Origin of the sequence: Hyphomicrobium sp., from assembly GCF_019753045.1 — a bacterium.
Lineage (GTDB): Bacteria > Pseudomonadota > Alphaproteobacteria > Rhizobiales > Hyphomicrobiaceae > Hyphomicrobium_B.
Genome location: NZ_JAIELN010000001.1, coordinates 57,672 through 115,342, shown reverse-complemented (window position 1 = coordinate 115,342; position 57,671 = coordinate 57,672). Strand labels below are relative to the sequence as shown.

51 protein-coding genes and 1 pseudogene (1 of these 52 only partly in view) are annotated in these 57,671 nt (G+C 60.1%); 15 read left to right on the top strand and 37 right to left on the bottom strand.

Going from position 1 to position 57,671, the window contains the following annotated elements; genetic code table 11:
- Positions 1-151: 151 nt before the first annotated feature.
- Positions 152-367 (top strand): annotated as a pseudogene (locus K2Q04_RS00505) (LysR family transcriptional regulator); the annotation flags it as partial.
- Between the two features lie 102 nt (positions 368-469).
- Positions 470-1,072 (top strand): substrate-binding domain-containing protein, encoded by a 603-nt coding sequence (locus K2Q04_RS00500; protein WP_291157857.1) that lies wholly within the window; start codon positions 470-472, stop codon positions 1,070-1,072.
- Positions 1,073-1,421: 349 nt separating this feature from the next.
- Here the strand turns inward: K2Q04_RS00500 and K2Q04_RS00495 are convergent, their stop codons facing one another.
- Together K2Q04_RS00495 and K2Q04_RS00490 are read right to left on the bottom strand one after the other, a co-directional pair.
- On the bottom strand, positions 1,422-1,958 hold the full coding sequence (locus K2Q04_RS00495) for a VOC family protein (RefSeq protein WP_291157833.1): 537 nt from the start codon (positions 1,956-1,958) through the stop codon (positions 1,422-1,424).
- Between the two features lie 103 nt (positions 1,959-2,061).
- Complete coding sequence (locus tag K2Q04_RS00490) at positions 2,062-2,919, bottom strand: peptidoglycan DD-metalloendopeptidase family protein (RefSeq protein WP_291157830.1); 858 nt, start codon at positions 2,917-2,919, stop codon at positions 2,062-2,064.
- 158 nt (positions 2,920-3,077) lie between these two features.
- On the opposite strand from K2Q04_RS00490, the gene K2Q04_RS00485 reads away from it, so the two are divergent.
- From K2Q04_RS00485 to bcsS, 3 genes are all read left to right on the top strand, one after another.
- Complete coding sequence (locus K2Q04_RS00485) at positions 3,078-3,911, top strand: 4'-phosphopantetheinyl transferase superfamily protein (RefSeq protein WP_291157827.1); 834 nt, start codon at positions 3,078-3,080, stop codon at positions 3,909-3,911.
- Positions 3,808-7,902: a Pls/PosA family non-ribosomal peptide synthetase gene (locus K2Q04_RS00480; protein ID WP_291157824.1), complete on the top strand. Its 4,095-nt coding sequence runs from the start codon at positions 3,808-3,810 to the stop codon at positions 7,900-7,902. Before K2Q04_RS00485 ends, K2Q04_RS00480 begins: the two co-directional genes overlap by 104 nt.
- Before the next feature lie 196 nt (positions 7,903-8,098).
- Positions 8,099-9,526, top strand: coding sequence for a cellulose biosynthesis protein BcsS (gene bcsS, locus K2Q04_RS00475; RefSeq protein ID WP_291157820.1), 1,428 nt, complete (start codon positions 8,099-8,101; stop codon positions 9,524-9,526).
- A gap of 94 nt (positions 9,527-9,620) precedes the next feature.
- On the opposite strand, the gene K2Q04_RS00470 is transcribed toward bcsS, so the two are convergent.
- The 4 genes from K2Q04_RS00470 to K2Q04_RS00455 all read right to left on the bottom strand — a co-directional run bounded on the left by K2Q04_RS00470 (position 9,621) and on the right by K2Q04_RS00455 (position 15,736).
- A complete protein-coding gene (locus K2Q04_RS00470; RefSeq protein WP_291157817.1) occupies positions 9,621-10,805 on the bottom strand; it encodes an efflux RND transporter periplasmic adaptor subunit in 1,185 nt (394 codons plus the stop codon).
- Between the two features lie 14 nt (positions 10,806-10,819).
- Positions 10,820-13,984: an efflux RND transporter permease subunit gene (locus tag K2Q04_RS00465; protein WP_291157815.1), complete on the bottom strand. Its 3,165-nt coding sequence runs from the start codon at positions 13,982-13,984 to the stop codon at positions 10,820-10,822.
- A 699-nt stretch (positions 13,985-14,683) separates the two neighbouring features.
- Positions 14,684-15,244 carry an NYN domain-containing protein gene (locus K2Q04_RS00460; RefSeq protein ID WP_092868704.1) on the bottom strand — a complete coding sequence of 187 codons (561 nt, stop codon included), beginning with the start codon at positions 15,242-15,244 and terminating at the stop codon, positions 14,684-14,686.
- 48 nt (positions 15,245-15,292) lie between these two features.
- On the bottom strand, positions 15,293-15,736 hold the full coding sequence (locus K2Q04_RS00455; RefSeq protein WP_291157810.1) for a hypothetical protein: 444 nt from the start codon (positions 15,734-15,736) through the stop codon (positions 15,293-15,295).
- Positions 15,737-15,739: 3 nt separating this feature from the next.
- Here K2Q04_RS00455 and K2Q04_RS00450 point away from each other — a divergent pair, with 3 nt between their 5' ends.
- The 3 genes from K2Q04_RS00450 to K2Q04_RS00440 all read left to right on the top strand — a co-directional run bounded on the left by K2Q04_RS00450 (position 15,740) and on the right by K2Q04_RS00440 (position 19,184).
- Positions 15,740-17,005: a multidrug effflux MFS transporter gene (locus K2Q04_RS00450; RefSeq protein ID WP_291157807.1), complete on the top strand. Its 1,266-nt coding sequence runs from the start codon at positions 15,740-15,742 to the stop codon at positions 17,003-17,005.
- A gap of 144 nt (positions 17,006-17,149) precedes the next feature.
- Positions 17,150-17,827 (top strand): response regulator transcription factor, encoded by a 678-nt coding sequence (locus K2Q04_RS00445; protein ID WP_291157804.1) that lies wholly within the window; start codon positions 17,150-17,152, stop codon positions 17,825-17,827.
- The gene (locus tag K2Q04_RS00440) at positions 17,814-19,184 is read left to right on the top strand and encodes a HAMP domain-containing sensor histidine kinase (RefSeq protein WP_291157801.1); all 1,371 of its coding nucleotides are present in this window, start codon (positions 17,814-17,816) and stop codon (positions 19,182-19,184) included. The genes K2Q04_RS00445 and K2Q04_RS00440 overlap by 14 nt, the downstream gene beginning before the upstream one ends.
- Positions 19,185-19,267: 83 nt before the next feature.
- Here K2Q04_RS00440 and hutX read toward each other — a convergent pair whose 3' ends face one another.
- The 10 genes from hutX to K2Q04_RS00390 form a co-directional block, all read right to left on the bottom strand.
- On the bottom strand, positions 19,268-19,789 hold the full coding sequence (gene hutX / locus K2Q04_RS00435) for a heme utilization cystosolic carrier protein HutX (protein ID WP_291157798.1): 522 nt from the start codon (positions 19,787-19,789) through the stop codon (positions 19,268-19,270).
- Between the two features lie 5 nt (positions 19,790-19,794).
- Positions 19,795-20,145: an antibiotic biosynthesis monooxygenase gene (locus K2Q04_RS00430; protein WP_291157795.1), complete on the bottom strand. Its 351-nt coding sequence runs from the start codon at positions 20,143-20,145 to the stop codon at positions 19,795-19,797.
- Positions 20,146-20,327: 182 nt separating this feature from the next.
- Positions 20,328-20,738, bottom strand: coding sequence for a VOC family protein (locus K2Q04_RS00425; RefSeq protein WP_291157792.1), 411 nt, complete (start codon positions 20,736-20,738; stop codon positions 20,328-20,330).
- Positions 20,735-21,556 (bottom strand): heme ABC transporter ATP-binding protein, encoded by an 822-nt coding sequence (locus K2Q04_RS00420; RefSeq protein ID WP_291157789.1) that lies wholly within the window; start codon positions 21,554-21,556, stop codon positions 20,735-20,737. Before K2Q04_RS00420 ends, K2Q04_RS00425 begins: the two co-directional genes overlap by 4 nt.
- Before the next feature lie 3 nt (positions 21,557-21,559).
- Positions 21,560-22,645 carry an iron chelate uptake ABC transporter family permease subunit gene (locus K2Q04_RS00415; RefSeq protein ID WP_291157787.1) on the bottom strand — a complete coding sequence of 362 codons (1,086 nt, stop codon included), beginning with the start codon at positions 22,643-22,645 and terminating at the stop codon, positions 21,560-21,562.
- Entirely contained in the window at positions 22,642-23,553 is a 912-nt protein-coding gene (locus tag K2Q04_RS00410) for an ABC transporter substrate-binding protein (protein WP_291157784.1), read from the bottom strand. The genes K2Q04_RS00415 and K2Q04_RS00410 overlap by 4 nt, the downstream gene beginning before the upstream one ends.
- Positions 23,554-23,575: 22 nt before the next feature.
- Positions 23,576-23,797, bottom strand: a complete 222-nt coding sequence (locus tag K2Q04_RS00405) for a hemin uptake protein HemP (protein ID WP_291157781.1) — start codon at positions 23,795-23,797, stop codon at positions 23,576-23,578.
- 53 nt (positions 23,798-23,850) lie between these two features.
- The gene (locus K2Q04_RS00400; protein WP_291157778.1) at positions 23,851-24,414 is read right to left on the bottom strand and encodes a hypothetical protein; all 564 of its coding nucleotides are present in this window, start codon (positions 24,412-24,414) and stop codon (positions 23,851-23,853) included.
- Positions 24,415-24,594 (bottom strand): hypothetical protein, encoded by a 180-nt coding sequence (locus K2Q04_RS00395; protein ID WP_291157775.1) that lies wholly within the window; start codon positions 24,592-24,594, stop codon positions 24,415-24,417.
- Between the two features lie 85 nt (positions 24,595-24,679).
- Positions 24,680-25,753 (bottom strand): putative zinc-binding metallopeptidase, encoded by a 1,074-nt coding sequence (locus tag K2Q04_RS00390; protein ID WP_291157773.1) that lies wholly within the window; start codon positions 25,751-25,753, stop codon positions 24,680-24,682.
- Between the two features lie 326 nt (positions 25,754-26,079).
- Between K2Q04_RS00390 and K2Q04_RS00385 the strand changes: the two genes are divergently transcribed.
- The 5 genes from K2Q04_RS00385 to K2Q04_RS00365 all read left to right on the top strand — a co-directional run bounded on the left by K2Q04_RS00385 (position 26,080) and on the right by K2Q04_RS00365 (position 34,254).
- Entirely contained in the window at positions 26,080-29,382 is a 3,303-nt protein-coding gene (locus tag K2Q04_RS00385) for a DUF2126 domain-containing protein (protein WP_291157770.1), read from the top strand.
- 127 nt (positions 29,383-29,509) lie between these two features.
- Entirely contained in the window at positions 29,510-32,077 is a 2,568-nt protein-coding gene (locus K2Q04_RS00380) for a circularly permuted type 2 ATP-grasp protein (RefSeq protein WP_291157767.1), read from the top strand.
- Complete coding sequence (locus K2Q04_RS00375) at positions 32,074-32,979, top strand: transglutaminase family protein (RefSeq protein WP_291157764.1); 906 nt, start codon at positions 32,074-32,076, stop codon at positions 32,977-32,979. Before K2Q04_RS00380 ends, K2Q04_RS00375 begins: the two co-directional genes overlap by 4 nt.
- 115 nt (positions 32,980-33,094) lie before the next feature.
- Positions 33,095-33,679, top strand: a complete 585-nt coding sequence (locus K2Q04_RS00370) for a cytochrome b (RefSeq protein ID WP_291157762.1) — start codon at positions 33,095-33,097, stop codon at positions 33,677-33,679.
- The gene (locus tag K2Q04_RS00365) at positions 33,676-34,254 is read left to right on the top strand and encodes a YceI family protein (protein ID WP_291157759.1); all 579 of its coding nucleotides are present in this window, start codon (positions 33,676-33,678) and stop codon (positions 34,252-34,254) included. Before K2Q04_RS00370 ends, K2Q04_RS00365 begins: the two co-directional genes overlap by 4 nt.
- A gap of 9 nt (positions 34,255-34,263) precedes the next feature.
- On the opposite strand, the gene K2Q04_RS00360 is transcribed toward K2Q04_RS00365, so the two are convergent.
- The 9 genes from K2Q04_RS00360 to K2Q04_RS00320 all read right to left on the bottom strand — a co-directional run bounded on the left by K2Q04_RS00360 (position 34,264) and on the right by K2Q04_RS00320 (position 41,981).
- Positions 34,264-35,244 (bottom strand): beta-ketoacyl-ACP synthase III, encoded by a 981-nt coding sequence (locus tag K2Q04_RS00360; protein WP_291157757.1) that lies wholly within the window; start codon positions 35,242-35,244, stop codon positions 34,264-34,266.
- Positions 35,241-36,500 carry an adenosylmethionine--8-amino-7-oxononanoate transaminase gene (locus K2Q04_RS00355; RefSeq protein WP_291157754.1) on the bottom strand — a complete coding sequence of 420 codons (1,260 nt, stop codon included), beginning with the start codon at positions 36,498-36,500 and terminating at the stop codon, positions 35,241-35,243. The genes K2Q04_RS00360 and K2Q04_RS00355 overlap by 4 nt, the downstream gene beginning before the upstream one ends.
- Entirely contained in the window at positions 36,497-37,144 is a 648-nt protein-coding gene (bioD, locus tag K2Q04_RS00350) for a dethiobiotin synthase (RefSeq protein WP_291157751.1), read from the bottom strand. The genes K2Q04_RS00355 and bioD overlap by 4 nt, the downstream gene beginning before the upstream one ends.
- The gene (locus K2Q04_RS00345; RefSeq protein ID WP_291157748.1) at positions 37,141-38,274 is read right to left on the bottom strand and encodes an 8-amino-7-oxononanoate synthase; all 1,134 of its coding nucleotides are present in this window, start codon (positions 38,272-38,274) and stop codon (positions 37,141-37,143) included. Before K2Q04_RS00345 ends, bioD begins: the two co-directional genes overlap by 4 nt.
- Positions 38,258-39,322, bottom strand: a complete 1,065-nt coding sequence (gene bioB / locus K2Q04_RS00340; protein ID WP_291157745.1) for a biotin synthase BioB — start codon at positions 39,320-39,322, stop codon at positions 38,258-38,260. The genes K2Q04_RS00345 and bioB overlap by 17 nt, the downstream gene beginning before the upstream one ends.
- 146 nt (positions 39,323-39,468) lie before the next feature.
- Positions 39,469-39,906, bottom strand: a complete 438-nt coding sequence (locus K2Q04_RS00335) for a DUF1178 family protein (RefSeq protein ID WP_291157742.1) — start codon at positions 39,904-39,906, stop codon at positions 39,469-39,471.
- Complete coding sequence (locus K2Q04_RS00330; RefSeq protein ID WP_291157739.1) at positions 39,903-40,778, bottom strand: carbon-nitrogen hydrolase family protein; 876 nt, start codon at positions 40,776-40,778, stop codon at positions 39,903-39,905. The genes K2Q04_RS00335 and K2Q04_RS00330 overlap by 4 nt, the downstream gene beginning before the upstream one ends.
- 2 nt (positions 40,779-40,780) lie before the next feature.
- Positions 40,781-41,041 carry a glutaredoxin 3 gene (gene grxC / locus K2Q04_RS00325; protein WP_092868678.1) on the bottom strand — a complete coding sequence of 87 codons (261 nt, stop codon included), beginning with the start codon at positions 41,039-41,041 and terminating at the stop codon, positions 40,781-40,783.
- A gap of 127 nt (positions 41,042-41,168) precedes the next feature.
- Positions 41,169-41,981, bottom strand: coding sequence for a ComF family protein (locus tag K2Q04_RS00320; protein WP_291157733.1), 813 nt, complete (start codon positions 41,979-41,981; stop codon positions 41,169-41,171).
- A gap of 101 nt (positions 41,982-42,082) precedes the next feature.
- Between K2Q04_RS00320 and K2Q04_RS00315 the strand changes: the two genes are divergently transcribed.
- Positions 42,083-42,979, top strand: coding sequence for a methyltransferase domain-containing protein (locus K2Q04_RS00315; RefSeq protein WP_291157730.1), 897 nt, complete (start codon positions 42,083-42,085; stop codon positions 42,977-42,979).
- Here K2Q04_RS00315 and mutT read toward each other — a convergent pair.
- The 4 genes from mutT to K2Q04_RS00295 form a co-directional block, all read right to left on the bottom strand.
- The gene (gene mutT, locus K2Q04_RS00310) at positions 42,942-43,364 is read right to left on the bottom strand and encodes an 8-oxo-dGTP diphosphatase MutT (RefSeq protein ID WP_291157727.1); all 423 of its coding nucleotides are present in this window, start codon (positions 43,362-43,364) and stop codon (positions 42,942-42,944) included. The two genes, K2Q04_RS00315 and mutT, sit on opposite strands and share 38 nt — an antisense overlap.
- On the bottom strand, positions 43,361-44,020 hold the full coding sequence (locus K2Q04_RS00305) for a thiopurine S-methyltransferase (protein ID WP_291157724.1): 660 nt from the start codon (positions 44,018-44,020) through the stop codon (positions 43,361-43,363). Before K2Q04_RS00305 ends, mutT begins: the two co-directional genes overlap by 4 nt.
- Before the next feature lie 14 nt (positions 44,021-44,034).
- Entirely contained in the window at positions 44,035-45,282 is a 1,248-nt protein-coding gene (gene argJ, locus K2Q04_RS00300) for a bifunctional glutamate N-acetyltransferase/amino-acid acetyltransferase ArgJ (RefSeq protein WP_291157721.1), read from the bottom strand.
- Positions 45,283-45,376: 94 nt separating this feature from the next.
- Entirely contained in the window at positions 45,377-46,306 is a 930-nt protein-coding gene (locus tag K2Q04_RS00295; protein WP_291157718.1) for a peptidylprolyl isomerase, read from the bottom strand.
- A gap of 413 nt (positions 46,307-46,719) precedes the next feature.
- On the opposite strand from K2Q04_RS00295, the gene secA reads away from it, so the two are divergent.
- Positions 46,720-49,671, top strand: a complete 2,952-nt coding sequence (secA, locus tag K2Q04_RS00290) for a preprotein translocase subunit SecA (RefSeq protein ID WP_291157715.1) — start codon at positions 46,720-46,722, stop codon at positions 49,669-49,671.
- Positions 49,672-49,787: 116 nt separating this feature from the next.
- Here secA and K2Q04_RS00285 read toward each other — a convergent pair whose 3' ends face one another.
- The 8 genes from K2Q04_RS00285 to K2Q04_RS00250 all read right to left on the bottom strand — a co-directional run.
- On the bottom strand, positions 49,788-50,357 hold the full coding sequence (locus K2Q04_RS00285; protein ID WP_291157712.1) for a TIGR00645 family protein: 570 nt from the start codon (positions 50,355-50,357) through the stop codon (positions 49,788-49,790).
- Between the two features lie 162 nt (positions 50,358-50,519).
- Positions 50,520-51,575: a murein L,D-transpeptidase family protein gene (locus K2Q04_RS00280; protein WP_291157709.1), complete on the bottom strand. Its 1,056-nt coding sequence runs from the start codon at positions 51,573-51,575 to the stop codon at positions 50,520-50,522.
- 70 nt (positions 51,576-51,645) lie between these two features.
- Complete coding sequence (locus K2Q04_RS00275; RefSeq protein WP_291157707.1) at positions 51,646-52,545, bottom strand: murein L,D-transpeptidase family protein; 900 nt, start codon at positions 52,543-52,545, stop codon at positions 51,646-51,648.
- 24 nt (positions 52,546-52,569) lie between these two features.
- Entirely contained in the window at positions 52,570-53,472 is a 903-nt protein-coding gene (locus tag K2Q04_RS00270) for a murein L,D-transpeptidase family protein (protein WP_291157704.1), read from the bottom strand.
- A gap of 238 nt (positions 53,473-53,710) precedes the next feature.
- Positions 53,711-54,658, bottom strand: a complete 948-nt coding sequence (locus K2Q04_RS00265) for an acetyl-CoA carboxylase carboxyltransferase subunit alpha (protein ID WP_092869137.1) — start codon at positions 54,656-54,658, stop codon at positions 53,711-53,713.
- Between the two features lie 157 nt (positions 54,659-54,815).
- Positions 54,816-56,363, bottom strand: a complete 1,548-nt coding sequence (locus tag K2Q04_RS00260; RefSeq protein ID WP_291157700.1) for a peptide MFS transporter — start codon at positions 56,361-56,363, stop codon at positions 54,816-54,818.
- Positions 56,363-57,022 (bottom strand): pyridoxamine 5'-phosphate oxidase family protein, encoded by a 660-nt coding sequence (locus K2Q04_RS00255; RefSeq protein WP_291157697.1) that lies wholly within the window; start codon positions 57,020-57,022, stop codon positions 56,363-56,365. Before K2Q04_RS00255 ends, K2Q04_RS00260 begins: the two co-directional genes overlap by 1 nt.
- Positions 57,023-57,078: 56 nt before the next feature.
- A protein-coding gene (locus tag K2Q04_RS00250; protein WP_291157695.1) for a site-specific tyrosine recombinase XerD crosses the window boundary here: on the bottom strand, positions 57,079-57,671 show its 3' portion. Its footprint extends 340 nt past the window's final position; 593 of the gene's 933 nt are visible here — the last part of the coding sequence; its start codon lies off the right edge, out of view; the stop codon is at positions 57,079-57,081.

Below are 57,671 nucleotides of genomic sequence, written 5' to 3'. Positions count from 1 at the left end.
CTACTCTCGTCTCTCCCGTGCGCATCGCTTTCCAACGGCATCTGATGCTTGAAGTTGGACCTTCCGAGGCGGGGTCAGGGTCAGCCGTTTCCTCGCATTACGATATTTTTTTTCCGTTTGGGCATGTAAAAGGCTCGGCGACAGCGTTCCTATGCATCGCCTCGAGATTTTCGTTTGTTGGATTCGGAACAAGATGGACATCACTGCTGCTCGAACATTTCTCGAGGTTCTTAAGACGGGAAGTTTCGTGGCGGCCGCCGCGAATTTGCATGTTACGCAAACGGCAATCGGAGCGCGCATCCGAGTCCTCGAACAAGAGCTCGGATGTCCGCTTTTTGTTCGCAATAGGATTGGCACACAGCTGACGCCGGCCGGCCAGAAGTTTCAGAGATACGCGGTGAGCCTTGTCCGTCTCGCAGACCAGGCGACGCAGTCCATCAGGTTGTCCCAAGCCCAAGAAGCAGTCGTGATGTTGGGGGCGGAACTCAGCATATCTCATCCGATCGTTCCTCTGTGGCTTGTCTGGATGCGCCAAACCTATCCTGCATTGGCGCTTTCGGTGCGTGTCGATACTTCTGACCGGCTCATTGACCAAGTCCAAGAAGGCTCGCTCGACGCCGCTATTCTCTACGGGGCACCCCGACGCCCCGGACTGGTAGCTGAACTCATTTTTGAGGAAAAGTTAGTGTTGGCAGAGTCGAGCCATCCCACGCAGCCGATCGACGAGATCCAAACCGTTCAAATCGATTGGGGTGAGGAATTCGCCGGCGCTTATTATTCCACCTTTCCCGATGAGGGCGCCTCTGCCGTTGCCGTCAGCTACGGTCCCCTTGCGCTTGAATACATCTTGGCTGTCGGCGGCCGCGGATATTTTAGACGTGGCTTCATCGATCCCTATTTGCGGGATGGGCGACTATCTCTGGTGAAGAGCGCACCAGAATTTTCTTATTCTGCATATGCCGTGCATTCTCCGCGGGCAGACAAGACTATTGTCGCCCATATACGCGAGGGACTTCGTGCTTGTTCGTCACGGCTCGTAAATGGCGGCTCGAAAAGCCAAGCACGCAAATAAGATCGATTGGCCGCCTCGGGCTCATCGAGCGGCACCGGAGAAGGCTGGGGCGGCTCCTTCGGAGCAGGCGGCAGGGTCGGAAGCTCTCCGGGCTCCTGCGTGGGGAAAGGAATTCTGGGAGGATCGTTGCCGTTTTCCATCCCTGCCTCCTTGGCTTCTTCCTAATCGTCTGACGGAGCATTCCGATCAATTTCGCAACGCCTTCCGAGCAGGGTGCGTTCCCTTGAGGGCTTTCAGAAATTAATGGGTTGCCCGTGAGTGGGTTGAAAGCATGAAGGCCCGGCAGGGATTGCGGATCCCTCCGGGCCTATGATGGAACGCTCCGATCTTCGCGGTGACTTTCGAAACTCTAATGTCCCGCGGCAGTCGAATCTTTGCTCAATGGCGTGACGAGCCCAAAGGGATTGCCGTCAGGATCGGCGACAATCGCAAGTCGGCCGATGTTGTTGGCATCGGTCGGAGCCTTGAGAACTTTACCGCCCTTTTTCAAGGCTTCGACAACGGCATCGTCGACATTGCTGACTTGAATGTAGGTTAGCCAGCCAGGCTTGGGATCGGTCGGCTCCTTGCCGTCATACTTCGCGAGCCCGGCGCTCTCGTTGCCGTTCTGCATGAATAGAGTGTATTCGTTTTCCCCGGCAGCGGGAGGACGAGAGGTATCTTCCGCCGCAACGATCTTCGGCGTCCAGCCGATCACGCCCGCATAGAAATCGCGGCTGCGCTCCGGGTTGGCGCTGATGAGTTCGTTCCACCACACGCTTCCGTTATCGGCCTGTGCGGCTGGTGCTGCGTTCTGGGCATTGGCCGGGAGCGAAAAGAAAGCGGCGAATACAGCCGAGAATAATGTGATAACGGCGATGCGCGGCTTCGAAATAATTTGGGACATGGGACCCCACTCCTGGTTCGGATCGAATTTGGAGACACCTAAGCAAGCGTAATGCCAACAATGAGCACGACCCCGCACAGAGGTTTTCGGTGCGGAATACGGCTCACTTCGGAGTACACGGCATAATATAGGTAAATCCGCGGAAGCCGTCGTAGTCTTTGCCTTTTACGAAGGGGACAATGGCAACGCGCTTATCCTCTGTCGGCGGATTATTCAGACCAAGAAGCGATAGAGGGTCGATAAGCTCCGCGCTGTCGTTCCACCAATCAGGTGCATCGTAACGATTGGTACGCCACGTCAGTTCATCATGATCGGCTTTCCAGACTTCCCAATGAACCTCCGGCAGATAGGTCTGGTTTTCACCGGGATGCGTGACGCGAGCCAGCCGGTCACCGCGCTTCACCTTTTGTCCTTCGCTGAAATGTTTGATTTCGTCGAAGTCCAGGTGATCGAACTCGGAGTAATAGAATTTCGGCCCACTGGTAAGATTTAGATCGTCACGATCATGCTGGATCAGGAGGGCGCCTTCGGTGCCCCATTTCCAATTTGCCTTCCAAGCCGCGCGCACTGTTCCCGACGCCGGCGCCAATATCCATTCGCCCAATCGGCCGACATCGACGCCGGTATGAATTTCATCGCGGCGCGTACCGTCGACGTCAATCCAACTCCCATATGGTGAGGAAATGGGTGTGCAATTGTAATCCGCCGGGTAATTCGGTTTTAAGCCGCTAGGTGTAACACTAGGTGCGTCGTCAGAATCAGCGGCATTTCCCATTGTGGCCGCGAGCGTGGCGAAGAAGCCAACGACGATAAAAAACGCATACCGAAGTAAAAGCACGCCCTTTAAACTCGCTAGAATCTTCAATACCAATACCCTTGCGACACCGATTTGAAAGTGTCGCTGATTTTTTGACAAAAAAATGCAGTTTACCTTTATATCAGCAATTTGATCAGTAAGCATAGTTTATCATTTCATTAACACCAAATTCTTTTTAGAGCAGATCGCATGCGACCCGCGACGACGCGCGTCTGTGTTCGACTGCATTGATTGCAAAAATGGCTCGTCTATTTTCTTTTCCGGGGAAATTAACCCAAAGTCCTCCCGCGCGCGGGGCAGAGGTGGAAATCTCTGTTAATGCGTTCGAAGCCGAGCACGAATTCCCGGGTGTACGAATTTGGTACGTGCCACACGCCACCGCAAGTAACCTTGCGGAGCATTTCGGGACGGCGACCGAAGCCGACATCGATGAGTTCGCATCGATACGCAACGTCGAAATGCGTCGTCGCTCGCTTGCGACACGTGCCGTTCTTCGAAAAGCATTGACTGAAAGTGTTGGCGGCCGGACGGCACCGCACGAGTGGAGTTTCAAAAGGTCTGCGTGGGGAAAGCCGACGTTAGCGAACAACGCAAATGCGTTGAATTTCAGCTGTTCTCACACACGCTGGGCGTCCGTTGTAGCGGTATCTACGTGCGGTCCAATTGGTATCGATATTGAAAATGCCATCGCTGATACGAATGACGCATGGCTTTCTGACGTCTTCACGACTGATGAACGCGCGGCACTGAAATCGATGGCTGTGGGGGAGCGGGAAACGGCGGTTTCTCGGCTTTGGGCGCTCAAAGAAGCCTACCTCAAGATGCTTGGCACCGGAATTGCTGAAGCATCAACAGTTGCATTTGATCCCCGCAACGATCGCCTTTGGCCGGAACATCAGAACCGCCAGCGCGAACCGGTAACGTTCCGGACATGGATCGCCAAATGCCAAGGGCATCGACTTTCCGTGGCTGTCGCAATGGGCGGCCGCAAGGGAGAAGGGGGCTCGTGGCGTCAGCCGATCGAGGAAGCCCGTGTCAGTATACGAACCAAATCGGCATTCGCTGGAAACTGGGCGAATAAGAGAGCCACGGCTCCTCCATCACTATTTCGAATTCCAAGCGCAGCGGCGGCCTGATCATCCTGCAATCGAATTTGCGGGTGAAACGCTCACATATGAAGAGCTTGATGCGGCCGCAAATCGCATAGCCAATTATTTGGTTTCTTGCGGAATTGGCGCCGAGGATCTCGTCGGAATCTATCTTAAGAAATCGCCGGAGCTTTACGCGGCAATTCTCGGCATTTTGAAAGCCGGCGCCGCCTATGTGCCGATTGATCCGCGTTCGCCGTTGGAGCGTATCCGCGCAATAGAAGATGACGCGCAGTTGCGTTTAATCATCTCGGAGAACGCGCTCGCAGGCGTGATCGAAGGTAAAGTCTCGACACCGCTCCTGCTGGCAGATCGGCAACGGCACGTTCTGGCCGGGCAATCGGACGAGTCCGTCGACCTTCTGCTCGATGCGCAAATCCATCCGAGTGCGTTGAGCTACATTATTTACACATCGGGTTCGACCGGTCGCCCAAAGGGCGTGATGATCGAACATCGCAACGTCGTCGCTTTCGTCAAATCGCTGCGCTCAGTCTACAAGGTGACGGCGAACGATCGCGTCTACCAAGGATTCTCGACCGCCTTCGACGCATCGGTGGAAGAAATCTGGGCTGCGTTTTCTCGTGGTGGAACGTTGGTCGTTCCGCCCGAAGAAGTCGAAAGGTCGCCGGCAGACGTCGCCCAATTCATCGACGATATGCAAATCAGTTATTTCTCGACCGTGCCGACGATGCTCGCGATGATCGATCGCGATCTGCCGTCTGTGACGACGCTCGTTCTTGGCGGCGAAGCCTGCTCGCAAGAGCTGGTGACGCGGTGGGCAAAGCCGGGACGCCGAATGCTGAATACGTACGGTCCAACGGAGGCGACCGTCGTTGCCACGTGGCATGAGTGCGTAAGCGGCGAGCCGGTTGCCATCGGCAGGGCTCTACCGGGCTATTCCACGCACGTGCTCGACGAAAATTTCCAGCCCGTGGCGCCCGGAGAAAACGGCGAGCTGTTCATCGGCGGTGGTGGTGTCGGGCGCGGCTACAGGCGTCTCGAAGCGCTTACAGATCAGCGCTTTGTTGCCGATTCATTCGAACCGGCAAAGCGAGGCCGATTGTATCGCACCTACGATCATGTGCGGCTCGGGCATGAAGGCGAACTGTATTTTCTCGGGCGCCTCGACGATCAGGTTAAGCTCCGCGGTTTTCGCATCGAGCTTTCCGAGATAGAAGCCGTCCTGATGGAGCATCCTCAAATCAAGGCCGCGGCGGCAGCCGTCATCGCGGTCGGAGACGACATCAAGGAGCTTGCGGCTTTCGTCGTCTGTCACGGAGCGGACGAAAGTCTCGATCGTCAAGCGGTCGACGAACTGCTGCGACGGCGCATGCCCGCATATATGGTGCCCCAATATCTCGACGTCATCGACGAGCTTCCGATGTCGACGAGCGGCAAGGTCGACCGGAAAAATCTCCCCCAACCCCAGACGCTGCTGAAGGGCACCGGCAATATCGTCGCCCCTGCAAGCGAACTCGAGGCGCGCATCGCGGCGGCCTGGTCTGAAGCGTTTCGCCTGCCGAGCATTTCGGTCACCGACGATTTCTTTCTCGATCTCGGCGGACATTCACTCTTGGCTTCGCGGTGCGCGAGCCTCGTGCGTGAAGCGATCGCGGGCGTTCAAATCTCGGTTCGCGACTTCTACGAACATCGCTCCGTACGGGCTCTCGCCTCCGTTCTCGAAAGCCGCATGGGCGCAGATAAACAGGAAAACCCGGCGCAGGCGGACGTATCGGAGGAAGCCTTCAAAAGCGTGCATCCGTTGATGCGCTGGACGACGGTGTCGCTCCAGGCTTTGAGTGTCGCGGCGTATTACAGCATTATTTTGGCGCCGCTCGCGTATATGGTGTTGATCGCGACCGCCGTGGTCGACGGTCAGATCACGTGGCAGCGCGCGGCGCAAATTTCGACCGTTGTGGGCTTCGCCATCTGGCCGAGCATGCTGTTCTTGAGCATCGCGCTCAAGTGGCTCGTCATCGGTCGTGTCAAACCTGGCCGCTATCCGCTCTGGAGCTTCTATTACTTCCGGTGGTGGTTTGTGACCCGTTTCCAAGCCTTGAGCTGGTCGGAAATGTTCGTGGGCACGCCGTTGATGAATCTCTATTGGCGCGCAATGGGCGCCAAGATTGGGCGCAACGTCTTGCTGTCGACATCTCTGTGCGGCGCCTACGACGTCGTCTCGATCGGCCGCGGTTCGAGCATCGGTCTCGAAAGCCAGATCCTCGGATATCGCGTTGAGGACGGTTACCTCGTTATCGAACGGGTCGACATCGGCGAGAATTGCTTCATCGGCATGCACTGCAATCTCGGTCTCGGCACGAGCATGGGCGACGGCGCACGGCTCGACGATATGTCGTCGCTACCCGACGGCACCGCTATGGGAAGTTACGAATGCCGCCGCGGATCGCCGGCGCTCTTGGCGGAAGTCGTAACTCCTGAAGCCACGACGCCTTCGCCGACGCTGCTGCGAACGTTCACGTTCGGAGCGCTGCATCTCGCGCTCATTTACGTGATGGGATATTTTCTGATCGCGACGATCATTCCATCCGCCATTATCATTGCGCTTGGACTGTCGTTCGGTGGTCCGCTCGGTGGCGCGATCGGCGCGTTCATCGCGGTACCGGTCGGAGTCCTGGCCTACGCGATCGGCGCAATTACGATTGTTACCCTGCTCCAGCCGTCCGAGGCTGGCCAAATGCCGGTTTTCAGCCTCGCCTACCTGAGGCATTGGTTTGTCAGCTATCTGCTGAAGAACACGCAGACCATCCTGTTGCCGGTTTACGCGACCGTCTACTGCCCGGTCTTTCTCCGCGCTCTGGGCGCGAAGATCGGCGCGGGCTCGGAAGTTTCAACCGTTTCCCATGTTACGCCGAGTCTCCTCGATGTCGGCGATGGCAGCTTCCTGGCCGACGCTTGCCTCATCGGCGGAGAACGGGTCAACGCTGGTACGGTCGAGATCGGAGCAGTGCGCATCGGCTCGCGCTCGTTCATCGGCAACAGCGCGCTCATTCCGGGCGGTCACGCTGTCGGCGACAACGCGTTGATTGGCGTCGCGTCGACGCCGCCGGCGAACGCCTCTGAAATTCCCGACCATACGCGTTGGCTGGGTTCGCCCGGGTTTGCTCTCCCGCAAACGCAGCCCAATGTTTGCTTCAACGACGCGGAAATATTTGAGCCGACGCGCCGCGCGAAGATCGCACGGACGATGACCGATACGCTACGCATACTATTGCCGGGCTTTATCGTCGCCGCGGAAGGCATCGCGTTAGCGAGCTATCTCGTAATTGGCTATCGCAGCTGGCCGCTCTGGATCGTGATCGCAGGCATTCCGTTTGTCGCGGCGGCTCTTGCGGCCGGGTCCATTGTACTGACGGCTCTTGTCAAGCAGCTGTTCGTCGGCCGTATCGCGCCGACAGTGAAGCCTCTCTGGTGCCGGTTCATCTGGAACAACGAGCTCGTGAATGGCGTGTACGAAACAGTGGCGGCGACAACCATGACGCCGCTGATGGGGACCCCGTTCATCTCATCGTGCTTGCATATGATGGGCTGCAAAATCGGGAAGTGGTGCTATCTCGAAACGACACTCTTTTCCGAATTCGATCTCGTCAACATCGGTGACCGCGCGTGCCTGAACGTCGGCGCGACGATCCAGAACCATCTCTTCGAGGATCGGGTCTTCAAGGCCGATCACATCAAAATCGGCGACGGCTGCACCGTCGGTAATATGGCGGTCGTTCTCTACGGAACGGAAATGCACGCCGCGTCGAACCTCGGTGCGCTATCGGTCCTGATGAAAGGCGACGTCCTGCCGGCCGGGACGCGCTGGCACGGCACGCCGTGCGAGCCTCTTGCCTTGCCGAAGGCAAGGGTCGCCGTAAGAAACAATCTGCGGGTCGTCGACGGCCGCTCTTATGCACAACCTAGAAGGCCAGCGCGGCTGGTGAAAAGGCAAATCGGGTTGCTACACGTCCCCGTGTGAGTACAACTAATGTGAAACTGTGGCACCGCGGACATCACCGCGGCGCCTACGCATTTGATCATTGACGTTCAAACTCGACTCTGGCACGCGAATCACATCCCCTCATTACCGTAGAGAGAAGTATCAGACCGTGATTCGACGTCTTCGTATTGAGGATGGTCGTCTGCGCTCGCGACTTTGTGCTTGAGGAAGACCAATGAAGAAACTTTTTGCGGTGATGGCATGCGGAGCGGCGATGCCCGCAATGGTCGCGCCCGCGCTCGCCGATGGACCTTTCTCTTTGAAAGACACGCCAGTTCAGGTCGAAGTGCCGAGCTGGTCGGGAATATATTTCGGAGTCAGCGGTGGCTTCGGGCAGAACCATTCGAAAAACAACTATCACGATAGCGAGGGCACGACCTCGTCCAAAAATGAATTCGCCGATGGTGGCCTGGTCTCGCTGATTTACGGCATCGACCGGCAGGTGGGCAGCCGCTTCGTTGTCGGCGCCTTCGCCGACTTCTCGGTCTCCGAATTGAATCGCGGCAACGAAGACATTCAAAACGCCATGACGATCGACCGCTCATGGGCGATCGGCGCGCGCGCTGGCGTTCTGGTCAACGAGCGGACGCTGGTCTACGCGACCGGCGGTTACACACAGGCTCACTTCTCCAATGATGGATGGTGGGACATAGACCCAGACGGCGGCGGACCGCCGGTTGCCGGCAGGGGCGGCCAGTACTTCGGCGGCTATTTTGTCGGCGGCGGCATCGAGCGGCGGATTTCCGATAACTTCTATCTGCGCGGCGAGGCGCGTTATTCGGATTTCTCAGGCAGGGTTACGAATAGCGGGACCGTTGACGGGGTCGATTTCGTAGACCGCGAAGTTCCCTCGATTTGGACGGTGCAGGCAGGGCTCGTCTATAAACTCGACCGCTCAAAAGTTTTGAACCCCGACCCGATCACGGAAGATCGCGGCCCGAAGGTCATTACCTACAACGGAATCGACGCAGCGAATGACGCGGTTGCTTACTACGGCGGCACGGTCTTCGGCTTGAGCGGCGATCTTTACAAGAATGGCTTCCTGCTTCGCACGCAGGGCATCATCGCGGATTACAACTACAAGGCGGGTGAGCCGGTCAATTCAACAGTAGATGCGGACGACCGGTCGCTGGACATTATGCTCGGCTATCAATGGGTCTTCTCCAACTGGAGCGCCATTGCCTACCTCGGCTACGAGGTGCGCAACATCCATTTGTCACCCTTTGACCCGAACAACGACGTCCGCGGTGGCGCCGATGGCTTCAAAGTCGCCGTCGAACTCGAGACCGACGATGAAAGCCCGCTGTACGGAAGCTTGGAAGGCAGCTACTCGACCGCCTTCAACTCGTACTACGCGGAAGCTCGCGTGGGCTACAACGCGAAGACTTTCATCTTCGGACCTGAAAGCTCCGTTTACAGCGACGAGGGTAACATCGCGACACGCGTCGGCGCATTCGCAACGATCCCATTCCATCTCTGGTGGAGTGGTCTCCCGGCCAAGTTGACCTTCAACGTCGGCCAGCAGTTCGTGAACAACAGCGGCGAAACGAGAGCCGGCGGCGAAGGTGCTTACGGCGGATCGATGCTGCGCGTCGATTTCTGACGCGGCGCGGGGCCAAGCCCGAGACGAATAAAAAAGGCGCGTGCTGAGTTCTACGTGAGCCGGCCGCGCCTTTCTCTTTGAGCGCTATTCGAACTTAATTGACGGCGCCGGTTGTGACAGTGCGCTTCTCGCCGGCCTGCGGTGGCGGAGCGGTGAGAGGCTGCACCGGAGATCCAGGCCCGATCTTCTGCAGATTTCCAGTGATGACGAGATCTTTCTCGCTCACGCCGACCACGCTGATGAGATCTCCATCCGTCGGGCCTGTCGTCACCAGTTTCTGCTCCGCCATGTTCTTCTCGCCGACGACGTACACATACTTCCCGAGCTGGCTCGAGCCGAGTGCGGTCTGCGGCACCATTAGAGCATTGGCGTCTTCACCGGCATGAATGCGGATGCGAACGTATTGCCCAGGCAAGAGCGCGCGATCGGCGTTGGCGATGGTGGCGCGGGCCGTGAGCGTCCCAGTCAGCCGGTCGACGCTGTTGTCGATGAACGTGATCGTGCCTTTGTGCTTCGCCTTGTCGTCTCCGGGAACGAAGATCTCCGCCGCCGTTTGGCCGCTCGCATGCACCTTCTGGATGGCGGCGAGATCCGCCTCGCTCGGATTGAACGTCACGTAAATGGGATCGATCTGGACCAGCGTGTTGAGGGCAGCACCCGCAACGTTGATGAGCGCACCGATCGCCGCTTGGTTCTTGCCCAGCCGTCCGGCGAACGGCGCACGAATTTCGGTATATTCAAGATTGAGCTCCGCCTCCCGGATGGCGGCTTCGTCAATCGCTATGGCGGCGTCGGCTTGGCGCAGTGAACTTGATCGCTGATCGAACGTATCCTTGGCGAGCCACCCGCTTTTGGTGAGTTCCGACCCGCGCTCGAGACTGGAGCTGGCGTATTCCCGCGCAGCGATATCGCGCTGCTTCTGAGCTTTTGCGCGATCGAGCGCCGCTTGATAATCCCGCGGATCGATGACGTACAGAAGGTCGCCGGCGGCCACGTCCGCGCCATCGGGAACATTCTGCTTCTGGACGTAGCCCGAAACGCGAGCCTGCAGCGTGATGTCACGAATGGATTCCGTCCGCGCCGGATATTCGAGATAAATACTCACCGGGCGTTTGATGACAGACTCGACCGGTACGGGCATGACGAAGCCAGCCTGGGGTGCCTCGGCCGCCGGCTTCTCGAGCGAAGCGACAAGCTTCTCGATTTCTTGCCGGTGAACGTAGGCCGCACTGCCAGCGGCAACCAGCAAAGCCAAGCCAATAATCTTCCAAAGGCGCATCGCGAAATCCCTGTCTATTCGGCGGCAGCCGGATGCGAAGCATCACTGCCTGATGTGTCGACCTTCCCGGAAGTGTGGGCATCACGCCCTTCCCGCCACTCTTCAATAACCGCGTAAAACACCGGAACGAACAGCAGTGTAAGCAGCGTCGCCGCCAACATTCCGCCGAAGACTGTCGTTCCGATCGATTGACGGCTGGCGGCACCCGCCCCACTCGCTATCATGAGCGGAACGACGCCAAGAATGAAAGCGAATGCGGTCATCAAAATGGGGCGCAACCGGAGCCGCGCCGCTTCCATCGCCGCTTCAACGATGGACAAGCCCTCGAGACGTCGTCTCTTTGCGAACTCGACGATCAGAATGGCGTTCTTCGCCGCAAGACCGATGAGCATGACGAATCCGATCTGCGAATAGACGTCGATTTGCAGGCCGCGAACCCAGATCGCGAGGAGCGCGCCGAACAGTGCGAGCGGCACTGCAAGCAGAACCATGAACGGCATCGACCAGCTTTCGTATTGCGCGGCAAGGATCAAGAACACGAAAATGCTCGCCAACGCAAAGACGACGAGGGCGATCGAACCCGCCTTCAGTTCCTGGAATGTAATGCCGGTCCATTCATAACCGAAGTCGCGAGGCAGAGCCGCCGCCGCGGCGCGTTCCATGGCCTGAATGGCCTGCCCGGTGCTGTAGCCCGGCGCGGGGCCGCCGTTGATCAGCGCTGAAGCATAGTTGTTGTAGTGAGGAACCGTCTCAGGACCGACGATCGGCTTCAGCGCGCCGAGCGTGCTGAGCGGCACCATGCCGCCCGTCGCGTTGCGAACGTAAAGCCGCGAGAGGCTCGACGGATCGGAGCGTGCATTGGTGTCCGCTTGCAGCGTCACGCGGAACGTGCGCCCGAAAAGATTGAAGTCGTTCACATAGAGCGAACCGAGATAGATCTGTAGTGTGTTGAATACGTCGGGCAGATTGAGCCCCAGCAGTTTCGCCTTCGAGCGATCGAGATCGTAGTTGAATTGCGGCGTCGAGGTCGAAAACGAAGTGAAGAGCTGCTGCGCATCGAGCTCCGGTTGTTTGCGGGCTTCTGCGATCAATGCCTGTGTGGCGTCGTTGAGCGCAGTGCTGCCGCGGCCCGTCAGATCTTCGACCTGGAATTCAAATCCGCCGGTCGTTCCGAGGCCCGGTATCGACGGCGGGTCGAAACTGAGCACGACGGCCTCGGGGATCATGAGCAACTGCCCGCGAACCGCCTGCACCAGACGCGACGCGCTTTGCTCGGGCGGCCGCTCGTTCCACGGCTTCAGAATGGCGAATTCAACGGCGGAGTTCGATTGCGCCGCGTTCGTCAGGAAGTTGAGGCCGCTGATCGAGCCAACGATATCGACACCCGGGGTGTTTTCCAGAACGTCTCTGACCTTCTTGGCGACGGCATCGGTTCGTTCGAGCGATGCCCCGTCCGGTAGCTGGACGACGACGAAAAAGTATCCCTGGTCTTCGACGGGCAAAAATGTCGAAGAAATGCGCTGGGAGATCAGATACGTGGCGCCGAGCACGGCCGCGAAAAGGAAGAGCATCACCCAGTGGATGCGTATCATGAAGCGCACCAGGTGAGCGTATCCGTGCGAGATCCGGTCGAAGCCGGCGTTGAACCAGCGAAAGAGCACGAACGATGGAGGCCCGCGATGGCGAAGGAAGACCGCGGCCAGCGCAGGGCTGAGCGTTAGCGAGTTGAAAGCCGATATTCCGACTGAAATCGCGACCGTTAGCGCGAACTGATTATAGAGACGGCCCGAGACGCCCGGGATGAACGCCACGGGAATAAACACGGCCATGAGCACGCCGGTCGTCGCGATGATCGGACCCGTCACTTCCGACATGGCCTTCAAAGCCGCGGCCATCGGCTTGAGGCCGTTTTCCAGCTGCCGCTCCACATTCTCGACGACCACGATGGCGTCATCGACGACGAGGCCGATCGCCAGCACCATGCCGAGAAGACTGAGCATGTTCAGCGAGAATCCAAGCACGTGCATGATGACGAGCGTCGCAATCAGCGAAACCGGTATCGCGATCGTCGGAATGATCGTCGTGCGCCAGCTTTGAAGAAAGATGTAAACAACGAGAACGACCAGGATCAACGCCTCGAGCAGCGTGAAAACCACGTCATGCATGGCCGCTGAAACAAAGCGGGTCGTGTCATAGTGCATGCCGTAGGCGATCCCCTTCGGGAACCGCTTGGACAGCTCGTCCATCTTGGTCAGCACGCGCTCCTGCAGATCGAGCGCGTTCGATCCGGGCATCTGAAATACGGCAAGCACGACCGAAGGGTCTTTGCCGAAAAATGCCGACGACGAATATTGAAGCGCCCCAAGCTCGATGCGGGCGACGTCCCGAAGGCGCACGATGGCGCCCGTGGACGGGTTCGACCGTACGACGATATTTCCGAATTCTTCCGGATTGCTCAGGCGCCCGGTCGCGTTGACCTGCATCTCGAAGGGCGTCCCCGGCGGCGCGGGCGACTGGCCGATCTTTCCGGCCGCGACTTGGATGTTTTGTTCAGCGACCGCGTTCCGAACGTCGACAGCCGTAATCCCGAGCTGGGATAGCTTGTCAGGATCGAGCCACAACCGCATCGAATAGCGTCGTTCGCCGAAAATCTGCACGTCGCCCACGCCCTGCAGCCGCTTCAACGGATCGACGATCTGAAGGTAGGCGTAATTGCTGAGCGTCACCGGATCGACGGATTGATCGGGCGACGTCAAATTGACGATCAAAACGAAATTCGGGTTCTGTTTCCTGATCGAGATGCCGGCTTGGTTGACGATGGGCGGCAACGACGACGCGGCTTCCGCCACGCGGTTCTGCACGTCGACGGCGGCGATGCTCAGCGGATAACCGACATCGAATGTGATCGTGATGTTGGACGAGCCGTCGTTGGAACTCGACGACGACATGTACGTCATGCCCTCGACGCCGTTGATCTGCTGTTCGAGCGGCGTCGTGACAGTATCAGCAACAACCTGCGCACTGGCCCCCGGATAAATCGCGCTTACAACGACTTGCGGCGGCGTGACGTCAGGAAGCTGCGAGACGGGGAGCAGGAAATAGCAAATGGTCCCTGCCAGAACCATGATGACGGCAATCGCCGAGGCGAAGATGGGCCGGTGGATGAAGAAGTTGACCATGCGCCGTCCACATTAATGCGGGTAGCCGCAGATGGCGGCTTGGGTGTCCCGTTCTAGGATCGCCTGCCCTTCTTAAGCCCTTAAATCTGTCTCACCTCAAGCAGCCATTGAGACCATCTTTGGGCGAGGTAAATATGCGGATGCCTGAGGGTCCGTCTGATGAAAAGTAGGAAACCCTGCGAGGTTCGCCAGCTTTGACGGCCTCTTCTGGCGACAATCGTATCTTTGCGGCCACAAATCATCCGGGAGGTGCGTGGCGATATGTCGTACGGTCCGAAATTCACGCCGGCTCGGCCCTCGTCGGTTTGGGGAAAATGCCCAATGATAGATCGCTCGCAGCGATCAACTCTCAATGAAATTAAACCCCGAGAAAAATGCTGCACCCGAGACTGATCGAAAAAGCGCTGCGTAATCGCCGAGCGGGAGATCAGACGGGCAGAGAGGCGGCCAAATTGGGCAGGTAGGGGCTAACGCACTTCGAGAGATCGACAAATGACGAGCATATGAAACCAGAGAAATCCGATTGCCGATACTGTCAGTTTGATCTGCCGCAAGCTTTTAGATCGATCCCGGCTGCAAAGTGGGTGGGACTTGCAGTTTTGTGACGATTGCCGCGCGTATGCGAGTCTTGAGAGAGCGTGCCGCAATTTCCTAAAAAGCGCGGGACCGCAAAACAATATCGCGGCGCGGACTGAGCGCTTACAGCTCCCCTTGCGGGCTTCCCTTGCCATTCAGAGCGCGGCCAATCTCCTTTTCGAGATCGGCGAGATCCAGGAATTGATCGGCCTGACGCCGCAACTCGTCGGCAATCATCGGCGGCTGCGTCTGCAGCGTCGATACGATGCTTACCCTTTTGCCCATTTGCTGCAGAGCAGCGACCAGACTGCGAAAATCGCCGTCGCCGGAGAAGATCACGATGTGATCGAGATTTCCCGCGAGGCGCATGGCGTCGACGGCAAGCTCGATGTCCATATTGCCTTTGATGCGTCGCCGTCCGGCGCTGTCGACGAACTCTTTCGATGGCTTGGTCACCATCGAAAACCCATTATACTCGAGCCAGTCGATCAAAGGGCGTATTGACGAATATTGCTGCTCGTCAGCAATCGCCGTGTAATAGAGCGCCCTTACAAGCTGCACCTTGCTCCTAAAAAGCCGGAGCAATCTCCTGTAATCGATATCGAATCCGAGCAATTTCGCCGCGGCATAAAGGTTGGCGCCATCGATAAATAATGCGACCCGCTCGGTCGGATAAAAATGCATGAGGGGTTTCAGACTCCTGCAGCAGAAGAATCCTCGCACCGAGTATTTTCAGTCAATATCCTGGGTTGTCAATGGTTGTCGGCTCTCGGTCACGTTCGTTTTGATCGATGCCTCGCGTCGTTCGGTGGAGTGGCAATTATTTGCCAATGAATAGTCCCAGCCAATTCGGTCAATTTGGCAGCAGGAATTCGAGATCAGCTCCATTGATTGCACCCGGCAATTGGTTCCACGGTTTTTAAAAAAAATATGGGTCGTGAAAGCAAAATTGGTGTGGCCATCGGCCAATTTCGGCATGACCGGAGCTGCGGACGCTTGCGAGCGCGTAGTGCCGGCCATCCGCCCATTCGTCGCAGAAATGCCATGGGCCGGCTGGGTGACGAACGGGGAGCCGCGTGCTAACCAGCGCCCGAAAAAGCGGCAATGAGACAGATGCCGCGTCAACGCTGAGCGACGGGCGTTCCCCGTATCGGCCGCAAAAGGCTTCAGGACCATCACATGACCACGTCAGAGCGTGAAGCGCGCATTCAAGCGTCGCGCCCGGACACCCCGGCTATTCCGCTATCGATTCCGTTCGTCGAATTCGTCTTCCTGATCGCCGCGCTTATGGCCCTGACCGCGTTGTCGATCGACATCATGCTGCCCGCGTTGCCGGAAATTGCCTCGACTTTCGGCGTCACCAGGGACAATGACCGGCAGCTCGTCATCATTATCTATATGGCTGGATTCGCAGTGGGCCAGATGTTGTTTGGCCCGCTTTCAGACCGCCTCGGCCGTAAGCCGGTGCTTATGACCGGCCTCGGAATTTTCATTTTGGGAACCCTCGGGGCGATTTTTGCAAGAACGTTCGAAACGCTGCTGATCGCCCGCATGGTTCAAGGCCTCGGCGCGGCGTCTCCACGGATCATCGCCGTCGCGGTTGTTCGAGATCTGTATAGCGGCCGGCAAATGGCGCGGGTGATGTCATTTGCGATGATGGTGTTCATCATGATCCCGGTCTTCGCCCCCTCGATCGGGCAGGCCGTCGTTCTTTTCGGCGACTGGCACTGGATCTTCGCTGTGTTGCTGGCGATGGCGGTGCTCGCTGCGGTCTGGTCCGGTACGAGATTGCCGGAAACCGCCGGCCCCGCACTCGGGACAGACCACGCGATGACGCTCGGAAAATCGCTGATGGCCGCCATCCTCAATCGGCAAACATCGGGTTACGGAGTGGCAGGCGGCTTCATGTTCGGCTGTTTGCTGGCCTATGTCGCGAGCGCGCAGCAGGTTTTTGTGGGCGTGTTTGGCATGGGCGAGAACTTCCCCATCGTCTTCGGCGCGCTCGCGTCTGCGATCGCCTTCGCGTCATTCGCCAACGCGCGTCTGGTCGGCCGGCTTGGAATGCGGTGGGTGTCGCACTCGGCACTGGTAGCCTTCATCGGCGTTGCGGTCTTTCTGGCGACGGCGGCCGCTCTGGGCATGGCCGGATTTTGGCTCTTCGCGGCAGCTGTCGGCGTCCAGTTTTTCCTATTCGGATTGATTGCGCCGAACTTCAACGCACTCGCCATGGAGCCGCAAGGTCACAATGCTGGGATGGCGTCGTCGGTCATCGGCTCGCTTGGGACTGCCATCGCCGCCGTCGCGGGCGGCATCGTCGGTGGATCCTTCGACGGCTCGATCTTTCCGATAACCGCGGGATTTGCAGTATGCAGTATAATTGCAGCCCTTATTGTCCTCTATGTCGAGGGCTCTAAGGGTCTGTTCGGACGGAACCGCCCGGCGTAAAGTGAGCTTCGCCACCTAAAATTTATGTAACGCGCGCCTGGGAGCCATCTCGTACTGGCCACCTATCGCGTCGTGTACTACATGCTGCGGCGGCGACGGTCATTTGCTGACGGCTCGATTCCGAGGCGCGAGGGCAGTACGGACATGAGAATTCTGCTGCTTGAAGACGACTTGAATACCGCACGATATATTTTGAAGGGCCTTGAGGAAGAAGGCCATACGGTTGACCACCTCGCCGATGGCCGCGATGCGGTCGCTCAAGCCGTCGCCGAGAATTACGACGTGATCATCCTTGATCGCATGCTTCCGGGTCTCGACGGCCTCGCGATCATCAAGACCATTCGAAGCGCCGGACGCGGCGTGCCCGTACTGTTCCTGACCGCGCTGGGAGGCGTAGACGATCGCGTCGAAGGTCTCGACGCCGGCGCCGACGATTACCTCGTCAAGCCATTTGCGTTTTCCGAGCTTCTTGCCCGCGTCAACGCGCTGGCCCGGCGCCCGCATACTAAAGGTGAGGAGACGCGCCTCAAGGTCGGCGATCTAGAGATCGACCTCGTGAGCAGAAGGGTGACGCGCGGGGGCGATATCATCGATCTCCAACCGCGTGAGTTTCGCCTGCTCGAAGTGCTCATGCGCAATCGTGGTCGCGTCGTGACGCGCACGATGCTGTTGGAGCGCGTATGGAGTTTCCATTTCGATCCGAAGACGAGCGTCGTCGAAACGCACATCTCTCGGCTGCGCGCCAAGATCGATAAGCCCTACAGCAAAGAGCTGATCCATACCATTCGTGGGAGCGGATACACGGTCCATGACGGCTCGTGACCTGTTCAAACGCACGCCATTCCGATTGGCGGCGACGTTCTCGCTGTTCTTCCTGACGACGATATTGGCGCTTTTCACGGTCGTCTATTTCGTCGCGAGCGAGCGCCTCGTGACTGACATTCGCGACCGCGTCGAGACGACACTCGATTCCCTCGCAGCTCTCGACGGCGAGCGCACGTTCGACGATCTCGTCGCCCTCGTCGCCAGCGAAAGCGAATCCGTCCGCGATCCCGACTTCATCATGGAGCTCGTCGACAAGAACGGCAATTTTCTGGCGGGCAATGTTCGGGGCGTTAAAGATTCGAAGCAATGGATGACGCTGAAGCGTTCCGACGTATTCCTCACCCTCGATCGCGGCGAGCCCGACGACGAATTTCTGGCGATATGGAGGCCCCTCGTCAAAGGGCGGCTCCTCGTCGGGAGTGATAATAGCGAAGTCAAGCAGATGAAATCGTTTCTGCTGAAGCTGTTCGCCTATGGGGTGGTCGCGGCGGCCCTCGCGCTTGCTCTTTGTGCGGCGTATTTTGCACGTGAAGCTCAATATCGCATCAATGCCTTCGCCCGGCCCCTCGCGCGAGTATCGCAAGGCGAGATTACCGCCCGCGTTCCGATCTCCGGACAGCATGACGACATCGACCAGGTCGCATTGCAAGTGAACCGCATGCTGGGCGATTTGCAGAGACTGATCGAGAACGTAAATCAATCATCCTCGGACATCGCGCACGATCTGAAGAAACCGCTCGGCCGCTTGCGCCAACGCCTGGATGACGCACGCAACGGGGAAGACAAGGCGGACTTTCAAAACGCAATCGATGCCGCGCTCGGCGATATCGATTCCATATCCGAAACATTCGACGCGCTGTTGCGGATTACGCAGATCGAAGCTGGCGCTCGCAAATCGCGCTTCGTAATGGTGGACCTTTCGCTTCTCCTCGCCGATGTCCGCGACGTCTACGATGTCGTGGCGGAGGACGCGGGTGACAAGTTGAAGTACGTCAGTGATTGCATCGGCCCGGCATACGTCCGAGGTGATCCGGAACTTCTTGTTCAGCTCGTCGCGAACCTGGTCGAGAATTCCATTCGCCATTGCCCGGCGGGTACTGAAATTACGATCCGCCTCTCTTCGCGCGGCGCCGTGCACGTCGTCGAAGTCTCGGACACCGGACCGAGCATCCCAGAGCACGAACGGGTGAATGTGTTTCGCCGCCTTTATCGCTTGGAGCGAGCCCGCTCGACCGAGGGGAGCGGCTTGGGCCTCAGCCTCGTTGCAGCGATCGTCGAGCTTCATTCGGCAAAGATCGAACTCTTCGACAATGCTCCGGGCCTGCGCGCCGAAGTGAGATTCCCGAGCATGTGAGCCGAGGCAGCGGCTGCAAAAATATAAGGGGCGCAATTTTGATGCGCCCCTTGGAAATTTCCGTAGCTCTGAGCGAAGCGTGGTTAGCCCGCGAGGCTTTTCCTCAGCTCGTCGAACAGCGCAACTTGTTCCTTGATCAATTCGCGCTTCTCGTCACGGCGAACGAAGATTTTGAACATCGCTTCGCCGGCACCGTTGAAGAATTGAACGGATCGCGACTCTCGCCCCATGAAGGGACGTGAAACAAAGACGATGTGCGTGCAATTCTCTGCTTTGATGTGGCCGCCAATGGGGCTGTCGCCATGCAGATTGAAATATCCGCGGCCGATCGTGCCGGGCGGGATCGGGCCTTCGCATTCGAGCACGATGTCGGGCGTGTGAACAATGAAGACCACCGGCCCCCAGGCGGTCAGAGCGGTCAATATCGTCTCGAAAGCGCTGCCGGGAACAATGGCCCGGTGCGCATCCGGAAGTGCTTCGACAGCCTCAAACGTGCTGACGCCGTATTCGCGGGCGATCTGCTCGAGGATACCGTCGGCATTCTTCGCCAAACGCTCGCGGAGCGGCGGACGTGCGGCAGCTTCGGATGTCAGAGTTTCGCTCATGCTGCTCACTCGGCCGCCGCTGCGAACACCGATTTCGAACCGTCGGCGCGAACTTCCTGGATCGCCTCGAAGCCTTCAAACTCCGGATGGCCAAGATAAAGCTTCTTCGTCGTTCCGGCGCCGGAATGCGACTTGCGGAACGATTCGGATTTCGTCCACGCCTCGAAATCCGCGAATGAACGCCAAACCGTGTGCGATGAATAGAGATGATGGTCCTCGCGCTCGGGCCCGCGAAGCAAGTGAAACGACATGAAACCGGGCTCTTTATGCAGGTGCACTTCCCGCGAGATCCACAGCTGCTCGAAATCTTTCCCGAGGCCGGGCTCAACTTTGAATCGGTTCATCGCGATGTACATTTGGCACCTTTCTTGTGAGAAAAACGGCGAACCGGGAGCTGGGATTTCCGGTTCGCCGACGATCTCAGAGCTACGAGACGGGAAGTCACTGTGCCCTAAGACGCATTTTGAATTCTTCTTGCTTGCGGAGCGTTACCGCGGCGGCACGCTATTATTGTGTCCGTAAAAAGTCAACATTATCGTCACGCTGCGCCTATGCGGTATTCCGTGTGCGTCGGCAGCATCTGGCCGATGTTGAGAAGATTGCCGTCATCGTCGATGAAGTGGAATTCCCGCATTCCCCAAGGCTTGTCCGAAACCTCCGATAGCCGCTTGGACGGGCCGTTTTTGAATGCGGAATGCCATTCGTCGACGTCGTTGACGCGAATGTAGGCGGAGACGCAATGCGGTTCGGGAATGACCGCAACGGAAGATATATGCAGCTCCACAGCGCGCCGGCGCAGGATCAGATAGTTATGCGCAGGGTGCACGACGACGAAACCTTTGCTGTCATAGATTTCAGCCGAGCGTTCGATGTTGGTTGAAAGCAGGACGGGGATAGCCAATGGCACCGCTACGCCTTTGGCAGCCAGTTCGTCAGGTAACGTCATCATTCTGCAGCCGCTCCCATGATCGCTTTGCCTGTGATGGCCGAAGGTAACACCAGTCGCCCGCCATCTTCGGACGTAACGACCCGCAATCGACACCCGAACGTGTGGCTGAGCAGATCCTCATTCAAGAGGTCGTGGGGTTTACCTTTTCCGGCGATCCTACCCGCCGCCATCAGTACGATTTCATCAGCAAATGCTGCGGCAAGATTGAGATCGTGAATGACGAGCATGACTGCCCGTCCCATTTCGGCCTGCGCTTTGATTAGGGCGAGCACATCGCATTGATGCTTGAGATCGAGGCTCGCAGTCGGTTCATCGAGCAGGATTGCGGCCGTTTCCGCTTGCTGCCGCGGAGCGGTGGCCAATTGGCATAGAGCTCTAGCAATATGGACACGCTGGCGCTCGCCGCCCGAAAGCTCGTTGAGCATCCGCGTTTCGAATTCTGCCAAACCGACGGCGTCTAGTGCTTCGCGTGCAGCATCCGCCGCAGCACAATCGCGAATGCCAAATCCCGGCACTGTCGCGCCCAGCATGACGACTTCGAGAACTGTGAACGGAAATGAAAGAGTCGTCGATTGCGCGACGACCGATCGGCGTGCCGCGAGGCGGCCGACCGGCACTTTCCGGAGATCGGTGTCGTCGAGGAAGACTGCGCCCTCGCTCGGTTTGAGCTCCCCCGCTAAAACGCGCAGCAAGGTAGATTTTCCGGCCCCGTTCGGGCCGATGACGGCGGTGAGGCGGCCGGGCGTAATCGCGAGCGACACGCCGTCGATGAGCCGCTTCGAGCCCGCCACTACCGAAACGCTGCGCGCTTCAAGCATCACCTATTCTCCCCCACCGATGCCGCGCCTCAGCACGAGATGAAGAAACACGGGTGCACCGACGAGCGCGAGCACGATGCCGATGGGCAGCTCTGCGGGCCGTATCGCCATGCGCGCGATGATGTCGGCAACGATGACGAGCGTCGCACCGAGAATGGCGCTTCCCGGAAGAACGACACGATGATCGGGGCCGGAAATCAGCCGCATGACGTGAGGTGCAACGAGGCCGACAAAGCCGATCACGCCGGCAACGGCAACGGCTGCGCCAACGGCTGCAGCCGTGGTCGCGATGGTAATCCGCTTTGTCCGCTCGGTATCGATGCCGAGGTGCATCGCTTCCGACTCTCCGAGCAGAAATCCGTTGAGCCCGCGCACGAGGTGCGGAACTGCGAGACAGATCGCGGCAGCAAACGGAAGAACGGCAAAAACTTTCTGCCAGCTCGCACCGGAAAGGCTGCCCATGGACCAGAGCGTCAGATCTCGCAAATCCCGGTCATCGCTCGCGTACGCAAGAAATCCGCCGAGCGAACCAGCCAATGCTCCGAGAGCGATGCCGGCAAGCAGCAACGTTCCAACCGACAGCCGTCCCCGGCGCGCCGCGATGGCGACAAGCGTGATCGTCGTGATAAGGCCGCCGAAGAATGCAGCGATCGGCAATGCGTAAATTCCGAGAGGCGCGATCAAGGGTGCGGCGATCCCGTGACCGAGCACGATCGTTGCGATCGCTGCAAGCGCTGCGCCCGAAGAAACGCCGATAAGGCCCGGGTCTGCGAGTGGATTGCGGAATAGGCCTTGCATCATCGCGCCCGACGTTGCGAGAGCCGCGCCGACGAAAGCAGCGAGCAACGTTCGTGGCAGTCTGAGATCGATCAGAACCAGCCTGTCTCGCTCAGCGGCGGAATCGGCCGCAAAGCCGGCGGTCGCCGCGAGCGCGCGGGGCAGTGACTGCAGCGATACGCCGGTCGGCCCGATGGCGAGCGACAAGATCGCCGAAAGGAGCAGCAGCCCCGTGAGCGCAAGGAAAACCTTGGCTCGCGCAGGCCTCACCGCACCGGCGACTTTAGCAAACCTGGCATCGATGGCTGTCACGGCGTAGCAGCGGTCTGGCCCGGCTCGGGATAGAGAGCCTTCATCAAGTCATGCGCGGCTGAAGGGGCGCGCGGTCCGAAGCCGAGAAGATACAGACTGTCCATCTCGATGAGACTTTTGTTTTTCACGGCCGGGGTTTGACTGAGACCCGGCAGCGTCAGCGCTGTATTGGCGCCATGGCGATCGCCGGAGCCGCGGCTCATGACGACGACCGCGTCGGGAGAAAACTCGGCCAGCTGTTCATCGCTCACCGGCTTGTAGCCGTTGACGCCGGTCGCTGCATTGTCGGCGCCGGCAAGCTGCAGGATAGCATCAGCGCCGGTGCCCGCGCCTCCGACTGTCGCCCGGCCGTTTTGAACGGCGAGAACGAACAGCACCTTCTTGCGATCTTTGATCTGCTTGCGGTCGTTTTCGAGAGCCGCGAAATCAGCCTCGATTTTGGACGCAAGGGTCTGGGCTTCGCTGGGAGCGCCGACAACGTCGCCGATACGCCGAACCTTTTCAGGCACGCTCTCAGCCGTCTGCTTTTCGGCGATATCGATGTATTGGACGCCGCTGCCCTTGATGGCTTTGACGACCTCGGGCGGTCCAGCCTGCTCGGACGCGATAATGAGCGTTGGATTCATGGAAAGCACACCCTCGGCAGAGAGAGCGCGCAGGTATCCGACCGACTTCTTGTCGGTGAGGGCACTCGCGGGAAACTGGCTCGTCGTATCGACGGCGACGATCTTTTGCTCCTGCCCGAGCGCGTAAAGGATCTCTGTCACGTCGCCACCGAGAGACAGAATCCGTACCGCGGCCGCATCAGCTGCGACAGCGCGGGAGCGATCAAGGCCGAGTTCAGTCAATAACCCGGCTAGTGCGAGCGCTGCGCCAGCAATTGCAAATCGTCGTGTCGCCACGCCCATATCGTGCGTCCCTGGTTGTGTCTTACTTGGTTAGGATCAGCTTGCCGGTCGCGGTAATGCGCAGGCGATACTCTTGCCCTCGGTGCACGAGAGTTGCTTCGCGGTGACCCTTGAGCAATTCGTCAACCCGATATCGGACGCCGTTCTCGATCGGGCCATCGGTGTTTGGCAATTCGGTCGTCGAAGTTGGGCTTTGGCCCGCTTGCCGCAGTACGGACGCTGCGATCTCTTTTTTCTGAGGCATTCGCTCGATCAAGGATAAGTGGCTGGGAGCGGGCATATCTTTCAATATCCGCTCTAGTGAAGATAATGGACCGGTGCAGTCTTCTTTTGCGACGTGCGGCTATCGTCACGAACGTCCACGTCGGAAGCAATGTGCTGCGATTGCATGGAGGCGAGTGCGCGAGCGGCAAACTGCGTGCGCGCCGGTGCCTGCGGATCCTCCACCAGCAGCTTCAGTCCACGGTCCAATGCGCCTTCGTTGCCGGAGCGCGCAGCTTTCAAAAGCCCCGACACCGCAAGCTCGTCGGGCGATACATGCTGGCAGCCGATGCTGAGATAGGAGAAACCGACTTTGCGTTCGGACCGGAGCGCTCTGAGGAGCGCCGTCACGCGCGCGACAAGAAGAGGACCTTCGACGGGGCCGAGCTTTGCCTCGGCCTCTTTCATCGCAATCTCCCACGGCTGCGCCGAGCCGGTGGTGTACACCTCGCAAAGGCAGCGGAAGATATCGAGCGTGATGTTTTCGATCGGCAGAAATTCGAGTTCGGCGCGCAGCGGAAATCCGAGTGCGTGACCCGCACAGGTATCCTCGCCGCCAGTCGCCTTGCCGTCGTTCGGCTTCGGAGATTTGTTCCGCATTTATCGCTCATCCCCTTCGTCGTCGGAAAGATCGGAGAGCATGCGGTCGAATGCCGAGACATGGCCGGTCGCCAAATCCCAAATCATTCCCGCGGAGGCGGCGAACAGCGATGCGGCCAGGACAGCGCCGGACTTATCGCGCGCGTCAAACCGCTCACCGCTAAAGTGCGATTGTTTCATGGTTTTCTATCCAAAATATCGAGGTTCAAGGCCCCGCAAATGGCGAATGGGGCCATTAAGCGAAAGTATACTACGAGAGTCAAGTTTAAACTTTGGAGGTCTCGGTAGCCGCCGCTTGCTCAGCGCGCTCGTGGATCACGCGATGCACGAATGCGAGTTTGTCGTAAGCCGCGCCGGGAATTACGAATGGATAAAAATCGTCATGACCCATGCTGCGGCTCAGGCTGTTCATGGCGATCGTCAGTGGTATCCATCTCGCCATCAGCGCGCCGAACGTTACGCCCGAATAGATATCGTCGCGCAGATCGAGATGAACGCCATGGCCTTCCATGCCTTCGGCCGCAGCGGTGTCGAGAGCATCGACCATGTGCAGATAGTGCGCCCAAGTTTCCGCCCAGTCTTCCCAAGGGTGCGCGCTGGCATAGGCGGAAACATGCCGCTCTTGCCAATCGGGCGCGGGGCCGGCGTTGTGATGGCGCGTAAGTGCCGCGTCGTAGTCTTCGCGCTCGTCGCCGAAGAGCGCACGAAACTCGTCGAGCCGATCGGTTTCTTCGACGAGAACCATCCAGTAGTAATGCCCGCTTTCATGACGCAGATGGCCGAGTAGCGAACGGTAGGGTTCATCGAACCGCTGCCGTTGCCGTTCCCGTTCCACGGAGTCGGCTTCGCTGACGTCGATGGTAACGACGCCATCGAGATGGCCTGTCAGCGAGTCGCGAACGAAATCGAATGTCAGCGGGCCCTTCGCCGAAGCCGAACCATCGAACGGCAGCCCAAATCGCAGAAGCGAATAAACGAGGCGCTTCTTCGCATGCTCGAGCGCGCGCCACGCGCGCAACCCGTCGCGTTCCGAAAGGTTCGGGATAAGGCGGTTGAGGTCGCAAGCCTTGCAGAAAACGTTGCTCTCGGACTCAGGCGTCAGCCAGTTGCAAACGCCGAACTCCGCATTTGCGCAATATCGAAGCGGAACGTCGGTTGGCGTACTGCTCAGCTTGCGAAAGATGGGGGTGTCGAGCGCAACTGTGCTGTCACCGGCTTCCGCTATCGCAACGATGGCCATTTCCCCGGTATCGAAACCGAGCGTGCTGCCGCATTCCACGCACTTCACGTTCTCGAAATACACGGTGTTTCCGCAGTGCGAGCAGGCGAAATTTTTCATGCCGCCTACCGAACGCCCCGGTGCCCGTGGGCTAATGCGCAAATGGCCCCGACCGGGGTTTTCCGGCGACGGCTGACTGCTCCTTGTTGGGTCATTGGACTTCGCCGATAAAACAAGTCGATGCCCTTATAAATCGCACTGAGGTCCAATTTTTTCAGCACTCTGCTCAAACCTCATGCAGAATTGGCGGCTGCGAACTTTTTAGGCTAACCCGCGCTTGTACCATAACTTTCGGCCCGGTAACGCAGGTAGGACTATTTCGTTGCCTGGGGCCTTCTCTGAAGGCCCGGCACCGCGATCAGATCAAACAGGGATGATGCTGCTTCATGGTCCTTCACGTCGCGCTGACCCATCAAACGAGTTACCGCTACGATCGACGGGTAAGCATGGCGCCACAGGTGATCAGGCTTCGCCCCGCCCCGCATTGCCGGACGCCCATTCTGAGCTACTCGCTCACCCTCACGCCGAAATCGCATTTCCTGAACTGGCAGCAGGACCCGTTCGGCAACTTCCTTGCCCGCGTCGTCATCCCCGAAGAGACTACGGAATTCTCCGTCACCGTCGATCTCGTCGCCGACATGGCGGTGATCAATCCGTTCGACTTCTTCATCGAGGAAAAGGCCGAGGCTTGGCCGTTCGTCTACGATGACGTCGTCAAGAAAGAACTCGCGCCCTACCTCGTTGCGGCGCCTCTCGGGCCGAACCTCGAGCGTTATCTCAAGAAGATCGTTCCCAAATCGCAGACGACGATCGACTTCATCTGCGATCTCAATCGCATGGTGCAGGGCGATGTCAGCTATCTCATTCGCATGGAGCCGGGCGTTCAAACGCCGGAAGAAACGCTCGCGAAGGGTTCGGGCTCCTGTCGCGACAGCGCATGGCTTCTGACCCAGATCCTGCGCAATGTTGGCCTCGCAGCGCGTTTCGTATCGGGATACCTCATTCAGCTGAAGCCGGACGTGAAGCCTCACGAAGGTCCCGCAGGCGCCGACGCGGACTTCACCGATCTCCACGCCTGGACCGAGGTCTATATTCCGGGTGCCGGATGGATCGGCCTCGACGCGACGTCCGGTCTATTGGCAGGCGAAGGTCACATCCCGCTCGCCGCAACGCCTCATCCCGTCAGCGCCGCGCCCATCAGCGGTAGCCACACGAAGGCGGAAGTCTCATTCGACTTCAAGATGGCCGTCACGCGCATTCGCGAGACGCCGCGCGTAACGAAACCCTACGACGACGAAACGTGGAAAAGCATTCTCGCAACCGGCAACGCGATCGACGAGCGGCTCGTCAAAGGCGATGTGCGCCTCAGCATGGGTGGCGAACCGACCTTCGTCGCTGCCGACGATATGGAATCCGCCGAATGGAACACGGCGGCCGTCGGACCGACAAAACGTCGTTACGCTGACGAAATGATCCGCCGGCTGCAACGCCGTTTCGCGCCGGGCGGACTGCTCCACTACGGTCAAGGCAAATGGTATCCCGGCGAACAGCTTCCGCGCTGGGCATTCGCACTTTATTGGCGCGGCGACGGCCTGCCACTCTGGGAAAACCAGGACCTTATCGTCAGCGAGAGCGTCGCGCGCCCCGCGATGATCGAAGACGCCGAAAAATTGATGCGCGGCCTATGCGCGAAGCTTGGCCTACCCATCGACAGCGGCATCCCCGCTTATGAAGATCCGGCGCACTTCCTGCTCGTCGAACGGAAACTGCCGATCAATGTCACGGCCGAAGCCAATAGGCTGGACGATCCCGCCGAGCGCGAACGGATCGCACGCGTCTTCGATCGCGGACTGGGCCAGGTTGCGAGTTACGTTCTTCCGATACAAGCTTGGCAAACGGCGGACCGCGGCCGCCGATGGGTCACCGAGCGCTGGGCGCTCCGGCGCGAGCATCTCTTCCTCGTACCAGGCGATTCACCCGCCGGCTTCCGCCTTCCCTTGCAGTCCTTCCCGGTACTCGCGCCGATCGAGCAATCGAACGTCATCCCGCGCGATCCGATGGGCCGATCCCGGCCGCTGCCCGAGCGTTCCGTTCTGCTGCAGGAACGCCGCGTCGTGACGCTGGAAGCCGCAAAACCACACACACCCATCGAGATCACGCCGGACATCGCAGGCTCGGTCCGAACCGCGTTGACGGTCGAGCCGCGCGGCAATGCCATTTGCGTGTTCATGCCGCCGCTGACCGACGCGGAAGACTATGCCGCGCTCGTCGCAGCGATCGAGGAATCGGCGAAAGACACCGGCGTTCCGGTGCAGATCGAAGGCTATAATCCGCCGTCAGACGCACGCCTCAACGTGATCAAGGTCACGCCCGATCCCGGCGTCATCGAAGTCAACATTCATCCCTCGGCGAGCTGGGAGAACACAGTCGCAATAACGACCGCGCTCTATGAGGAGGCGCACGAGACGCGCCTATCAGCCGAAAAGTTCATGCTGGATGGCCGTCATACCGGAACCGGGGGCGGCAACCACATCGTCGTCGGCGGCATGGAGCCGTCCGACAGTCCGTTCCTGCGCCGTCCCGATCTATTAGGCTCTATCATTGCCTATTGGCAAAATCATCCGGCGCTGTCCTATTTCTTTTCCGGCATGTTCATCGGACCGACGAGCCAAGCGCCGCGCGCCGACGAGGGCCGTCACGAATCGCTCTACGAACTCGAAATTGCACTTTCGCAAGTGCCGGATCCGGGAGTTGGGCACATCCCGCCCTGGCTCGTCGATCGGCTCTTCCGCAACCTGCTGATCGATGTCTCGGGCAACACGCATCGTGCCGAGATCTGCATCGATAAGCTTTATTCTCCCGATAGCGCGACAGGCAGGCTGGGACTTGTCGAGTTCCGCTCGTTCGAAATGCCGCCGCACGCCCGCATGAGCCTCGCTCAACAGCTGCTGCTACGTGCACTGATTGTGATGTTCTGGGAAAAGCCATATCGCCAAAAGCTGGTTCGCTGGGGTACGGCGCTCCACGATCGATTCATGTTGCCCCATTATCTTTGGTCCGACTTAGCGACGATCATTGCCGACCTGAAATCCGCAAATCTGCCGGTGGAACTTGAATGGTTCCGACCGCACTTCGAATTCCGCTTCCCCCTCTACGGCACCGTGTCGGCGTCGAACCTGACGCTCGAATTGCGTCAGGCGCTCGAGCCCTGGCACGTGCTGGGCGAGGAGAGCATCGCGGGCGGTACCGCGCGCTACGTCGATTCCTCGCTTGAGCGAGTGGAATTGAAAGTCAAAGGCCAGACGGGCGATCGCTTCGTCGTAACGTGCAACGGGCGTCCGCTTCCGTTGGCGCCAACCGGAAACTGGGGCGAAGCCGTTGCTGGCGTCCGCTATCGCGCTTGGTGGCCACCGTCCGCTTTACACCCGACGATTCCGCCGCACGTGCCGCTGACGTTCGATATCGTCGATACGTGGAGCGGGCGGTCTATCGGCGGCTGCCGATATCACGTCGCACATCCGGGCGGCCGCAATTTCGAGGTGTTCCCGATCAATGCCTACGAGGCTGAAGGCCGCCGCCTCGCGCGTTTCGACGCGGAAGGCCACACAGCCGGATCGATGTCCATCAAGCCGGAAAACGTTAACCCGGATTATCCATGCACACTGGACTTGCGCCGCAGTCCGGTGTGAAAGGCAAGCCGTGCATAGAGCGCATTCGCTCCCCCTCGCCTGGCGCCGTCGCTTGCGGACCGCGTCTCGTGGCACGATAGTGTGCTGATTGATTTGGGGGAGGACGTCGCGGCGTGGACCGGTCGGAATGACGACAGCAGCGGCAATGAATGAACAGCCAATATCCGCTCTCTTGGACGCCTATAGGCGCAAGGAGATAAAGGGGTTCGATGAGCTGCTGGATGCGTCTGGAATGGTCCGCACGCATTGGCGACGGCTGCTCGAAGGATTAGCCGAGCTGCCCGAAACCGAACGGCAGGCGCGGTATGGCCGCCTCGCCTCTCGCGTCCGTGAAACGGGCATCGCCTACGATATCTTCGCCGACCCTCACACCACGCCGCAGCGCTGGACGCTCGACCTCTTGCCCGTCGTCATTTCGGCAAGCGAATGGCAAGGGTTGGAAACGGCGCTCATTCAGCGCGCGAGGCTCTTCGATGCGCTGTTGAATGATGTCTATGGCGAGCAGAACCTTCTGCGTGAAGGGCTGGTGCCTGCCGAGCTGATCTTCTCCGATGCCGCCTATCTTGCACCGGCTAATGGCATCTTGCCGAATGCCGGCGGCCTGATGTTTTACGCCGCCGACATCGCCCGCGGCGAAGACGGCAAATGGCACATCATCGACAATCACACCGAGACCCTGGCGGGAATCGGCTTTGCTTTGGCGAACCGCGTCGTGCACACGCACGTCGCTGGCGATCTCTTCAAAGATTGCAACGCACGCCGTTTGGCGCCTTATTTCCAGGAACTGCAGTCGACGCTGACGCTGCACAGCGGCCGCGAAAATGCGCGCATCGCGCTGATGACTCCGGGCCCGCATCACGAAGACTATTTCTCCCACGCTTATCTCGCGCGCTACCTCGGCTACTTGCTGATCGAAGGTCACGATCTCAAAACGCGAAACGAGCAAGTCTATCTGAAGACGCTCGAAGGCTTGAAAGAGATCGACCTCCTCGTGCGCTGCATCGACGGCAAATCGAGTGATCCGCTCGAACTCGATCCGACTGGCTTCATCGGCCCCTCGGGCCTCCTCCGCGTCTGCCGCAGGTCGCCGCGCATCGTCGTCAACGCCATAGGAACGGCACTCGCGCAAAACCGCGGCCTCGGACCTTATTTGCCGGAGCTTGCCCGTCATGTTCTGGGAGAGGAACTCGAACTCGCGGACGCACCGCGCCGCTGGCTCGGCGATCCTGACGCCCGCCGCGAGCTTTTCGCGCGGCCGGATAAGTTCATCATCCGCAAGGCCCAGGAGGGCACAGGGCGCCCTGGTCAAGCTGCCCTCGGCTGGGAAGCCCGCGGACTTTCCGCCCCCGAGCGCGAAAAAATGAAGCGCGAAATCGCTCTTCATGGCGCGACGCTCGTCGCGGAAGAGAAAGTCGAATTCAGCTCAGCGCCGATCCTCGGCCGCGACGGGCTCGTGCCGAAGCCCTTTGCCGTCCGCCTCTTCGTTTGCAGAACCGACGGCGGCTATCAGGTCATGCCGGGAGGGCTCGCAATGAGCATCGATCCCGAACGCGCCGTGGCCCTCAGCGCTCCTGACGGCCGCACGCGAGACGTCTGGGTTCTGTCGGAAAGCGAACTCGCGCCGCACATCAGCCTTTGGAGGCCGACGCTGGCAACGACGCGCATCGAGCGTTCGCAGCGGGTCATTCAAAGCCGCGTCGCCGATGATTTGTTCTGGCTTGGCCGCTACAGTGAGCGCGCCGACTGGACGATGCGCGTGCTTCGCGGCGCACTTCGGCGGATCGAGGAAGATAGCGGGCCCAACACCGGCCGCCGCGCCGCGCGCAAATGCCTCGAAGTCCTTCTCGGTAAAGATCTGGGGCTCGTCACTGGCACTCGTGGCGCACCGCCTGATGCTGAAATTGAGCGGCTATGCGAAAGCCTGATCACGGGCGGCATCGGTTCGCGCACTCTTGAGCGCACGCTCGATGGGCTCTATCGCGTTGCCCATCTCGTGCGAGATCGTCTGTCGCTCGAAGCCTGGCAGACGCTGAGCAAGTTCCGCTCCGGCGACCGCTGGAGAGAGGCGCTGAGCTCCGCGCAGCCGCTCGAAGTCCTCGATGTGTTGGATGAAGGGCTCGCGGCGATCGCCGCGTTCAACGGCTTCATGCACGAGAACATGACGCGGAATTCGGGCTGGGCATTTCTCGACATGGGGCGGCGTATCGAGAGAGCGCAAAATCTCAGCGAAGCGATCCTCACGCTGTTTATTCCGTTGCCGGATCAGGAAGAGACGCAGAGCAGCTTGGTGCTTTTGCTCGAACTCGCCGACAGCTTCATTACCTATCGCTCGCGCTACAGGCTCGACCCGATGCTGGCGCTGGTGCTGGACCTTCTTCTGCTCGACGAGGCAAACCCGCGAAGCCTTGCCTATCAGCTCTCGGCAATCGCCCGGCATCTGGAAGGGCTTCCCGATACGTACAAGGGCACGGGATTGCCGGAAGATCGGCGGCTTATCCTCGCGCTGCTGACGTCGATCCGCATGGCCGACGTTGAAGCGATGGCGAAAGAAGAAAGCGGCGCAATGCTCGAACGCCTCCTGCTGGATCAGCTGGAAATGCTGCCCGAGCTTTCCAACGAAATAACGAGGCACTACTTCAACGTCATGGACGAAGCGCCCCATCGAACCCACACGAGGGTAGAACCCTCGCTATGATCTTCGATATCACCCACAAGACGCATTACCGCTATCGCTCGATGGTCGTGCAGTCACTGCATATCGTGCACATGACGCCGCGCTCGCTGCCGGGGCAGATCGTCCGCCATCACAGCCTGACCGTTGAGCCGGTCCCGACGTCGCGGCAGGACGGGATCGACGCATTCGGAAACATCGACATCATTCTCGATATGGAGTCGCAGCACAAAGAGCTTGTGCTGCTAGCGCGGAGCACGGTCGAGAAGCGAACGCCGCCGCCCGTTGATCTCGCGTCAACGACGCCGTGGGATCATCTCGACGATTGCCTGCTGAAATCCGGCGGCGAGCGCGATGTCCACGTTCTGATGTACCGCTGCGCCTCGCGCATCACTCTGCCGACGCTCGAGTTCGCAGACTATGCCGCGCCGTCGTTCGCGCCGGGACGGCCAGTCCTTGATGCAGCGATGGATTTCGTCATGCGGATGTATAACGATTTCACATTTGATCCGCACGCAACCGACGTCTCGACCCCGTTGACGCAAGTCTTCCAGACGAAGCGCGGCGTCTGTCAGGATTTCGCACACGCTGCATTGGCGTGCTTTCGTGCGCTTCGTATTCCCGCCCGCTACGTCAGCGGCTATCTCCACACGAGGCCGCCGCCGGGACGTCCGAAGCTGCAAGGCGCGGATGCGACGCACGCCTGGATTTCGGTCTGGTCGCCGGAATATGGCTGGGTGGATTTCGATCCGACCAACGGCATCATCGTTCGTGACGAGCACGTGACGGTCGCTTACGGCCGCGACTACGATGACGTGAGCCCGATAAGCGGAGTGCTGCGCGGTGGCGGCGAGCATTCCGTCAGCGTCGGCGTCGACGTCAATATGATAGCAGGCGCGCCGGCTGACGCGCTGAGCGGTCGCTAAACGTCACGGGTAGTTACCTTTTTGTGCCCTCTTGAAGGAGCCGCGCACCGCTCGCATTTGTACCGGGCCAGAGGCGCCGAGGGACATCGCGCCTTTGCGCAAGCATGGGGCTACGATGTTTATTCGCGATACGTCGGAAGGCTACGGGATAATCTCGCGCCTATTCCATTGGCTCATGGCGATCGCGATCATCGCCATGTTCATACTCGGCCTATGGATGGTAGGCCTCGACTACTATAGCCCGTACTACAATTCCGCGCCCGACATTCATCGCAGCGTCGGCATGCTCCTGCTATTTGCGCTCCTCGTTCGCTGGATCTGGCGAGTCGCGAACGTCAAGCCGTCGGACCGCGAGCTGTCGCCCCTCGAGCAAAAGGCCTCCTACGCCGTCCATTGGGGATTTTATGTTTTGCTGCTCGTGCTGATGGCGAGCGGCTACCTGATATCGACCGCGGGTGGCGAGCCGATCAGCGTCTTCGGTTGGTTTTCAGTTCCATCGATCTTGCAAATGCACGGGCTCGAAAGCCGCGCCGGTTACGTTCACAGAATTCTGGCCTATGCCACGATCGCGCTCGCCGCTGTTCATGCGGCCGCAGCTTTGAAGCATCATTACCTCGATAAGAGCCCGGTCCTGACGCGCATGTGGTCGGGTCCGCCGCCAGTTGAATCACTCGTCCAAGAAAAGGAAAATCGTCAATGAACTTCAGAATAGCGGCTCTTGCGGCATCGATGACCGTTTCGCTGCTGGCGCTCCCGGCGTCGGCGGCCGACTACGTCATCGATACCAAGAACGCCCACGCGTCGATCACCTTCCGCATCAAGCATCTTGGCTTCAGCTGGCTGACCGGCCGCTTCGATAAGTTCTCCGGCAATTTTTCCTTCGACGACAAGAACCCCGACGCTTCGAAAGTGAAAGTCGAAATCGACACGACGAGCATCGATACCAATCACGCCGAACGCGACAAGCATCTGCGCGCCGCCGATCTGCTCGACACCGACAAGTTCCCGACGGCGACATTCGAGAGCACGAGTGTCAAAGCGTCGGGACCCGACAAGGCAAAGATCACCGGCAATCTCACGCTGCATGGCGTGACGAAAGAAATCACGATCGATGCCGAGCGCCTCGGTGGCGGCAAAGATCCCTGGGGCGGCTACCGCGATGGCTTCACGGGAACGACGGAGTTGACGCTCGCTGATTTCGGCATCAACCGCGATCTCGGTCCCGCCTCGAAGACCGTGGAACTCATGCTCAACGTCGAGGGCATTCGTCAGTAACGAACGGATCTACAATCTGAAGACTGCGGCGCCGCCGGTTAATCCGGCGCCCGCCGCGGTCATGAGTATGATCTCGCCCGCCGCATACGGCCGGTCGGTAGCTGTGGCCGACAACGTGAACGGGATCGTCGCAGCCGAGCTGTTGCCGAAGTTCTCGATCGTCGATCTGAGACGCTCGGGCGGAACGTCAAGCTGGTGCGCCAAGGTATTCATCATCCGCTCATTGGCCTGATGCGGGATGAGATGATCGACTTGGCCGGTGGACATCCCGGCCCTTGCCAACGCCTTTTCCGCACACTCCGTCATCATATCGACGGCTGCTGCGTAGACGGCTTTGCCGTCGTTCATCACCATCAGCACGTCTTGCGGATCGCGGATTTTTGAAAAGGGCTTGCGGCTGCCGCCGCCCGGTATCGTGATCAGATCGTAGTGCTCGCCTTTGGCCGCCAGATGCGCGCCTTGAATGCCGGCTTCCGGCCGCGCGGACGGCGCCAGTAAGACTGCGCCTGCAGCGTCCGCGAAGAGCACGCAGCTTGCGCGATCCGCTTCGTTGATACGGCGAGAGAGAATGTTGGCTGCGATGACGAGAACCGCTGTTCCCTGCGTCCGCACGAAACTGTCGGCCAACGTCAGCGCATAGATGAAGCCCGCGCAAGCGCCTGCCATGTCGATTGCACCGGCGTTTGCCAATCCAAGACGATGCGCGACGAGCGGTGACGACGGAGGCAGCAAATGGTCCGGCGTCGATGTCGCGAGTAACAGCAACCCGACGTCGTCGCGCGAAAATGCAGTTCGTGCCAGCGCCATATCGCCGGCCTTCACCGCAATGTCTGAAAGCGCTTCGCCGTCCGCCGCATATCGGCGTTCCTCGATGCCGGTACGCCGCTTGATCCAACCGGCCTCGAGACCAAGACGCGCCTCGATCTCCCGATTGGGTACGATGCGCTCCGGCGCGTAATGGCCATAACTGATGATTTCGACGCCCGTCATGCGAGCACCTCATCGACGGTTTCGACGAGACTGCGATAGACGAATTTGAGGTCATCCTTGGTCGTGCAATAGGGCGGCATCACGTAAACGGTAGATCCCAAAGGCCGGAGAAGCACGCCACGTTCGAGAAGGCGCGCGCGCATGGCGAGAGTAATATCGGCAAGATAGCCTTGTTGAGCATCGGCAAGCTCGAAGGCTGTGATTGTACCAAGCTGCCGAAGGTTCGAGAAGCGCGGGTCGCCTTCCAAGTCTTTAAGACACAGGGCCTGGTTCGCCGTCAGCGTTAAAATCCGCTCGATGACCGGCTCTCGACGCCACACTTCGAGATTGGCCGCCGCCGCGGCGCACGCGATCGGATTGGCCGTGTAGGAGCTTGAGTGAAAGAATGTCCGCGAACGGTCCTTCGAGAGATGAGCATCGTAAATGGGCGCGCTGCACATCGTAACCGCGAGCGGTATGGATCCGCCGGTAATTCCTTTGGCGATGCAGAGAATGTCAGGCGATATTCCCGCTTGCTCGCACGCAAACACGGTCCCCGTTCTGCCGAAGCCCGTCATCACCTCGTCGGCAATGAAGAGCACGTCGTGCGCCTTGCAGATCCGGTGCATCTCCTTGAGGGCGTCCGCATCGTATATCAGCATGCCGCCTGCGCCGAGGATCCGCGGCTCGCAAATGAACGCGGCGACGTCCCCTTTCCGGCAAGCGATTTCGAGTGCGTCGAACGTCGGCTGCGCATGATGCGGCTTGGGGAGCGGGATGCGGCCGACTTCAAACAGCAGCGGCTCGTAGGCCGCGTTGAAAACGCCGCGAGCACCAGCCGACATCGTGCCGATGGTGTCGCCATGATAGGCATCTTCCAACGCGAGAATGCGTGTCCGGCGATTGCCCGTATTCTTCCAGTATCCGAGCGCCATTTTGAGAGCGACCTCGACGGACGTCGAGCCGCTGTCGGAAAAGAACACGTGGCGCAAACCTTGCGGCACGATCCTCAACAGACCAGCCGCAACGGCTTCCGCAGGCTCGTGTGTGAAGCCCGCAAAAATGACCTGGTCGAGCAACTCGGCTTGCGCGCGAATGGCTTCGGTGATCTTCGGATGCCGATGTCCGTGCGTTATCACCCACCACGAAGAGACGCCGTCGAAAATGCGCTTCCCCTCGGGAGTTTCGAGCCACGCACCTTCGGCCCGGGCGACGCGGGCCATGGATGGTTCGAGCGCGTGCTGCGTGAACGGATGCCAGATGGCGGAGGACGTCATGGGCCGACGGCCCCGATATCGAGAACGTCCGCAACCGCGAAATTCTCGGCGAACGCCGCCTGCAAAGTGTCGGCATTGAGATTGTCGATGCGTGGCAGACGGCCGAGCCGCCTGACTGCCCCGAAGGTCACGATCGTGCGCTCGCTATCGGCGTTTTCGTCGCCGATGAAAGCAACGCCGAGAATTGGAATGGCGCGGCGTTTCAGGGCTTCGATTGAGAGCAGCGAGTGATTGATCGTTCCGAGCTGTGTCGATGCGCAGAGAATGACAGGCAGCCTCCATTGCGCCAGCAAGTCTATCTGCAACAAGCGTCGCGTCAGCGGCACCATGAGGCCACCGGCGGTCTCGACCACCAGCGGGGTCGGCAACCCGAACGGCGACAGCTTCTTGGAATCGATCTCGACGCCGTCGATCTCGGCGGCATAATGCGGCGAGACGGGCGTATTCAGTCGGTATCTCTCCGGCAGAATTCGAGACTCCGCCAAGGTCGTCAGCCGATTGACGGTCTCGGCATCCGTGTCGCCAGCAAGTCCCGACTGCACGGGCTTCCAATAATATCCGTCGAGCGCTTCCGTGAGCGCGGCGGCGAAAACGGTTTTGCCGATATCCGTTCCGGTTCCGGCGATGACGATACGAATGGTCATGCCGCGGTCTCCGCTTCAGCCGCTGCGATATCGTCGACAAGCCGCGTGATTGCGACTTCGTCTACGTTGAGCGTAATCGTAAGTCGCAGCCGGGACGTGCCTTCGGGCACCGTCGGCGGACGGATAGCGCGTATGTCGTAGCCGCGGCTCTGCATCGATCTCGCAAGCGTCACCGCCGGTACATCGCCTCCGACGACCAGGGGCAGGATTTGCGAACCGGAAGGACGAAAGCGCGTCTTCGCAGTGAGCTCCCGTTCCGCATGCGCGACAAGGTTCATGAGACGCTCCCGCCGTTCGGGCTGCGTTTCACAAATCTTGAGTGCCGCGCGCACCGTCGCTGCGATCAGCGGGGATGGAGCGGTTGCGTAAATGAACGGCCTTCCGCGGTTAACGAGAAAATCGCGAATAACCCGTGGTCCAATCACCAGCGCGCCCATGGCGCCGAGCGCCTTACCGCACGTATGCAAACTAATGACGTTGTCATTGCCTTCGAGATCGGCTGCAAGTCCTCGGCCGCGGGCGCCGAACACGCCCGTCGCGTGCGCTTCGTCGATGATGAGCATCGCATCGTGACGCCGCGCGATATCGAAGAGATCGCTGATCGGCGCCCGGTCGCCATCCATGCTGTACAGGCTCTCGATGACGATCCACGGCTGCCCCGTGCCGCCATCGCGCCGCCACGCCGTAATGCTGTCCTCGAAGGCCTGCGCATCGTTGTGACGAACCGCGACCGAGTTCGCCTTCGACAAGCGCATGCCGTCGTGAGCGCTGGCGTGAATAAACTCGTCGTAAACGATCAGGTCGCCCCGTGAGGGCAACGTCGAGAGCAGGGCCGAATTCGCGATGAAGCCGCCGCCGAAGAACAGCGCCGTCTCGCCACCGAAAAAGCGCGCGGCTTCCTGCTCCAGCGCCTCGTGCTCTTCGTGATTGCCGCGCAGCAGGCGTGAGCCGCCGGCGCCGACCGGCACGCCCCGAGCCACCGCCCGCTCAACCGCCTGCGCCAGCTGGCGCGATTGCGCGAGCCCAAGGTAGTCGTTCGATGTGAAATCGATGCCGTGCGCCGTTTCGAGCGTCCTCAAACGCCCGCGGCGGAGGAGCGCGTCGAGCGCACGCTCATGATTGCCGGGCATCCCGTTGAACCGCAGTGGACGCTAGCTCCGCCTCGTGAGGATCGGCGATTTCAATGTCGAGCGCCGACAGGCCTAGTTTCGCAAATAGCTTGCTGTCCTTGTCTTCGCCCGGATTATCCGCCGTCAGCAGCGTATCTCCGACGAAGACGGAATTGGCGCCAGCGAAGAAGCAAAGCGCCTGCATCTCGTCGCTCATTTCGGTTCGCCCGGCCGAGAGACGCACGAAAGACTTCGGCATCATGATACGCGCGACCGCAATGGTGCGGACGAAATCGATTGGGTCGATACGCTCGGTGTCTCCAAGCGGCGTTCCGGGAATGGCGATGAGCATATTGATCGGCACGCTCTCCGGATGCTCTTCGAGGTTGGCGAGCGTCACGAGCATGTCGACGCGATCCTGCCGCTCTTCGCCCATGCCGACGATGCCGCCCGAGCAAACCTTCATGCCCGCATCGCGAACGCGCGCCAGCGTATCGAGACGGTCCGCGTACGTCCGCGTGGTGATGACCTTGTCGTAGTAGGCTTCGGACGTATCGACGTTGTGATTGTAATAATCGAGACCGGCGTCGCGCAGCTTGACGATATCGTCGTCCGAAAGCATGCCGAGCGTCATGCACGTTTCCATGCCGAGCGCTTTGACGCCTTCAACCATCGCGACGACGACGTCCATGTCTCGCGCTTTGGGACTGCGCCAAGCGGCGCCCATGCAATAGCGCGTCGCGCCGGCAGCCTTGGCCTTCTTGGCCTCGGTGATGACGCGCTCGACCTCCATCAGCTTCGACGCCTTGAGGCCGGTCTTGTGGTGAGCGGACTGGCTGCAGTAGCCGCAGTCTTCCGCACAGCCGCCCGTCTTGATCGACAGGAGACGGCTCATCTGAACTTTGTTCGGGTCGAAAGACGTCCGATGCACGCTTTGGGCGCGAAAGAGCAAATCCATGAGCGGAAGCTCGTAGAGCGCCATAGCTTCGGCGCCCGTCCAGTCATGGCGGATTGCCGGGCCTCCACGGGTACGGGCAGAGGCATCGAGACGGGTAACGGGTGAGGTCATTCAGGTGCGATCTCCGCAGGGGCGGACACCGCCCCGATCCGGAGAAGATGTTTGCACCGCTTCCGCCCCGGCTAGCAACCGCCAAAATGCCTCTCTGAGCTGGTGAGGCCCAAGGAAAACGGCAATCGGGAGCTTTCCCTCGAGCTTTAGTTAAGATCCTCGGGAAGGGCGGGGAGGATGCCGAACGGCACGCCGTCGTCGACGAGCTCGCGCGCCTCTTCAAGGGTGGAGCTTCCCCGAATTTGCCGCTCTTCGATTTCGCCGAAATGCATTTTGCGCGCTTCGTCCGCGAAACGCGGCCCGACGTCTTCGGTGTTCTCGAAGACGGTCTTCTTGATGGCACGCAGGGCTTCGAGAGTGGCCTTCGCGTCTCCGCTCAGCATCGGGGCGGGACCGGCGGACCGCGAAGCGACGGCTGCCTTCGTCACGATGGAGGGCGCCATCGGCTGTTTCTCGATGTCGATCGAGCCGCAAAACGGGCAGGCGATCTCGCCTGCAAGCGATTGAGAGTCGAAATCGGCGCTTGCGCGGAACCAGCTTTCGAATTCATGCCCCGACGAACATTCAAGACGATACTTGATCACGATCCGTGCACCAGTGACGGCGCCTTCGAGTTGGCGACCACGACATCGAATTCGCGGTCATGCGTTAGCGACGGAATCTTCCGCCGCACTTGGTCGACGTAGGTACCATCTATGTCGGCAAGGATCACCGCGGGATCAACCCCCGCTTCCGCGAGAACCTCGCCCCAGGGCGAGATGATGAGGCTGTGGCCGAACGTCTCCCGGCCATTTTCGTGCCGGCCGCCCTGATCCGCCGCCAGAATATAAGCGCCAGTCTCGATGGCGCGCGCCTTGAGCAGCGTATGCCAATGCGCTTCGCCGGTCGTCCGCGTGAACGCGGCCGGTACGGTGATGAATTTGGCTCCCGCCTTTGCCAGCGCCCGGTGCAGCGCGGGAAAGCGCAAATCGTAGCAAATGGTCAGGCCAAGAAGGCCCCATGGAAGCTCCGCGATAATCGCGCTCGGGCCGGCCTGATAATTCGCGCTCTCGCTGTAGGACTCGCCACCGCCGAGATCGACATCGAACATATGAATCTTATCATATCGCGCCGAGATCGTCCCATCGGGAGCAATGACGTACGCGCGATTGGCGAGACGCCGGTCGCCGACCTTCACGGCCATCGATCCGATGTGCAACCAGATCTTGCGCTTGCGGGCGGCATCGGTGAACGCGGCGAGCGCGACGTTGCCGTCCTCGGGCCTCGTCTCCGCCATGAGACGTGCCTGGTCAAGCTCCATCAACGTCGTGCATTCCGGAGTCTGAACGTAATCGGCTCCGCGATCCACCGCTTCGTTGATCAGCGACACGGCGTCGGCGACGTTGCGCTCGATATTTCGCCCGGCTCGCATTTGTACGAGAGCGGCGCGGAATGCTGTTTTGGAACGTGATGACATGATCAGGCTGCGGTCAAAAGCGTATCGAGGCGTCCGCTGCGCTCAAGATCGAAAAGGTCGTCGCAGCCGCCCACGTGTACATCGCCGATCCAGATTTGAGGAACTGTTCTGCGGCCGCCCGCGCGCAAGGTAAGGTCAGCACGCAAATCGTTGCGGCCCGACAGATCGATTTCCTCGAAGGCGGCGCCTTTGCGCCGCAATAGGTCTTTGGCCATGTGGCAGTAGCAGCAGTTGCCAGCAGTGTAGACCGTCACCTTCTGCATTTCGTCGGCGCCTCTCAACACGCCATATGAAAAGTTCGAATCAAAACTAAACCGTTCGCGAGGTCATGCAACCTTGCATCGTTGATTTGCGCCGCTGTGCCGCGCCTTTGCCACGCCCTTTGCAGCCTCAGGAATAACGTTCTGAAACTATCGCAAGTGCGAGCACGTCGACCTTGCGCGCACCCGCCTGTTTCAAGGCCCGGGCCGCTGCCGATGCCGTTGCACCGCTCGTGATGACATCGTCGACCAAAACTATGGCTTTTCCTGAGATATTCGGCAATTCACGGGCAGGCACGCGGAACACACCCGCCACATTTCGGCTCCGTTGAGCCCGGGTGAGGCCGATTTGATGTGGCGTCGAACGGATTCTGACGAGCGCGAAAGGATTGACGGGCTTGCCGGTGCGCCGCCCGGCCTCCGCCGCAAGAATTTGCGCTTGGTTAAATCGCCGTCCGAGCAGCCGCCAACGAGCGAGCGGCACCGGCACGAGAAGGTCGGCCTCGGCAAGCACCTCGCGCCCCGCGTCAGCCATCCACCGCCCGAAAAGCCGCCGGGCGTTATGATTGTCGTGAAATTTGAACCCGTGAATAAGCGTCTGCAGGAGCCCGCCGAAGCTGGCCACTGCCCGGGCGCGATCGTAGTCCGGCGGGTTCGCGAGGGCGGCCGCTGAGACCGTCAGGCCGCCGGTATCGATGGCGAGCGGCAATCCGAGCCTGTCGCACACCGGAGGGCGGACGAAATTGATTTTCTGCCAGCAGGACGGACAGAGGGAATCGTGGTCCATGATCCGTGTCCGGCAGCCGAGGCAGACCGGGGGCAGCAACAGATCGAGGGCTGCCCGCCGAAGCCGGTGGAAAGGACGAAGCCGCGAGAGCAGGCTCAAGCTGCCGCTCGTGCCATCTCCCGTGTCGTCGTCCGCAACCGTGTTATTGTTCGACATTGCACAACACTAGCGCAACGCGCTAACGCCAGCGAGAGCTTCGACGCCTGCCCTTCGAGGGTCCAGGCTTCGGTCCCGATCATCTACGAGAAAGACGAGCGATGCCCGGCGCACCGCAGATTTTCGACCGCAAATTTATGAGAATACGCCGCGATCGTATCGCCAAGGCGACCGGCGGCGCGAAACTTCCCGACTTTCTGCTCGAGCGCGTGGCCGACGATTTCGCCGAACGCCTTTCGCTCGTGCGCCGGGATTTTCCGCTTGCCGTCAGTCTGGGTGCGTATAACGGGCTCGTCGCCGAACGGCTCCGGACGCTCCCGGCGATCGGCACGATCATTAATGTCGAATCGTCTCTAGCGACCCTGATGCCCGCAGGCGGCTTGAAAGTTGTTGCCGACGAGGAAGCACTACCGTTCGCGGCGGCGAGCCTCGATCTCGTGGTGTCCGGCCTTGCGCTCCATCTGGTCAACGATCTCCCCGGTGCTCTCATCCAGATCAATCGCGCACTGAAGCCCGACGGGCTGTTTCTCGGCGCGCTGCTCGGCGGCGAAACGCTGAAAGAACTGCGGGAGGCCTGGATTCTGGCTGAGGACGAAGTCCTCGGCGGCGCGTCTCCCCGCGTCGCGCCATTCGCCGATGTACGTGAGCTTGGCGGCCTTCTCCAGCGTGCGGGCTTCGCGCTGCCGGTCGCCGATAGCGACCTCGTCGAAGTGACCTACGCCTCGCCTCTTGCGCTGATGCAGGAAATCAAGGCCATGGGTGCGAGTAACGTCTTGACGGAGCGCCGCCGCACGCCGGTGACGCGCACACTGCTGTTACGGGCGGCGCAAATCTATCAAGAGCGTTTTGGCCTGCCTGGCGGCCGCGTCCCGGCGACCTTCGAGATCGTCACGCTGACCGGTTGGGTGCCCCACGAAAGCCAGCAGAAACCGCTGCGGCCGGGATCGGCCGAAGTCAGTCTCAAAGATGTGCTGAAGCCCCGCTCAAAAGATCTCTGAGCCAGGGAATGAGCGGCTCGTCCGCCGGCGGCATCGGATAGCGGTTGAGATCGAGCGCCCGGACCCATTTCACGATCTGGCCCTCTCGCGGTGCGATCTCGCCCTCCCACGTGCGGCAGAGATACAGCGGCATCAGAAGGTGGAAATTCTCGTAGGCATGGCTCGCGAAGTTGAACGGCGCGAGGCACGTCCGGCAAAGCTCGATGTCGAGTTCTTCCTTGATTTCGCGGCAAAGCGCGTCCTCTGGCGTCTCACCCGGCTCCACTTTGCCGCCAGGAAACTCCCAGAGGCCGGCCATTGACTTTCCCGCCGGGCGCTGGGCGATCAGCACCCGCTTGTCATCGTCGATGAGCGCCACGGCGGCAACGAGAACCAACGGCTTCATGCGCGCCGCCTCAGCAGGTAGGCGGTCTCTTCGAGGCGAGTGACGCCGCGTTTCTTCAGGTTGTCGCTGTCGGCGAGGCCATCGCGCGTTTCGAGCACTTCGATCTCGAACGTATCTGCGTAAAGACGTTGAACCTCGTCGCGTGAAACCGGAAATGGCGGGCCGGAAATCTCACCCTCGGGATAATCGACCGCGATGAGGAAAATGATCGCCTCACGCGGCACGATCCGGGCGAGTGTCTCGGCGTAACGGGCACGCATTTCCGGCGGCAGCGCGATGAGCGCGGCGCGGTCGTAAACTGCCACCACGTCCTTCAGGACATCGGGATCGAGTTCGAAAAAATCGCCGCAATAAAGCTCGAACGGCCCGGCGGACGAAATCTCGAACGCGCCCGCCGAAGAGCGATTTGGGACCTGCGCGCCTTCCTCGAAAAATTCGCGGACCGCAACGTTCGACAGCTCCACCCCGATGACGCGATGCCCTTGCGTCGCGAGCCAGACCATGTCTCGGCTCTTGCCCGCAAGCGGCACGAAAACGGCCGTCTCTTGGGGCAATCCAAGCTTCGGCCAGAAGCGCAAAAGCTGCGAATGGATTCGCTGCTGATGAAACCCGATCTCGCGGCGCTGCCAGCGCTCGTGCCAGAACGCCTTATCCATTTGCTCTCAGCTTTTCAGCTCCGGTAATCGGCATTGATCGATACGTATTCGTGCGTGAGATCGCAGGTCCAGACCCGCGCTCCCGACTTGCCAACCCCGACGTCGACGCGAATGACGATCTCAGGGTTCTTCATGTACGCGGCGACTGTCTTCTCGTCGTAATCCGCGGCGCGCTCCCCGTCGCGCGCAACGCAGTGGGGACCGAACCAGATCGCGAGCCTGTCGCGGTCAGCGGCTTCGCCGGACTTGCCGACCGCCATCACGACGCGGCCCCAGTTCGGATCTTCTCCGGCAATCGCTGTCTTGAGAATGGGTGAATTGGCGCAGGAGAGCGCGATCGCCCGCGCCGCGTGCCATGACTTGGCGCCGCCGACCTCGAACGTCACGAACTTCGTAAGGCCCTCGCCGTCCTTTGCGACCTGGATCGCGAGATCGCGCATCAAGTCGTAGAGAGCCTCCGAGAACGCCTGCAGCTTCTTCGACTTGGCCTTCGTAATAAGCTTTTGCCCGCGAGCTTCCGCCTTCCCGGTCGCAAACATGAGGCAGGTGTCGCTCGTCGACGTGTCGCCATCGACCGTCATGCAGTTGAAGGTCGTCGCTGCGTGCTCGGCCAGCAGCTCTTGCAGCGTATCGGACGAGATCGCGGCATCCGTGAAGATGAAGCACAGCATCGTTGCCATGTCGGGCGCGATCATTCCCGCGCCCTTGCAGAAGCCGTTGATGGTGACTTCGGTATCCCCAATCAGCGCGGTCCGCGTCGCGAGCTTCGGAAAGGTATCGGTGGTCATGATCGCCCGCGCCGCCTTTTCGAAAGCGTCGGGCTCGGTCTGCTTGGCGAGATCCCCGAGAAGATGCGCGAACTTTTCCGCGTCGAGCGGCTCGCCGATGACGCCGGTCGAAGCGACAAAGACTTCGTGCGGTTTGCAGCCAACGGCCTCAACGGCATGCGCAACCGTGATGTCGACCGCCTCGCTGCCCTTTTTCCCCGTGAAAGCGTTGGCGTTGCCCGAATTCACAACGAGCGCCCGCGCCGCCCCCTTTTTCAGGTGCTTCCGGCACGTGAGCACCGGAGCCGACGCGGTTTTCGATTGCGTCAGGACGCCCGCAACCGAGGTCCCTTCGTCGACCACGGCGAGCAAGAGATCCGTGCGGTTCTTGTAGCGAATACCGGCTTCCGCAGTCGCAAAGGCAACGCCCTCGATACTCGGCAGTTTCGCGAGTGTTTTAGGGGCGAACGGTGAAACGCTCGAAGCTTTGCTCATAAGGGATCTCCGGAGAGGGTGCGAGGCTCCCTGAAACAGATCGGGCCGCCATAATCAAGCGGCCCGAGCAAGAACTTTTCGACTGCGGGGAAGCTTAGGGCTTCGGGGCCTCTGCCGGAGCGTCCTTCGGAGCATCCTTCGGGGCGTCCTTCGCCGGTTCAGCGGCCGGCTTCGACTGGGCCTGGATCGCCGCATTGCGAGCATCCACCATCTTCTTGATCTCCGGATCGACGATCTCGATCTTCGACTTCGTGCGGAGGCCTACGGCCGTTTGCTGAGCTTTCTGCAGAAGCAGGGATTGGACGATCCGGTCCTTGACGATCTCGAACGCCGGCGGCTGCTTGGTACGGCGATCTTCGAGCTTCACGAGATGCCAGCCGAACTGCGTCTTCACCGGATCGGAGACTTCACCCTTCTTCAGCTTAAAGACGATCTCTTCGAACTGCGGCACCATCTGCCCATGACCGAAGTAACCAAGGTTGCCGCCATCTTCTTTGGAGCCCGGATCTTTGGAGTTTTCTTTTGCGAGCTCAGCAAAATCGGCGCCCTTGGTGATCTTTTCTTTCAGGGCCTTGGCTTCATCTTCAGTCGCAACGAGAATATGTCTCGCCGATACTTCCTCTTCCGGCTTCAAGAGCTTGACTTGATCGTCGTAAATCTTGCGCGCGTCAGCATCGCTGACCGAAGCCTTGATGACCTTATCGAAATAGAGTTCCCGAAGGGCGCGGCGCTTCAAATAGTTGAGGCGCGTCTCGAAGTCGGCGCCCTCATTCAGCTTCTGGCCTTCGGCCGCTTCCGCAAAAAGCTGATTGTCGATGAGAAATTCGAGCAGCGACGTCCGCTTCTGGTCGGCCGGCATTGTGCCCATGTCTGAGCCGATTTCGCTTTCGGCCACCGCAAGATCGCCTTCGGTGATGGGTTTGCCGTCGATCGTGGCGACGACCTTGTCCTCGGCGACCGCCGTGAAAGGTGCGGCCATGCCCGCGAGCGCGAAAGTCATAAGAATGAGGGTGATACGCTTCATCAGCGTTTGGCTCCGCGTTGGAGGTTGAGGCCCTTAAATTGCCGTCTCAGAGCTCGTTTGGGGAACGACGGCAAGACCGCGGCAGGCGGCCAACAAGCGGGTTTCGATAGCGGGCCAAGGCAAGAAAACCAAGTTAATTCTTGGCCACAGGAAGAAAATCCCTTACGTCGGCGTAATAGCGCATAACATTGACAGTCGGGGGGGCTAGTTCTTATGTCTGCCCCTAATCGGGTCGGGCGTTAAAGCCCGTGTCGACCGCGCAATTCGCAGCGCTGTGGGGACGTCGACGCAGGCGTGGCGGGGGAGGCCCTTGCCGCGCATTTTTTGGCTGTACGCTGCCCGGCGACAAGAGACTGAGCCGGCCGTGCCAGGGGGTGCGGCCAAGACGAATTTTGTAGGACGGATCTAAAAATATGCTCTCGTTCGGTGATCTCGCTTCGAAGATTTTCGGTTCCTCGAACGAGAGGAGAGTCAAAGGCTTTCGGTCTCGCGTGGCGGCAATTAATGCGCTCGAGCCCGAGCTGCAGGACCTGTCCGACGAGGAGCTTCGAGCGCGCACGGAGCAATTCCGTCAGCAGCTGAACGACGGCGCCTCGCTCGATGACCTGCTCGTTCCGGCATTCGCAACGGTCCGCGAAGCGGCGAAGCGCACGCTTGGCCAGCGCCACTTCGACGTCCAGCTCATCGGCGGCATGGTTCTCCATCAAGGCGACATCGCCGAAATGAAAACGGGCGAAGGTAAAACGCTCGTCGCCACGCTCCCCGTTTACCTGAACGCTCTCACCGGCAAAGGTGTCCACGTCGTTACAGTCAACGACTACCTCGCCAAGCGCGACGCCGACTGGATGGGTCAGGTCTATCGCTTCTTGGGTCTCACTGTCGGCTGCATCATCCACGACATGAGCGATGAGTCCCGCAAGATCGCGTACGCCTGCGATGTGACGTACGGCACGAACAACGAGCTCGGCTTCGATTATCTCCGCGATAATATGAAGATGAACTACACCGAGATGGTGCAGCGTCCGCACACGTACGCAATCGTCGACGAAGTTGACTCGATCCTCATCGACGAAGCCCGCACGCCCTTGATCATCTCCGGCCCATTGGAAGACCGGGCCGATCTATATCAGCAGATCGACGCGTTGATGAAGATCGTCACGCCCGAAGACTTCGAACTCGACGAAAAGCAGCGTCAGGTCTCGTTCACGGAAGCCGGCAACGAAAAGATGGAGCGCGAGCTCGAAGCCGCTGGCCTCCTGAAGGGCACGCTGTACGACATCGACAACGTCACGATCGTCCATCACCTGACGCAGGCGCTGAAGGCGCACAAGCTGTTCCAGCGCGATAAGGACTACATCGTCAAAGGCGGCCAGGTCGTCATCATCGACGAATTCACCGGCCGTATGATGCCCGGTCGACGCTATTCGGAAGGCCTGCATCAGGCGCTCGAAGCCAAAGAGAAGGTCGAGATCCAGCCCGAAAACCAGACGCTCGCGTCGATCACGTTCCAGAACTACTTCCGTCTCTACAAGAAGCTCGCCGGCATGACCGGTACGGCAATGACGGAAGCCAGCGAGTTCATGGACATCTACGGGCTCGACGTCATCGACATCCCGACCAATCTTCCGGTCAGCCGTATCGACGAGGATGACGAGATCTACCGGACGCAGCGCGAGAAGCTCGCCGCTATCGTGCAGTCGATCGCGGAAGCCAGAACGCGCGGGCAGCCGATCCTTGTCGGCACCACGTCGATCGAGAAGTCTGAGCAACTTTCGGAACTTCTGAAGGACCACAAGTATTTCAAGGAACTTGCCAAGCAGCTTGAAGAGCAGGCAGCTGCCATCAAGCCCGGCAAGGAAGAAGAACTCCGCAAGCATTTGACGGATACGGCGGCGCTTCTGAACAAGTTGGCGACCGAAGCCAAGGGCAAGGGCGACCCGATCCCGCATCAGGTGCTCAACGCACGCTATCACGAGCAGGAAGCGAGCATCGTTGCGCAGGCCGGTCAGCCGGGCGCCGTGACGATCGCGACCAACATGGCAGGCCGCGGTACCGATATTCAGCTGGGCGGCAACGCCGAGTTCCGCCTGCGCGACTGGATCGCCGAAGAAACGGCAAAGGGAACACCACCCGACGAGACGGCGATCAGCAGCAAGCGCGCTGAGCTTGTCTCCGACGTCGCCGCCAATAAGAAAAAGGCGCTCGAGGCCGGCGGCCTCTACGTGCTCGCGACCGAACGGCATGAAAGCCGCCGCATCGACAACCAGCTGCGCGGTCGTTCCGGCCGTCAGGGCGACCCTGGCCGTTCCAAGTTCTATTTGGCGCTCGATGACGACCTGATGCGCATCTTCGGCTCCGAGCGCATGGACAAGGTGCTCCAGACGCTCGGCCTCAAGGACGGCGAAGCGATCACGCATCCATGGATGAACAAGTCGCTCGAAACCGCGCAAAAGAAAGTTGAGCAGCGCAACTTCGATATCCGCAAGCAGATCCTGAAGTACGACGACGTGATGAATGACCAGCGCAAGGTCATCTTCGAGCAACGGCTCGACATCATGGGCCAGGAGGACGTTTCCGAGACGGTCGTCGAGCTTCGCAATGAGCTGATCGACGAATACGTCACGCGCTTCATTCCCCCGGCAGCTTATGCCGAGCAGTGGGACACGAAGGGCCTCTACGAACAGGTCAGCGATGTCCTCGCGCTCGATCTTCCTATCGACGCCTGGGCTGCCGAGGAAGGCATCGCCGACGAAGAGATCAAGGAACGCATCAAGGCCGCCGCCGACGCCAAGGCGGAGGAAAAAGCCAAGGAACTCGGACCGGAGCTCTATCACCAGATCGAGAAGATGGTGCTGCTCCAGACGCTGGATCACCTCTGGCGCGAGCACCTTGTGACGCTCGAGCATTTGCGTCAGGTGATCGGCTTCCGCGCCTACGGTCAGCGCGATCCGCTGAACGAATACAAATCCGAAGCGTTCATCCTCTTCGAGAGCATGCTTGGACGTCTGCGCGAAAACGTGACGGGCCAGCTGATGCACGTCGAACTGGCGCCACCCGAGGATCAGCCCGCGCTGCAGCCCATCGACCTGCCGCCGATGGAGGCCCACCACGTCGACGCGACGACGGGTTTCGACGAGTTCGAGCGCGATCCCGAGCTGGCGATGGCCGACGCCGCCATTGAAGGCGCCCGTGCACGCCGCGCAGCGGGACCCGAGCCCGAGAGGCGTGCACCGCTGCAGAGTCGTAAGAACGAGGGCGCGGTCAATCCGAAGGACCCCGCCACCTGGGGCCGCGTTTCGCGCAACGCTCTCTGCCCCTGCGGCTCAGGCAAGAAATACAAGCACTGCCACGGCAAGATGGATTGATCGGGAGATCAGTAAAAAAGAAAGGCGCCGGATGGCGCCTTTTTTGTTTTTGCGTCTTGCCACCCCGAAGCTCGCTGTCTTCGAACCCGGGCCTGGCGGTTGCCCGCCGTAGTGCCTTAATGCCCTGAGGGCTTCGTCGATTCCGTCGCCGGTTCGTCATGTCCGCCGCCCGCGATCCGGTCGGACAACGCCAAGAGCACGCTCGAAACGACGAACACCACGTGGATGATGACGAGCCACATCAGCTCTTTCTCGCGCTCCGGCGTGACCGTGGTGAGTGACATGAACTGACGGAGCAGCTGCACGGCAGAGATCGCGACGATCGACGACAGCATCTTGAGCTTCAGCGCGGCGAAGTCGATCGTTCCCATCCAGGCCGGCCGGTCGCCGTCGTCCGAATGATCCATCTTCGAGACGAAATTTTCATATCCCGAGAAGATGACGATGATCAGCAGCGATCCTGTCAGCGTCAAATCGACGAGCGTCAGCAAGCCAAGGATCACATCGGACTCTGTTGACGTGAACGCCATGGCCGCAAGGTGAAAAAGCTCCATCAGGAACTTGATCATGAGAATGATGAGCGACAGTGCAAGGCCGAAATAAAACGGCGCGAGCAGCCAGCGCGAGCTGAATAACCAGCCCTCCAGGACGATCTCTACGCGCTTCGCAATTGTTTTTTCGGCCATCGATGATCCCCAATCCGTGAATTTATCTGCTCTATCGCAACGTTGGCCACGCAAGGCAAGCGCCCGCCAGTGCGGCGACTAGGCGCTAACTTAAGTAGGATTGCGAGGCAAAATCACAAGCACCAGCTACAGTTAGCGGCACTATGTGTCTGCGCGGCAAAGTCAGCGAATAAGCCGCCACGAGAACATGGGCGGGGGCGCATCACTTTCGAGGCTCGTCTGAATTTGCGGAATGGGCGGCGCCGTCGACTGAGCCGCTTGCGCCTGAGCCTTGGGCTCAACACGCGAGGGCGGCGGCACGTTGGCGAGCCACTGATCCTGCTCGCGGATGGACGCGATCGTCGGGCCGCAGGCGTCGAGCTGACCTGGCAATTCTTTTGCCCGCGCCTCGCGGAATATATAGCGGCCGCTGCACACCCCGACCTGCGGAGGACGCTTTGTGCGCTCGAAGACGTCGTAACCGTCCTTGAGATTGTTCCAGAACGGCGACCACGGCGACGCACTCTGCGCAGCCATGTTCGCATCCGTCATCCGGAACGGCAGGATGTGCACCGGCACGAGCTGCTCTCCCGCATCGATCGCAGCTATCGTCAGCTGATGGATCTCTTCGGATACCGGGTTCGTCATCGCGAAGCAGCCGACTGACGAGCATCCACCGTGAATGAGGATGTCGGACCCGGTCCGCGCCTGTGACTGATCGAGGATGTTGGGAAAGCCGATATCGAGCGACACCGGCCAACGCCCCACATGCCGCGCCTGCGCGCGCGTCACCGTGTAATAGCCTTCGGGAGCCTGCCGGTCGCCGTCCCGAAGCTTCGGCCCGAGCGTGCCCGACCAGTGGCAGATGGGATAGGTCGCGAACAGGATGAAGGCGTCATCCTTCTGCTTCCAGACCTCTAGCTCGGATTCGGCTTTGAAGATGCGGATGAGGATGGGCGACGATAGCGTCACGCCCTTTTCCTTTAAGCGCTGCTGCAGCACGCCGACGTCGGGAGTTCCGGGGAGCGGCAGCGCGCCCGTCGCAGCTGCACGCTGGCGTTCAACGCGATCGGCGGCAACGTCCTTGAGTTCGATTGTCAGCGCGTTCGCTGGGTCAATCACGGCATGACTGATCGCGACGAGACCGAGGATCATCGCCGCGACGAGCTTCAGACGCGTTGAACCGTACGACACCATGGACTTGCGACCGAGTACCTTGCCCTCTCGCGAACGGAACATTAACGCCCCGAGCACGCAATTCGAAGTGACTTTTCGCCAACACTGGCGAGATAAGCGACGCTTTGAACGGTTAACTTCTGGCGTCTTCGCCGACGCACTTGTCGCCGATCGTAGAGGCGTCGGCGGAGCCCTTTTCCCCAGGCGCGAACTGGTACTTACCCCCGCAAACATTCACCTTCGGAGGCAGCATGCTTGATTCGAACAGGTCATTGCCAGCCTTCAGGTTTTTCCAGAAGTCGAGAGCGGGGCTCTGGGCATGCCCGTTCATCCGCTTGTCCGTCATCCGGAACGGATAGACCTGGACTTGAAATCGCTTTTGCCCGCCCGAAAGGGCCGCGGTGACGAGCTTCCAAATCTCCTGCATCTGCGCGTCTGTCATCGCGAAGCAGCCGATGGACGCGCAGCCGCCATGCACCATGATCAGCGATCCGGTCCGGGCATGGGCGCGATCGAAGGCGTTCGGATAGCCGAGATTGAACGACCGGTACCAGCGGCTGTTGGGATTGAGGGCCGAGGAATCGACCGTGTAGAAGCCTTCCGGCGCCTGGCTGTCGCCCTCTCGCAGCTTCGGCCCGAGAACACCCGACCAGCGGCAGATCGGATACGTCGCGAAATGGCGGAACACACCGTCGCGCTGCATCCAGAGCTCGAGCTCGAATTCCCTCTTGAAGATCCTGATCAGCACTGGTGCGCCCTCGGCGACGCCGGCGCTCTTGAGCCGCTCGGAATAGTTCGCGAGATCCGGCTCACCCGACATAGGCAGACCGAAATCCCAGCGAAGCCGCCGCAGTTTTCGCTCGTACTTGATCAGTGCAATGTCGCCGCCCGGCAGTTTCGGCAGCCATACCGGCACCGAAACAATCGCGACTGCAGCGAGCGCCAAAAGCACGGTGCTGAAGCCGAGCACCTTGCCCACCCGGCGTCGCCGGGGCTGTCGCGATTTGGACGAGGTCGCGCTTTTGTCTGTCATTGAAGAGCCCGCGACGCCGAAGGATCAGTTCGCCGCGTTCGCAAGGGACGATTGCGGACTCTGCTGCTGCTTGGCAGTCTTGATCTCGGCGAGCGAGGGTTCGTTATCGGGATTGGCAATTCCCTTGAGCTTGTTGCCGCTCGCTACATCCATCTGAGCAGGCTCCGGCAATGGCGTAAAGGCCGTGACGAAGGGCCGATCGAACGCCGGGCAACGCCCAGCTGGATCGGGGCGGCTGCGGGCAACGGCGTCGACAACGTACCGGCGTTCGCAGACAGTGATGCTTGGCGGAATGCGGTACTTTTCGAAGTAGTCGTATCCCTGCTTCATGGTTTTCCAGAAGCCATACCACTTGTTGGACTTCTCTCTGGCCATCCGCGCCTCTGTCATGCGGAACGGATAAGCGTGAAGCTGGAAGCTCGGTTGGCCTGCCTTCAACGATTCGCGCGTAAGCCCGTAGATCTCTTCCATCAGGGCGTCTGTCATCGCGTAGCAGCCGGCCGAGCGGCAGTTGCCATGCACCATGACGGAATCGCCCGTGCGGCCCCAAGACCGGTCAAAGGCGTTGGGATACCCGAGATTGAATGACAGATAGAATTTCGAGTTCGGGTTCATCAGGACGGGCGTGATCGTATAGAAGCCCTCAGGGGCTTGCCGGTCGCCGGTGCTTTGCTTCGGCCCGATCTCGCCCGACCAATTACAGATCGGGTAGGTCCTGAAATGATAGAAGCGGCCGTCGTCGCGCTGCTTCCAGACTTCGAGCTCGGATTCTTCCTTGAAGACCCGCACGAAAACCGGAGACCCCGGCTGCATGCCCTTCTTCGCGAGGAGAGACAGTGCTTCGTTCGACAACGGCACTTCGGATGGCGGAGGAATTGTGGGCGCACTCGAGCACGCCGCGAGCATCGCGGCGGCGATTGTAGTCATGAGCAGCACAACGGCTCTCATCGTTGAGCCAGTGTTGGTTCCCACCAATACGCCCTTCCCGTCCCGAACAAACAAATTCCCCGTGCCGCGGGCTGGCGGACTGTTAGCACAATGAACTCAAACGATTACTGAAATCGGAGAAGATCCGAGTCAACTCAAGTATCGTGTCCAAATGCGGCGTCACAGTGGGCGGGTAGGCCCCGCTGGACGGAATGTCAGACAGGAATTCCGTGCGCGACTAGCGCCCTATCGACAAAAACCGCTCGTGACGCTGAGCCCGAATATCTTCGGCCGATTTGCCGTCGAACTCCGAAAGCATTCGGGCAATCGCGTTACCGGTCGCGATAATTACTGATTCGCGGTCGCGATGCGCGCCGCCCGTCGGTTCCTTCACGATCGCGTCGATGACCCCGAGCTGATCGAGGTCCTGCGCCGTGATCTTCATGTTGGTCGCGGCTTCTTCTTTCTTGTTGCTGTCGCGCCAGATGATCGATGCGGCGCCTTCGGGTGAGATGACCGAATAAATGGCGTGCTCGAGCATAAGAATCCGGTTGGCCGTCGCAATGGCGATCGCACCGCCCGAACCGCCTTCGCCGACGATCACGGTGACAATCGGAACGCCAAGTCGCAGGCAGCATTCCGTCGACCGCGCGATGGCTTCTGCTTGTCCGCGTTCCTCCGCCCCGATGCCCGGATAGGCGCCGGGTGTGTCGACGAACGTGATGATCGGCAAATTGAAGCGTTCGGCGAGTTCCATCAGCCGCACGGCCTTGCGGTAGCCTTCCGGGCGCGCCATGCCGAAATTGTGTTTGATGCGCTGCTCGGTATCGGCGCCCTTCTCGTGTCCGAGAACGACGACTGATCTGTTTCGGAACTTGCCGATGCCGCCGACGATGGCTTCATCCTCGGCGAAATACCGGTCGCCCGCGAGCGGCGTGAATTCCTCGATGAGGCCACCGATGAAGTCGAGCGCGTGCGGCCGTTCCGGATGCCGCGCAACCAGCGTCTTCTGCCAGGGCGTGAGCTTGGCATAGGTATCCGCCAGAGCGGCCTTCGCCTTCTGCTCGAGCTTGGTGATCTCGTCAGCGATGTGCGGACCCTTGCCTTCGGTCTGCATGGCCTTGAGCTCGGCAACTTTGTTCTCAAGCTCGAGGATCGGCTTTTCGAAGTCGAGGTAGGTACGCAATGCGGTCGTAGCGTTCACGGAACTTGGCTTTCTGCTGTGCAACTGAAGCGTGCGGCAAGCGCTTTTTTCACGCGCGACATTCGCCACGGCTGGCCGCGGGTGTCAAGGCGTCAAGCCGTACGGCACCCAGTTCTGGTCCGCCGGGCTCTGAGATTGTTTAACTTTCGCCCTCCGAAAGCCGCCGCACCGTTGGCGCGATCGCGAACATGAGCGCCGCCGCGACGGCAACCAGCCCGGCTTGCGCCAGGAACGAGAGCGCCAGTGCGTCCGGATCGCTCGCGGTGAAGGCGCCTCCGATGTCCCCGGCGAGCTTGTTCCCGAACGCGGTTGCGAGGAACCAGATCCCCAGCACTTGGCCCGACATTCTGGGCGGCGCAATGCGGGTCATCGTCGAAAGCCCAACCGGGCTCAGCATCAGCTCGCCGATGGTGAATAGAAGGTAGAGTCCGAGCAGCCAAAACGGCGAGACACGACCGTCTGCCGCGTAGGTGGCGGCTGGAACCATCAGGAGAAACGCCCCCGCGAGGAACACCAGGCCGAGGCCGAACTTGACGGGCGAAGACGGCTGCAGCTTTCCGAGCTTTATCCATAGCGCCGCGACGATCGGCGCCAGCAGTATGACGAAGATGGGATTGGCCGATTGGAACCACGACGACGGGAAAGAGAACCCCAAGACTTCGTTGCGCGTCAGCGCGTCGGCGAAAAGCGACAGAGTGGTGCCGGCCTGTTCGAAGACCGCCCAGAAAATCATGGCGGCGATGAAGAAGACGCCGACAGCCGCCATGCGGCGCGCATCCGGGTCGTGGCGCGTCGCGCCGTAAGCGATGCCGAGGAGCGGCAGCACGACGAAGAGCCAACGCAGCCAGTGGAAGCCGTCGACGTCGGAGAGCAGTGCAATCGCGAGAAGAGCCAGCGATCCGACGCTGACAAGAATTCCCTGACGGACAACCGACGACGTCGAATCGGGGCTCGCGACATCGGGATCTCTGAGCTCGTGCCTGTTCAGATAGAAGAGCACCATCGATATCGTCATGCCGACGCCAGCCGCGCCGAAGCCCCAGTGCCAGCTCATTCGGGGATCGAATCCGGCCGCGGCGAGCCAGCCCTTGAAGATGCTGCTCTGCGCGAGAAAACCCGTCACCAGCGGCGCCAAAAACGCTCCGATGTTGATGCCCATGTAAAAGAGCGAGAAACCGGCGTCGCGCCGCGTGTCGTCCTTTGAATAAAGGCCGCCGACAAGAGCTGAGATGTTCGGCTTGAAAAGACCCGTGCCGATCGCGATCAGCGCGAGGCCGAGATAGAACGTCGAAGGCGAGGGCCACGCCAGGGCGTAGTGCCCGCAGGCGATCGACGCCCCTCCGAAGAGCACGCTCCGCTTTGCACCCAGAAGCCGGTCCGCGATGAAGCCACCGGGAAGGGCCAAGAGATAGACCGCCATCGCGTAGGTGCCATAGATGCTGCCGGCGTTGGGTGTCGCGAAGCCGAGGCCGCCCTCGGTGATGGGAGCCACCATGAACAGAACCAAGAGCGCCCGCATTCCGTAATACGAAAAGCGCTCCCAAAGCTCGGTGAAGTAGAGTGCCGAAAGCCCGCGCGGGTGCGATGAGAGGCCTAGCCCGAGGCCGAGCCACGAGCCGTGCGGCTCCGCTACGACCGAAGCCGCCCCTCCGTTGGCAGAAATTTGTTCGCCCTTGCGCGAAGGCATCAGGCGCCTTTGTCGCCGGTCATGACTTTACCCATCCACTCATCGATGGTTGTTGTTCCGAGTTCTTCGACCTTGGACCGCTCGTACGGACGCAGCACATCTTGCATCGCGTCGATGCGCTTCCACTCGCAAAATGGCGTTTCGGTTTCGACGCCCGGCGCATAACGCGAAGCTTCGACCTTCGCGTGACGGTGAACATATCGCGGACAATTCATCCAGACTTCGTGAATACTCACCTTCACCACCATTTCGGCCTCTTTGAAGCCGTCGAGCTCGGGCCCGCTCACGATGAGCTCGGCACGGCCCTGCGCCCGCAAGCGAAACGGCTTCTCGAAGTCGATGAACAGCATGCCGATCTCCGGGTTGCCCGAGATATTGCCCATCGACAGGTACATCCCGTTGCCGTCGTAGCTCGGAAACAGGAGCGTGTTGGCATCGAGCACCTTGATGAAGCCGGGAGTTCCGCCTTTGTAAGAGACCGTCGGACGGCCACGATCGTCGATCGTCGTCAGGAAGAACATGTCGCGGCTTTCGATGAAAGCCTTCGCAGTCTCGTCGATCTCCGGCTTGAGGGCAACCGCCTCGACCCGGTCTGCCATCGCTCGCGTATCGAAAGCCATTTGCATGGCGCGATGGACGTCTCCGTAAAGGCGGCTCATTGGCGTTTCCCCTTGTGTTGAACGCGCCGCCATCCCGAAGGATCTCCGGCGTCTGTCTAGGTCTCTTTTTTGGCGAGCGGGTGATGTGCGTTGACGAGTGCCTTCAGCCGCTCCTGCAGCACATGCGTATAAATCTCTGTCGTAGAAATGTCAGCATGGCCAAGAAGCTGTTGCACGGCTCGGAGGTCCGCGCCGCGATCGAGTAAATGACTTGCGAAGGCATGGCGGAGCACGTGAGGTGACACGCGTTCCGGCGCAATTCCCGCCGCTTCCGCGACGCTTTTGAGATCCTGCGCGAAACCTTGCCGCGTCACGTGGCCAAGCGCCGATTTCGACGGAAATAGCCACTCCGAATTATCGAGCCGCGCCGAAACGTCGACAAACGCGTCGAGCGCCGAACGCGCTGTCGCGTTGAGCGGAACGAGCCGCTCACGGCCGCCTTTGCCCTTGATGGTGAGAACGCGCTGATCGCCTCTGAGAACGCTGCGCGGCAGCCCGACGAGTTCGGAAACGCGCATGCCTGTCGCATAGAGAACTTCGAGGAGACAGTGAAACCGCAAGGCGCGAAAGAGTGCGCGCCCGTCCTGGCCCTCGCATTGCTGCTGGGAAACGTCCAGCAGCCGGTCGACTTCGGCGATGCTCAGAACTT

Coding starts and splice junctions, on each gene's coding strand:
- K2Q04_RS00500 (WP_291157857.1), top strand. CDS start 470: ATGTTGGGGGCGGAACTCAGCATATCTCATCCGATCGTTCCTCTGTGG.
- K2Q04_RS00495 (WP_291157833.1), bottom strand. CDS start 1,958: ATGTCCCAAATTATTTCGAAGCCGCGCATCGCCGTTATCACATTATTC.
- K2Q04_RS00490 (WP_291157830.1), bottom strand. CDS start 2,919: ATGCTTACTGATCAAATTGCTGATATAAAGGTAAACTGCATTTTTTTG.
- bcsS (WP_291157820.1), top strand. CDS start 8,099: ATGAAGAAACTTTTTGCGGTGATGGCATGCGGAGCGGCGATGCCCGCA.
- K2Q04_RS00470 (WP_291157817.1), bottom strand. CDS start 10,805: ATGCGCCTTTGGAAGATTATTGGCTTGGCTTTGCTGGTTGCCGCTGGC.
- K2Q04_RS00465 (WP_291157815.1), bottom strand. CDS start 13,984: ATGGTCAACTTCTTCATCCACCGGCCCATCTTCGCCTCGGCGATTGCC.
- K2Q04_RS00460 (WP_092868704.1), bottom strand. CDS start 15,244: ATGCATTTTTATCCGACCGAGCGGGTCGCATTATTTATCGATGGCGCC.
- K2Q04_RS00455 (WP_291157810.1), bottom strand. CDS start 15,736: ATGGTCCTGAAGCCTTTTGCGGCCGATACGGGGAACGCCCGTCGCTCA.
- K2Q04_RS00450 (WP_291157807.1), top strand. CDS start 15,740: ATGACCACGTCAGAGCGTGAAGCGCGCATTCAAGCGTCGCGCCCGGAC.
- K2Q04_RS00445 (WP_291157804.1), top strand. CDS start 17,150: ATGAGAATTCTGCTGCTTGAAGACGACTTGAATACCGCACGATATATT.
- K2Q04_RS00440 (WP_291157801.1), top strand. CDS start 17,814: ATGACGGCTCGTGACCTGTTCAAACGCACGCCATTCCGATTGGCGGCG.
- hutX (WP_291157798.1), bottom strand. CDS start 19,789: ATGAGCGAAACTCTGACATCCGAAGCTGCCGCACGTCCGCCGCTCCGC.
- K2Q04_RS00430 (WP_291157795.1), bottom strand. CDS start 20,145: ATGTACATCGCGATGAACCGATTCAAAGTTGAGCCCGGCCTCGGGAAA.
- K2Q04_RS00425 (WP_291157792.1), bottom strand. CDS start 20,738: ATGATGACGTTACCTGACGAACTGGCTGCCAAAGGCGTAGCGGTGCCA.
- K2Q04_RS00420 (WP_291157789.1), bottom strand. CDS start 21,556: ATGCTTGAAGCGCGCAGCGTTTCGGTAGTGGCGGGCTCGAAGCGGCTC.
- K2Q04_RS00410 (WP_291157784.1), bottom strand. CDS start 23,553: ATGGGCGTGGCGACACGACGATTTGCAATTGCTGGCGCAGCGCTCGCA.
- K2Q04_RS00405 (WP_291157781.1), bottom strand. CDS start 23,797: ATGCCTCAGAAAAAAGAGATCGCAGCGTCCGTACTGCGGCAAGCGGGC.
- K2Q04_RS00400 (WP_291157778.1), bottom strand. CDS start 24,414: ATGCGGAACAAATCTCCGAAGCCGAACGACGGCAAGGCGACTGGCGGC.
- K2Q04_RS00395 (WP_291157775.1), bottom strand. CDS start 24,594: ATGAAACAATCGCACTTTAGCGGTGAGCGGTTTGACGCGCGCGATAAG.
- K2Q04_RS00390 (WP_291157773.1), bottom strand. CDS start 25,753: ATGAAAAATTTCGCCTGCTCGCACTGCGGAAACACCGTGTATTTCGAG.
- K2Q04_RS00385 (WP_291157770.1), top strand. CDS start 26,080: ATGGTCCTTCACGTCGCGCTGACCCATCAAACGAGTTACCGCTACGAT.
- K2Q04_RS00380 (WP_291157767.1), top strand. CDS start 29,510: ATGACGACAGCAGCGGCAATGAATGAACAGCCAATATCCGCTCTCTTG.
- K2Q04_RS00375 (WP_291157764.1), top strand. CDS start 32,074: ATGATCTTCGATATCACCCACAAGACGCATTACCGCTATCGCTCGATG.
- K2Q04_RS00370 (WP_291157762.1), top strand. CDS start 33,095: ATGTTTATTCGCGATACGTCGGAAGGCTACGGGATAATCTCGCGCCTA.
- K2Q04_RS00365 (WP_291157759.1), top strand. CDS start 33,676: ATGAACTTCAGAATAGCGGCTCTTGCGGCATCGATGACCGTTTCGCTG.
- K2Q04_RS00360 (WP_291157757.1), bottom strand. CDS start 35,244: ATGACGGGCGTCGAAATCATCAGTTATGGCCATTACGCGCCGGAGCGC.
- K2Q04_RS00355 (WP_291157754.1), bottom strand. CDS start 36,500: ATGACGTCCTCCGCCATCTGGCATCCGTTCACGCAGCACGCGCTCGAA.
- bioD (WP_291157751.1), bottom strand. CDS start 37,144: ATGACCATTCGTATCGTCATCGCCGGAACCGGAACGGATATCGGCAAA.
- K2Q04_RS00345 (WP_291157748.1), bottom strand. CDS start 38,274: ATGCCCGGCAATCATGAGCGTGCGCTCGACGCGCTCCTCCGCCGCGGG.
- bioB (WP_291157745.1), bottom strand. CDS start 39,322: ATGACCTCACCCGTTACCCGTCTCGATGCCTCTGCCCGTACCCGTGGA.
- K2Q04_RS00330 (WP_291157739.1), bottom strand. CDS start 40,778: ATGTCATCACGTTCCAAAACAGCATTCCGCGCCGCTCTCGTACAAATG.
- grxC (WP_092868678.1), bottom strand. CDS start 41,041: ATGCAGAAGGTGACGGTCTACACTGCTGGCAACTGCTGCTACTGCCAC.
- K2Q04_RS00320 (WP_291157733.1), bottom strand. CDS start 41,981: ATGTCGAACAATAACACGGTTGCGGACGACGACACGGGAGATGGCACG.
- K2Q04_RS00315 (WP_291157730.1), top strand. CDS start 42,083: ATGCCCGGCGCACCGCAGATTTTCGACCGCAAATTTATGAGAATACGC.
- mutT (WP_291157727.1), bottom strand. CDS start 43,364: ATGAAGCCGTTGGTTCTCGTTGCCGCCGTGGCGCTCATCGACGATGAC.
- K2Q04_RS00305 (WP_291157724.1), bottom strand. CDS start 44,020: ATGGATAAGGCGTTCTGGCACGAGCGCTGGCAGCGCCGCGAGATCGGG.
- argJ (WP_291157721.1), bottom strand. CDS start 45,282: ATGAGCAAAGCTTCGAGCGTTTCACCGTTCGCCCCTAAAACACTCGCG.
- K2Q04_RS00295 (WP_291157718.1), bottom strand. CDS start 46,306: ATGAAGCGTATCACCCTCATTCTTATGACTTTCGCGCTCGCGGGCATG.
- secA (WP_291157715.1), top strand. CDS start 46,720: ATGCTCTCGTTCGGTGATCTCGCTTCGAAGATTTTCGGTTCCTCGAAC.
- K2Q04_RS00285 (WP_291157712.1), bottom strand. CDS start 50,357: ATGGCCGAAAAAACAATTGCGAAGCGCGTAGAGATCGTCCTGGAGGGC.
- K2Q04_RS00280 (WP_291157709.1), bottom strand. CDS start 51,575: ATGTTCCGTTCGCGAGAGGGCAAGGTACTCGGTCGCAAGTCCATGGTG.
- K2Q04_RS00275 (WP_291157707.1), bottom strand. CDS start 52,545: ATGACAGACAAAAGCGCGACCTCGTCCAAATCGCGACAGCCCCGGCGA.
- K2Q04_RS00270 (WP_291157704.1), bottom strand. CDS start 53,472: ATGACTACAATCGCCGCCGCGATGCTCGCGGCGTGCTCGAGTGCGCCC.
- K2Q04_RS00260 (WP_291157700.1), bottom strand. CDS start 56,363: ATGCCTTCGCGCAAGGGCGAACAAATTTCTGCCAACGGAGGGGCGGCT.
- K2Q04_RS00255 (WP_291157697.1), bottom strand. CDS start 57,022: ATGAGCCGCCTTTACGGAGACGTCCATCGCGCCATGCAAATGGCTTTC.